At 44.1% G+C, this 44987-nt stretch carries 36 protein-coding genes, 1 tRNA gene and 1 pseudogene (1 of these 38 cut by a window edge); 30 read left to right on the forward strand and 8 right to left on the reverse strand.

What is annotated here, in order from left to right; genetic code table 11:
* From RF007C_RS07690 to RF007C_RS07705, 4 genes are all read left to right on the forward strand, one after another.
* Positions 1-85: the end of a putative bifunctional diguanylate cyclase/phosphodiesterase gene (locus tag RF007C_RS07690; RefSeq protein ID WP_037298847.1), read on the forward strand. 1658 nt of this gene lie to the left of the window's left edge; the window shows 85 of its 1743 coding nt (coding positions 1659-1743); its start codon lies off the left edge, out of view; the stop codon is at positions 83-85.
* A gap of 228 nt (positions 86-313) precedes the next feature.
* On the forward strand, positions 314-970 hold the full coding sequence (locus tag RF007C_RS07695) for a GNAT family N-acetyltransferase (protein WP_037298850.1): 657 nt from the start codon (positions 314-316) through the stop codon (positions 968-970).
* Between the two features lie 376 nt (positions 971-1346).
* Positions 1347-2882 (forward strand): ribosomal protection-like ABC-F family protein, encoded by a 1536-nt coding sequence (gene abc-f / locus RF007C_RS07700; RefSeq protein ID WP_037298853.1) that lies wholly within the window; start codon positions 1347-1349, stop codon positions 2880-2882.
* An 88-nt stretch (positions 2883-2970) separates the two neighbouring features.
* Positions 2971-3045, forward strand: a tRNA-Gly gene (locus RF007C_RS07705).
* Positions 3046-3214: 169 nt separating this feature from the next.
* Here RF007C_RS07705 and RF007C_RS07710 read toward each other — a convergent pair.
* Together RF007C_RS07710 and RF007C_RS07715 are read right to left on the reverse strand one after the other, a co-directional pair.
* Positions 3215-4921 (reverse strand): vWA domain-containing protein, encoded by a 1707-nt coding sequence (locus tag RF007C_RS07710; protein ID WP_037298856.1) that lies wholly within the window; start codon positions 4919-4921, stop codon positions 3215-3217.
* Positions 4921-5595, reverse strand: a complete 675-nt coding sequence (locus RF007C_RS07715) for a hypothetical protein (protein ID WP_037298859.1) — start codon at positions 5593-5595, stop codon at positions 4921-4923. Before RF007C_RS07715 ends, RF007C_RS07710 begins: the two co-directional genes overlap by 1 nt.
* 409 nt (positions 5596-6004) lie before the next feature.
* On the opposite strand from RF007C_RS07715, the gene RF007C_RS07720 reads away from it, so the two are divergent.
* The 20 genes from RF007C_RS07720 to RF007C_RS07815 all read left to right on the forward strand — a co-directional run bounded on the left by RF007C_RS07720 (position 6005) and on the right by RF007C_RS07815 (position 25853).
* Positions 6005-7132, forward strand: a complete 1128-nt coding sequence (locus RF007C_RS07720; RefSeq protein ID WP_037298862.1) for an FAD-dependent oxidoreductase — start codon at positions 6005-6007, stop codon at positions 7130-7132.
* The gene (locus RF007C_RS07725; RefSeq protein ID WP_037298865.1) at positions 7125-8057 is read left to right on the forward strand and encodes a glycosyltransferase; all 933 of its coding nucleotides are present in this window, start codon (positions 7125-7127) and stop codon (positions 8055-8057) included. The genes RF007C_RS07720 and RF007C_RS07725 overlap by 8 nt, the downstream gene beginning before the upstream one ends.
* 13 nt (positions 8058-8070) lie before the next feature.
* The gene (locus RF007C_RS07730) at positions 8071-9003 is read left to right on the forward strand and encodes a sugar nucleotide-binding protein (RefSeq protein WP_037298867.1); all 933 of its coding nucleotides are present in this window, start codon (positions 8071-8073) and stop codon (positions 9001-9003) included.
* A gap of 106 nt (positions 9004-9109) precedes the next feature.
* Positions 9110-10282 carry a hypothetical protein gene (locus tag RF007C_RS07735; protein WP_037298870.1) on the forward strand — a complete coding sequence of 391 codons (1173 nt, stop codon included), beginning with the start codon at positions 9110-9112 and terminating at the stop codon, positions 10280-10282.
* 14 nt (positions 10283-10296) lie between these two features.
* A complete protein-coding gene (locus RF007C_RS07740; protein ID WP_037298873.1) occupies positions 10297-11085 on the forward strand; it encodes a sugar phosphate isomerase/epimerase family protein in 789 nt (262 codons plus the stop codon).
* Positions 11082-11873 (forward strand): glycosyltransferase family 2 protein, encoded by a 792-nt coding sequence (locus tag RF007C_RS07745; protein WP_019678525.1) that lies wholly within the window; start codon positions 11082-11084, stop codon positions 11871-11873. Before RF007C_RS07740 ends, RF007C_RS07745 begins: the two co-directional genes overlap by 4 nt.
* A 441-nt stretch (positions 11874-12314) precedes the next feature.
* Positions 12315-13211: a class I SAM-dependent methyltransferase gene (locus RF007C_RS07750; protein WP_037298877.1), complete on the forward strand. Its 897-nt coding sequence runs from the start codon at positions 12315-12317 to the stop codon at positions 13209-13211.
* 60 nt (positions 13212-13271) lie between these two features.
* Positions 13272-14432 carry a trans-sulfuration enzyme family protein gene (locus tag RF007C_RS07755; RefSeq protein ID WP_037298880.1) on the forward strand — a complete coding sequence of 387 codons (1161 nt, stop codon included), beginning with the start codon at positions 13272-13274 and terminating at the stop codon, positions 14430-14432.
* A 10-nt stretch (positions 14433-14442) separates the two neighbouring features.
* Positions 14443-15354, forward strand: a complete 912-nt coding sequence (locus RF007C_RS07760; protein WP_037298883.1) for a PLP-dependent cysteine synthase family protein — start codon at positions 14443-14445, stop codon at positions 15352-15354.
* 160 nt (positions 15355-15514) lie between these two features.
* Positions 15515-16423, forward strand: coding sequence for a LysR family transcriptional regulator (locus RF007C_RS07765; RefSeq protein ID WP_037298885.1), 909 nt, complete (start codon positions 15515-15517; stop codon positions 16421-16423).
* A gap of 94 nt (positions 16424-16517) precedes the next feature.
* The gene (locus tag RF007C_RS07770) at positions 16518-17033 is read left to right on the forward strand and encodes a 2-oxoacid:acceptor oxidoreductase family protein (RefSeq protein WP_037298887.1); all 516 of its coding nucleotides are present in this window, start codon (positions 16518-16520) and stop codon (positions 17031-17033) included.
* Positions 17030-17323: a 4Fe-4S binding protein gene (locus RF007C_RS07775; RefSeq protein ID WP_037298889.1), complete on the forward strand. Its 294-nt coding sequence runs from the start codon at positions 17030-17032 to the stop codon at positions 17321-17323. Before RF007C_RS07770 ends, RF007C_RS07775 begins: the two co-directional genes overlap by 4 nt.
* Positions 17320-18492, forward strand: a complete 1173-nt coding sequence (locus tag RF007C_RS07780; RefSeq protein ID WP_037298890.1) for a transketolase C-terminal domain-containing protein — start codon at positions 17320-17322, stop codon at positions 18490-18492. The genes RF007C_RS07775 and RF007C_RS07780 overlap by 4 nt, the downstream gene beginning before the upstream one ends.
* The gene (locus RF007C_RS07785; protein ID WP_037298893.1) at positions 18482-19375 is read left to right on the forward strand and encodes a thiamine pyrophosphate-dependent enzyme; all 894 of its coding nucleotides are present in this window, start codon (positions 18482-18484) and stop codon (positions 19373-19375) included. Before RF007C_RS07780 ends, RF007C_RS07785 begins: the two co-directional genes overlap by 11 nt.
* 113 nt (positions 19376-19488) lie before the next feature.
* Positions 19489-20829, forward strand: coding sequence for a phenylacetate--CoA ligase family protein (locus tag RF007C_RS07790; RefSeq protein ID WP_019678534.1), 1341 nt, complete (start codon positions 19489-19491; stop codon positions 20827-20829).
* Between the two features lie 149 nt (positions 20830-20978).
* On the forward strand, positions 20979-22145 hold the full coding sequence (locus tag RF007C_RS07795; RefSeq protein WP_037298896.1) for a pyridoxal phosphate-dependent aminotransferase: 1167 nt from the start codon (positions 20979-20981) through the stop codon (positions 22143-22145).
* Between the two features lie 4 nt (positions 22146-22149).
* The gene (locus RF007C_RS07800) at positions 22150-22605 is read left to right on the forward strand and encodes an S-ribosylhomocysteine lyase (protein WP_019678536.1); all 456 of its coding nucleotides are present in this window, start codon (positions 22150-22152) and stop codon (positions 22603-22605) included.
* Between the two features lie 329 nt (positions 22606-22934).
* Positions 22935-24131 (forward strand): ABC transporter substrate-binding protein, encoded by a 1197-nt coding sequence (locus RF007C_RS07805; protein ID WP_037298899.1) that lies wholly within the window; start codon positions 22935-22937, stop codon positions 24129-24131.
* Positions 24118-24936 (forward strand): ABC transporter ATP-binding protein, encoded by an 819-nt coding sequence (locus tag RF007C_RS07810; protein WP_019678537.1) that lies wholly within the window; start codon positions 24118-24120, stop codon positions 24934-24936. Before RF007C_RS07805 ends, RF007C_RS07810 begins: the two co-directional genes overlap by 14 nt.
* Positions 24933-25853 carry an ABC transporter permease gene (locus tag RF007C_RS07815; RefSeq protein WP_019678538.1) on the forward strand — a complete coding sequence of 307 codons (921 nt, stop codon included), beginning with the start codon at positions 24933-24935 and terminating at the stop codon, positions 25851-25853. The genes RF007C_RS07810 and RF007C_RS07815 overlap by 4 nt, the downstream gene beginning before the upstream one ends.
* Positions 25854-25894: 41 nt before the next feature.
* Here RF007C_RS07815 and RF007C_RS07820 read toward each other — a convergent pair whose 3' ends face one another.
* Genes RF007C_RS07820 through RF007C_RS07835 form a run of 4 tightly spaced genes read right to left on the reverse strand, consistent with a single transcriptional unit; the run spans position 25895 to position 31640 of the window.
* A complete protein-coding gene (locus RF007C_RS07820) occupies positions 25895-27106 on the reverse strand; it encodes an LL-diaminopimelate aminotransferase (protein ID WP_037298902.1) in 1212 nt (403 codons plus the stop codon).
* Complete coding sequence (gene dapF / locus RF007C_RS07825) at positions 27099-27944, reverse strand: diaminopimelate epimerase (RefSeq protein WP_037298905.1); 846 nt, start codon at positions 27942-27944, stop codon at positions 27099-27101. The genes RF007C_RS07820 and dapF overlap by 8 nt, the downstream gene beginning before the upstream one ends.
* Positions 27945-27948: 4 nt before the next feature.
* The gene (locus RF007C_RS07830; RefSeq protein ID WP_037298909.1) at positions 27949-30036 is read right to left on the reverse strand and encodes a glutamine synthetase III; all 2088 of its coding nucleotides are present in this window, start codon (positions 30034-30036) and stop codon (positions 27949-27951) included.
* Between the two features lie 2 nt (positions 30037-30038).
* A complete protein-coding gene (locus RF007C_RS07835; RefSeq protein WP_037298912.1) occupies positions 30039-31640 on the reverse strand; it encodes a CTP synthase in 1602 nt (533 codons plus the stop codon).
* A 523-nt stretch (positions 31641-32163) separates the two neighbouring features.
* Between RF007C_RS07835 and gltB the strand changes: the two genes are divergently transcribed.
* From gltB to purF, 5 genes are read left to right on the forward strand one after another with little or no spacing between them, the layout of a single operon-like run.
* Complete coding sequence (gltB, locus tag RF007C_RS07845) at positions 32164-36690, forward strand: glutamate synthase large subunit (protein WP_037298918.1); 4527 nt, start codon at positions 32164-32166, stop codon at positions 36688-36690.
* 3 nt (positions 36691-36693) lie between these two features.
* A complete protein-coding gene (locus RF007C_RS07850) occupies positions 36694-38181 on the forward strand; it encodes a glutamate synthase subunit beta (protein ID WP_037298921.1) in 1488 nt (495 codons plus the stop codon).
* Between the two features lie 11 nt (positions 38182-38192).
* On the forward strand, positions 38193-39470 hold the full coding sequence (locus RF007C_RS07855) for a glutamine synthetase family protein (RefSeq protein ID WP_037298925.1): 1278 nt from the start codon (positions 38193-38195) through the stop codon (positions 39468-39470).
* A 12-nt stretch (positions 39471-39482) separates the two neighbouring features.
* Positions 39483-40064 carry an ANTAR domain-containing response regulator gene (locus RF007C_RS07860; protein ID WP_037298927.1) on the forward strand — a complete coding sequence of 194 codons (582 nt, stop codon included), beginning with the start codon at positions 39483-39485 and terminating at the stop codon, positions 40062-40064.
* 11 nt (positions 40065-40075) lie between these two features.
* Positions 40076-41497, forward strand: a complete 1422-nt coding sequence (gene purF, locus RF007C_RS07865; RefSeq protein ID WP_037298930.1) for an amidophosphoribosyltransferase — start codon at positions 40076-40078, stop codon at positions 41495-41497.
* A 195-nt stretch (positions 41498-41692) separates the two neighbouring features.
* Here the strand turns inward: purF and RF007C_RS07870 are convergent, their stop codons facing one another.
* Positions 41693-42343: a nucleoside recognition domain-containing protein gene (locus tag RF007C_RS07870; protein ID WP_242836283.1), complete on the reverse strand. Its 651-nt coding sequence runs from the start codon at positions 42341-42343 to the stop codon at positions 41693-41695.
* Positions 42344-42807: 464 nt separating this feature from the next.
* Between RF007C_RS07870 and RF007C_RS07875 the strand changes: the two are divergent.
* A pseudogene (locus tag RF007C_RS07875) lies at positions 42808-43536 on the forward strand (IS3 family transposase); the annotation flags it as partial.
* 90 nt (positions 43537-43626) lie between these two features.
* Here the strand turns inward: RF007C_RS07875 and RF007C_RS07880 are convergent.
* Positions 43627-44987: CotH kinase family protein (locus RF007C_RS07880; protein ID WP_037298933.1), on the reverse strand; the 1361-nt coding region annotated here is incomplete at its 5' end.

Raw genomic sequence — 44987 nt, forward strand, 5'->3', positions numbered from 1 at the left:
ATGTGACTTTATACAGGGTTATATCTGGGGAAGACCGCTTCCGCAGGAAGAGGCCGAGCTGCTTGTTCTCGGCGGTTCATCTTAAACTGTTTTTTACTGACAAAATGCAGTTTTTAGGGGCTGTGATGTGTTCCTAATGGGATAAATCTGTTAATGAGGACTTATGTACAAGTCTTCAATATAAATATTTAAAAGGAGATTTTTGTTTGAATAATACTTTTAAAAAGGAGATAGTAGCGTAAACGGGAGGTTTGCGAATACATACTCACACAAGCCTCCCGTGTCCGGTCAACATTTTCAGGAGGAAATAAAAATGAATAAATACGACTATATCATTCGCAGGGAAACAGAAAAGGACTATCGTGAAGTTGAAAATCTTGCCCGCGAGGCATTCTGGAATCTGAATAAGCCTGGTTGTCATGAGCACTATTTTATACATATTTTGAGAGAACATGAGGATTTTATCCGTGAGCTGGATCACGTTGTCGAGGCAGACGGTAAGATCGTCGGTTCTGTTATGTATTGCAGAAGCAAGCTTACGGACGAGCAGGGGAACGAGAAACAGGTTCTTACTATGGGACCTCTTTGTGTTCTGCCTGAGTATCAGCGCAAGGGCTTCGGAAAAGCCCTGCTTGAATACACCTTCGGTATTGCAGCTGAAATGGGCTATGACACTGTAATTAATTTCGGAAATCCCGATAATTATGTTGCAAGAGGCTATAAAAGCTGCAAAAAGTATAATGTATGCTTTGAAGGAGATGTGTTTCCTGCTGCATTGCTGGTAAAGGTTCTCAGAGATGATGCTCTTGACGGAAGAAAATGGTTCTATCATCCCAGCGATGCTGATAAGCCCTGCGATGACACCGAGGCTGTTGAAGCCTTCGATGCTCTTTTTCAGCCTAAAGTAAAGGGCTGGCAGCCAAGTCAGGAGGAATTTTATATTCACAGTCATTCTTCCATAACATGGTAATTAAAAGATCATAGGTGCGGCATCTCCGTCTTAATGGCGGAGATGCTTTTTTACGCTGTTTCAGGGAATATACTTGACAAACTGCTCGCAATGTGCTATAATGAACCCATGAAAATACGGAAGAGGTGTGAGGATGAAAAGATAATTCGCTTTTGAATACATGAATAGCAAAGCTGACAGTGTGTAAAATACAGGCATACTGTCTTATCATGTTGCCAAAAGTGGATTATGTTCTCATAACCTCTTTTTTGTGCTTTATATATTTTTGCGGATAGCTGTATCTGTCTGCGCCTTCTTGAGGTAATGAAACATAACGGGAACTGTTTGGCAACAAATGGTTCCCGTTTTTTTCGGGAATGTGAGAGGAGGAACAAATATGTCACAGATCAGAGTAAACGATTTGACATTTTATTATGATGGAAGCTTTGACAATATTTTTGAAAATGTGTCATTTTCCATTGACACCGACTGGAAGCTTGGATTTATCGGGCGAAACGGCAAGGGAAAAACTACCTTTCTGAATCTGCTTCTCGGTAAATACAGATACAGTGGATCTATTGAGACTTCGGCAAAATTTGAGTATTTCCCATATTATATTCCGAAAGAATTTCTGGAACTGCCGGCATCGGTTTTTTTAGACAGATTGAGAGCGGACTGTGAGGAATGGCGCGTAATATGTGAGCTTATTCAGCTCGGGGAGGATGCGGATATTCTTTATCGTCCTTTTGGGCAGCTAAGCCACGGTGAGCGTACAAAGCTGCTGCTTGCCGTGCTTTTCAGCGGTGAAAACGAATTTCTGCTTATTGATGAACCGACAAATCACCTTGATATGAATGCAAGAGAGACTGTCAAAAGATACCTTGCGTCCAAAAACGGTTTTATACTTGTTTCTCATGACAGAGATCTGCTGGACGCCTGTATTGATCATGTTCTTGTTCTGAACCGACAGAGTATCGAGGTGTTGAGCGGTAATTTTTCGGTCTGGATGGAGAATAAGGAGCGCAGGGATAAATTTGAGCTTTCAGAGAACGAAAAGCATAAAAAGGAGATAAGAAAACTTCGTCGGGCAGCAAAAAGAACGTCTGAATGGGCTGATAAAAGCGAACGTACAAAAATAGGATTTGATCCTGTAAAAGAAAATGACAGATGTATCAGCACCAGATCTTATATAGGCGCAAAGACAAAGAAAATGCAGAGCAGAGTAAAGCATATAGAAAAACGTATACAGCGTGAGATAGACGAAAGGGAAGGCCTTCTTAAGGATATTGAGAGAAATCCCGATCTTAGGCTTACACCTCTTGTTCATCATAAGGAGTCTGTACTGGTATTCAGAGATTATTCGGTTACTTATACAGGCAGCCAGGATCCTGTTTTTGAGCCTTTGACATTTGTTCTGAGGCAAGGGGACAGAATAGCATTGCATGGTGAAAACGGCTGCGGCAAATCAACGCTGATAAAGGCTGTGCTTCAGAAAACAGGATATAAGAGCTATGAGGAGCAGTTTGCGGAAAACGGAATAATGGATGCTGCTTCGGGATTGAAGGTATCATATGTATCTCAGGATACCTCCGGTGTAAGTGGGAGTATAGATGATTTTTGTGAGAAGAACGGACTTGATCTCAGCTTGTTCTGTACTGTTCTGAGGCATCTTGATCTTGACAGGACACAGTTCCTGAAAAATATTGAAGACTTTTCGGAGGGGCAGAAGAAAAAACTTCTGATAGCTGCAAGTCTGCTGACTCCTGCACATCTTTACATATGGGATGAGCCACTGAACTATATTGATGTTTTCTCGCGTATGCAGATAGAAAAGCTAATAGACGAATACAAGCCTACAATGCTTTTTGTGGAACATGATGTGCGTTTTCGGGAAAAGATCGCAACGGATGTTGTTGAGTTAAGAAAAATATGATATTTTGATGAGAAAAGGCAGCTTATACAGCTGCTTTTTCTTATTTATGCTTGCATTTTTTACCTGCCTGTGATATAATTATATTAATGCAGATATAGTATAGCGGTTATTATTTCAGTTTCCCAAACTGAGGAGGCGGGTTCGACCCCCGTTATCTGCTCCAGCGGGGAGCCCCGCAGGCAAGTTCGCGCTTCACTTTTTAGTGGGGCGTTTGTTCTTTTATATCTCATAGCAGCTTAGATCGCTGTACATCGCTGATAAAGTCTGATGTATTTTACTGAATAATATAAAAAAACAGCCTGTACTGTATGTACAGGCTGTTTCCGGGTTTATTACATCTGAGCATTGAAGAGAGCTGAAAGCTCGTAAATAACGTCGTCATTGTCAGCGTCTATATAGACAGCTTCGTTGATAGATGAAAGATCCTTGAGCGAATCGATCTGCTCGTTATATCCGATGGTGTAGATCGGTATGCCGTAATGTGAAACAACGTTTGCTGCGGAACTGTAGCTGATACCGGTATTGCACTGACCGTCGCTGAGAAGGAAGATCATTGCTTTGGCATTAGGCACTGTCGTTCTGTACTCGTTTATCATATTAACGGCTACCATAAGAGCGTCATATGAAGCGGTATTTCCGCCTGCACGCATTTTTTCTACAGCTCCTGCAAAATATGAACGCTGTTCAAGTCCGAACTGATCTATAGGAAGATCAATCGTTACATCATCGCTGTAGGAGATAAGACCTACATAGTTATCGGATTTTATATTCTTAGAAGCCTCAAGGAGCGAATCCTTAAGTCTGTTGAGTGGATCACCTGTCATGCTTCCCGATACATCTGCGATAAAGAGTGCGATTGTGGGAGTGCCAGAATCCTTCTCTTCCTTCCAGAGGCGCTGAGCACTCATAATGTCTGCACCGCTTATGGAAGCTGTGGTGTATTTGAACGAATTGTCAGGATCAAAGCCGTATTCCTTTGCGTGTGCCTGAGGACCGGCGCTGAGAGCGTAATTTAAGAAAGCTGAAAGAGCTTCCTTCTGGTCTGATGAAAGGTCTCCAACACTGTAAAGGGGATTGCTGTGCTTGTAACCAAAGGGAACGAAGTCATATCCGCCTTTGAGTACAGGGCTGTTTGTATATGCCTGATATTCGACAACTCCTGCCTGAAGTGTACCGCTCTGCATAGCGTTTACCATCTGGTCTGTTGTATAACATACAAAGGGGATACCTTTCTGAAGCTGCTGGAATTTTTCTATTGCTCCGCTGCTGAGTATATCATTTCCGTCAAAGTGCTGAAGTGCATTTACAAGGAAATTTAGTCCTGTGGCTGATGTATAAGGGTATGTATAACCCATCTGAAGCTCGCCGTTTACAACTGCATCAACTATGTTTTCAAAATTTACTTCTCCGTATTTGGAGGCAACTGCGGAAGATGCGGTGCGCGAGATCGCTATACCTGCTGTATTGGCGACAAGAGATTCTGCTTCAAGATTGAGCTTTGCCCCCTGTTCTGCTGCGAGTTTTCCGAAAAGCTCGTTTGAAGGTGTGTAAGCCTGTGGGATGTACACGTTATTTGAAATGTAATCAGAAGAAGCTCCTGAGGGAATACTTCTGACGCTTACTGATATGGTCTTTCCGTTTGAGAGACGGTTTCTCTGGTCATTGAATTCCTGAGCGATCTCATTGAGCCAGCCGTTGTTGTTCTTTCCTGCCTTTTCAGAGGTAGAGAAGATTTCAATGTCAACATCGCCTGTACCTTCAATGGTAAGGGGATATTTGGTATTGATGTTGGGAAGATTAGCAGCTGACTTGTCTGAATAGTCAACAGTTCCCTGAACCTTTGTAGAAGTTTTTACTTTTATGTTTTTCAGGCTTCTTTCAAGGACCTTTTCGGGATCATTGGCTGAATTGCCTGTGGAAGGCATAGGATCCTTGTTATTCTTTCCTGATGATGTACTGTGAATTACCGCAATTATCATTATCATAGTTACCAATGCGCCAATAACTGCGATTATAACAGGAGATTTGCTTTTATTCATTATATATCCTCACTTTCCATTTCTTTCTTGTATTCACGTATAGAATCAATGATAAGACTGAGAGATTTGATCTCTGTATTCATTCTTTCACTGTCTGTCATCTGTGAAACTTCAATAAGAAGGTTTGTGTAATCAGCAAGTATCTTTTCGTTTCTTCCTGTGAGCATCCTTAGGTAATTCCTGTGCATACCTATCTCATCGTTTCTGGAAGTTGACTGTATTATGGCGGTTCGTTTTATAAAAAGCAGCATATTGTTGATCATAACGGACTGTATGTCCTGATTGACAAGATCATAAACGCCGCCGCTTGAGCTTATGGTATCGAGAGCCACGGATTTCTTCTGGAAAAGTTCCCACTGTTCAAGAATCTTTGATGCTTCCTGACGGCAAAGAGGATAATCCTTCAGGTCTTTGATGACTTCGATATAGTCCTTCGGCTCATTAAGAGATTCAAAGGTATGTTCATCTATTATGTATGCCTTCTGAAATGCTTTCCTTCCAAGATCATAGGCCTTGATGAAATAATAATTACCCCAAGTCATCACGGCAACTATGCAGATTATGGCGAGAACAGACAAGAAAGCTGAATCCAGTATGCCGGTACAGCTGAAAAGCAGTACACCTGAGATCGCCACAATCAGATTGAAAATAATCTGTCCCAAGTATTTTTTCAAAAAATTCACCCCAATCATTGCAGCTGATGATCGCAAAAGCTGCGTCTCATACTATTATATATCATTATTACAAAAAAGTCAATCAGCAAAGGAAGAAATAAACGGATATTCTGCCGATAGCTGTGTGTGCAATGGTTCGGCAGCCGCGGATCCACTGTGTATGGAAGGATAGGTGACAGTGTTCCAGAACTGATCTCCTTTATTGTAGTTAAGTTATTATATCAGTATTTCAGGGCATAATCAAGTAATTATTTTTTAAATTATAAAATATTTAAACAACAGCATTTTGTATTGAAATTCAGTTTTATTTATGGTATAATATATTTAAATGTGTCAGTGATGCGGATATGATTTAGTAAAAGCAACTCTGATGTATGTTATTTTCAACTATCTGATTGGAGTTTAATCAATGAAATATGACAGGATTATAATAGGTGCAGGTCTGTATGGTTTGTATGCTGCGCTTTTCTGTTCACGGCGGGGAATGAATGTTATCGTTCTTGAATGTGATAAAGAGCCTTTTATGAGGGCTACAACAATTAATCAGGCAAGAGTCCATCAGGGCTATCATTATCCGCGTTCTTTATCGACAGCAATGAGGTCAGCAAATTATTTTGACCGCTTCAACAACGATTTCGGATTCTGTGTAAACAGTGAGTTTGATCAGGTCTATGCGACTTCGGACAAGTACTCATGGACAAATGCAGAACAGTTCATTGCTTTCTGCAAAGCCGCCAATATTCCCTGTGAGCCGCTGCATCCCGATCAGTTCTTCAATAGCGGAATGTGCGATGGTGCGTTTCTTACCAGAGAATACACCTATGATGCGGGACTTTTGAAGGAATATATGCTCGATGAGATAAAAAAAGTCAAAAACGGCTCGGTAACATTTAAATTCGGAGTAAAGATCGATACGATCGAGGCATCGGGTGAGTATTATACGGTTTCACTTTCAGATGGCGAGGAGTTTTCTGCTCCCTTTGTTCTTAATGCTACATATGCTTCTGTAAATCAGATCATTGATAAGATAGGCGGAGAAAAGTTCAAGATAAAGTACGAATTATGCGAGCTTATACTATGCCATTCAAGTGAAAAGCTAAAAAATACAGGCATTACGGTTATGGACGGACCTTTCTTCTCTATAATGCCCTACGGAAAGACAGGCTTCCATTCACTGACATCTGTAACTTTTACTCCCCATGCTACAAGCTATGATGATGTTCCTACATTCTCATGTCAGGACAACAACGATTCATGCAGCCCGTGTATGCTCGGCAACTGCAATGACTGCACCACGCGTCCTCCTTCGGCCTTCCCTTATATGGAAAGACTTGCGAAGAAATATATGCGAAGTGAATATGATTTCACTTTTGACCACTCTATCTACTCCATGAAGCCCATACTTATGAAGTCTGAGATAGACGATTCGCGTCCAACTGTGATCCGCGTTCACACATCTTCTCCAACGTTTGTAAGCGTGCTTTCGGGTAAGATAAATACAGTTTATGATCTTGATGAGGTACTGATCAATGGATAATAAAGAAAAAAGCTTTGTATCGGCAGTTGTATATGCTCATAATTCGGGCAAGGATATATGCAGCTTTATGGAAATGCTCATAAATGAGCTTGAAAAGAACTTTGAAAGTTCGGAAATAATACTTGTAAACGACCATTCAACGGACGGCAGCATAGAAATGGTAAAGGATATTTGCCATAATGCCTCTACGTGCAGTGTTTCTATTGTGCATCTCAGTTATTTCCACGGACTGGAAACAGCTATGAATGCAGGAAATGACCTTGCTATCGGCGATATTATATTTGAGTTTGACAGTACTTTACTGGATTTTCCTGCGGATACAATTATGAATGCATACAAAGAGCTGCTTGCAGGAAATGATATTGTTGGCGTTGCCCCCGATAAAGATGAGAGCTTCTCTTCGAAAATGTTCTATAGGGTATTTGAACATTTTACAGGCACAAAGATGTGCTCCGAGCGCTTCAGAGTGGTGAGCAGAAGACTTATCAACCGTGTAAATTCGGTAAACAAAACAGTCCCATACAGAAAGCAGGCTTATCTTACAGCAGGCTTCCATTCAAAGATACTGCGATATAAGCAGACAGCAGACAAATCCTATGTCAAGGATAAAGCAGAGCAGAAAAATCGCTCAAAGCTTGCTGTGGATTCGCTTATACTATTCACGGAATTCGGCTATCGCCTTTCAAAGTTCCTGACTATTAGCATGATGATAATCTCGCTGTTCATGATAATATATTCAATTGTTGTCTATGTATCTGCACAGCCTGTTGAGGGATGGAGTACTACGGTACTGTTCCTTTCAATATCCTTCTTTGGATTATTTGCGATACTCACTATTATTGTAAGGTATTTGCAGCTGCTTGTAAATCTCGTATTCAAGCATAAACGCTATTGTTTTGATAACATAGAGAAGATCACGAAATAAGGAGGCTTGCTTTATGCCAACAAAAGCTCTTGTAGGATATACCGGTTTCGTAGGAAGCAATATATATGCAGCAGGCGATTTTGAAGCGGTCTACAATTCAAAGAATATCAGCGAAGCATACGGAACAAGTCCTGATCTGCTTGTTTATTCGGGATTGAGGGCCGAGAAATTCCTTGCTAATAATGCTCCGGAAAAGGATATGGAACTCATTATTGAAGCTGAAAACAACATAAGCAGGATAGCTCCCAAAAAACTGGTATTGATCTCTACAGTTGATGTTTTTAAGAATCCTGTTGATGTTGATGAGAATTCGGAGATAGACACTGAAGGACTTCATGCCTATGGTCTTGACCGTTACAGGCTGGAGCAGTGGGTGAGAGAGAATTACAAAGATGCCCTTATCATACGTCTGCCCGGTTTGTTCGGCAAAAATCTGAAGAAAAACTTTATATTCGATATGATAAATATCATACCTTCAATGCTGAAGGCTGAAAAGTACAGGGAATTATCGGAAGCCGACAGTCTTATTGCTGAAAGCTATGTTTCATGCGATAACGGCTTTTATAAGCTTCAGGTAAACGATAAAGACCGCAGCGAGCTGAAAAAGCATTTTCTTGATGCCGGCTTCTCGGCGCTTAATTTCACGGATAGCAGGAGCTCTTTCCAGTTTTATCCTCTTACAAGTCTTTGGAAGGATATTCAGACAGCAATAAAGAACGATATAAGACTCTGGCATCCCGCAACTGAGCCTGTTTCGGCAGAAGAGCTTTATTATGCGGTTATGGGCGGAAAATTCAGTAATATCGTATCTCAGTCTCCTGCAAAATATGATTACAAAACTGTTTATTCTGAGCTTTTTGGCGGGAAAGACGGTTATATAGAAAGTAAGGAAAGTATTATCAGACAAATAAAGGATTTTTACGATAATGCAGTACAGTGTGATTGATTTCATATACGAGAGGTTCTTAAAAAAACATTGTATTATATTTTCTGCATTAGTAATTATTTCGACATGTGTACTTATGATGCTTAAAGCGGAGCCGTTGTTCCAGATGGATTCCGAAAGTCTTGTTTCCGTTCCTATGCTTGCAGAGGTAAACGATAAAGAGTTTGACAACAGTCAATACGGACTTGGTTCTTTTTCTGCCGAAGTTGGAGAAACGTTTTATTATAATTATTTCAAAGAGAATGATATTGAAATGAACAGGCATGAATATACCTATGGGTCCTATATATCCCAGTTTGGGCTTCAGGGATACTTCTGCTGTTTCATTGCGCGTGTTATAAAATCTTCCGGTACAGTCGGTGTAATGAGAGCTGTCTTCTGTCTTTTAACTGTTTTTTTGACATTTCTTATCGCAGCCGGGATAAAAAAACACTATGGACTTCTTCCTGCTGTATGCTCATGGATCGTGCTGATCTATTCACACTGGGTATATGACTTTGCTCCTAATCTGTACTGGGCAATGTTCACCTGGTTAGTTCCGATAATGCTGGGATTGATGTGTGTTAATCACGAAGATAAAAGGAAGCTTATCTACCCTCTTTTTTTTATTGCAATGGTTGTAAAATGTCTGTGCGGATATGAATATATCTCAACCATAATGCTTTCCGGAGAAGCCTTTCTGATCGCTGAGTGGCTTATAAAAAAGGAAAAAAGACGTCAGCTGACTTACTGCATTATAATTTCGGGATTATGTATGCTTATGGGCTTTATTGCAGTTATGCTTTTCCAGTCGTACAGATACGGCGAAGGTGATCTCATAAAAGGTTTTAAGTTCTTCAAGTATTACCTTGTGGAAAGAAGAACATTCGGAAATTATGCTGAGTATGAACCTGTTTATGCGGATTCACTGAATGCTTCTGTGTGGGCGGTATTGAAGAAGTATTTCTGGAGCCTGCCTGATGGTAAAAAGATCACAATGCTTCTGGCGGCAGGTGTTTTATCGGTTCTGATTCAGAAAGTCTTTTTCAGGAAAGATGTCAGGATCAAAGCTACATTTGTGGTTATACAATTAATTTCAGCTTTATCATGGATCGTACTTGCCAAGTCACATTCGTTTATTCATGTGCATATAAACTTCATCGTATTTTATATCGGTTTTGCACAAGTCTGTGTTTACTGTGCAGCAGATGCAGTTCTGAGTCATATACGTGTTTGCGTGGAAAATGACGGAAATGATATGTCAAATAAAAGTAAAATAAGATTTAGTCTTGTAAAATAAGGGAGAGATTTGCAATGAAGCTTTCAATTTCAAATATTGCGTGGAGCAGTAAAGACGATGAGAACGTATACAATATTATGAAAAGGTATGGTTTTACAGGTCTTGAGATCGCTCCTACAAGGATAATACCAGCTGCTCCCTATGACAATATCGGTGAAGCGGCGGAATGGTTCGGCGGTATAAGGAAGGAGTATGGATTTAGAATCTCCTCTATGCAGTCTATATGGTACGGAAGAACAGAAAAGCTTTTCGGTACTCCTGATGAAAGGCAGGTTCTTCTGGATTATACAAAAAAAGCTGTTGACTTTGCGGCTGCTCTGGATTGCGGAAACCTTGTGTTTGGCTGTCCTAAAAACAGATGTGTTGACGATAACAGCGATCTGACAGTCGGAATAGATTTCTTCAGAGCTCTTGGAGAATATGCGGTCAGCAAAAAAACTGTTATAGGTATTGAGGCAAATCCTGCAATTTACCAGACCAACTACATAAACACAACCGCTTCGGCACTGGAGCTTATCCGTGAAGTAGGTTCCGCCGGGATAAAGCTCAATCTTGATCTCGGCACCGTGATTGAAAATAAAGAGGATATTTCTGTTTTAAAGGGAAATGTAGGTCTTATAAACCATGTACATATAAGCGAACCTTTTCTTGTTCCCGTATGTGAGCGAGGTCTTCACAGGGAATTGATGAGTTTGCTCCTTGAGGAAGGTTATGACAGATATATTTCAATAGAAATGAAGTGTACTGATGATATCGATTCAGTGACATCGGTTATAAAATACGTTAGTGAGGTCTTTTCATGATAGTTGAAGCTAAAAACGGAGTTCCGAAATACGAATGCTTTGAGTACGAGCCCAGAACCAAGGATTATGTGGTTCTTATACCCATAATCAATGAAGGAGAGCGCATAATCAAGGAGCTTAAAAGAGGCTGTGCACATAAAATCTACGAAAAAGCGGATATAGTTATTTGTGACGGCGGTTCGACTGACGGCTGTACAGAAGAAAGCCGCCTGAAAAAGCTCCATGTCAATACTCTTCTTGTGAAGCAGGATACAGGCCGGCAGGGAGCACAGTTCAGAATGGGTATAAGCTGGGCACTTGAACGTCAGTATAAAGGAATTATTACTATTGACGGCAATAATAAGGACAGCATAGAGAATGTTCCTGAGTTCGTCAGGAAGCTGGAAGAAGGATATGATTTTGTACAGGGATCCAGATTCGTAAAAGGCGGCAAGGCGATTAATACACCCATTTCAAGACTTATTGCGCTTCGTTTGCTGCACGCACCTGTTATATCATTGACTGCGCACCATCGTTTTACAGATACTACCAACGCTTACCGTGCATATTCTGCAAAGTATCTTAGTGACAGCAGAGTATTGCCCTTGCGCGACATCTTCAAAACGTATGAACTTCTTGCATATCTTTCGGTAAGAGCATCTCAGCTGGGTATGAAGGTTTGCGAGATACCTGTAACACGTTCATATCCTGCAAAGGGCAAGGTGCCGACTAAAATAAGCTTTTTTAAAGGAAACTGGGAATTATTGAAAATTCTCGGCAATAATATGCGCGGAAAGTATAATCCGTAATAATATGTATTCAAGAACGCAAGCAGAGGAAATGACCTTTACTTGCGTTTTGTTTTTTACCCGTTTTATATCTTCAGTAGGCAGAAAACGCAGCAGAGAGCCTTGATTTTTCAGACGAAAGATGACAAATACTATAAAACATATCAAAATAATAGGTTAATTCTATAGCTATTGCCGAATATAGTCTTGACCTATTGACATTATATGATAATCATGATATAATACATACAGTTCCGATAGGAATACAAGTAATTAAGAAAAAGGAGTGCTGGACATGAGAAAAAATATGATTTGTTGTTGTATGTGTTACATGATATATGAACGTATTCTGCGTGCTTGTGCTCAGCGATGTTGCATCTTATCCTGAACATCATCGAGTTTATTCATCATGCGTGGAATGCGAATGTCATTCTGCGCTTTTTTTATTTTTCGGAGGAAATTATGGTCAATGAAAGAGAAAGCGTTACTGCTAAGATATGCGCATTTGTGAGAGCATGGCACTCAAACAGGGCGCGGCATAAGATATATGACGACTACCTTGCATATGATATGCTCGGTAAGGAGGAGTACGACAACATTTACGATCTTATAAGCGGCGGTCTTGATGGAACGATGCAGTTTTCAAAAGAGGATACGGAGCAGATAATAAGTGAGTACTTTGCTCCTATACCACTGTCGAGAATACACTTCAACGAGAGCAGACTTGCGGATTTCGCAAAGGAAAACGGCAAGATACAATATGTTATCTGCGGAGCTGGTTCGGATACCTTTTCCTTCCGAAATGACAATGAGGACATTGAGGTATTCGAGATAGATCATCCCGATACACAGCGTTACAAGCTTGAAAAGATCAGGGAGCTTGAATGGAATATCCGCAGGAATGTTCATTATGTACCTGTTGATTTTGAAAAAGAGCGAATGTGCGACAAGCTCCTTGCAGCAGGGTTTGATACTGAGAAAAAGACATTTTTCAGCATACTTGGAGTTACATATTACCTGACACTGGACGTTTTTACGGATACATTGAAGCAGATGGCCGAGCTTTCAGCTCTTGGTAGCGCCGTAGTTTTTGATTATCCGATAAAAACAGGAAGGTTCCCGAGAAGAGTTGAACGGCTTGAACTTATGACAGAAGCCCTCGGAGAGGTAATGCGCGGCGGCTATGATTACAATGATGTCTCACGTGCACTCTACGGACTGGGCTTCCAGATAGACACATATATGCCACCCGAAAAGGTGCAGAAGGAATACTTTGACGGCAGAGCGGACGGCTTGAAGGCATTTGAAAATGTGAGCCTGATATCGGCGACATACACCGCAGGCTATGACTACGAATAAACATTTAATAGATGTAGGGGAGCTCACCCTCCCCTACAGAACCCAAAAGGAGAAATAATTATGATCAACTATAAAAATACAGAAACTACACTTATCCACGGAGGAATATCCATTGACGAACGCACAGGCGCTGTGAATATTCCGATTTATCAGACTTCCACATACAAGCAGGACGGTCTCGGAAAAATGCGCGGCTATGAGTATTCGCGTACCGGTAATCCCACCCGCGAGGCTCTTGAAGCCCTGATAAACGATCTTGAAGGCGGAGTTGCAGGCTTTGCTTTTGGTTCGGGAATGGCAGCACTTACGGCAGTTCTCAGTCTGCTGCACAGCGGAGACAGAGTGCTGATCTCCAGTAACGTATACGGTGGTACATTCCGTCTTCTGAGCAAGGTATTCGACCACTTTGACATCACCTACACTATCGCTGATACTACAGATCTTTCAGTGTATGAAAGCCAGATAAACGATGACGTAAAGGCAGTCATCATCGAGAGCCCCGCAAATCCGCTTATGACAGTCACAGATATAAGAGCTGTAGCAGAGGTGTCTCATCGTCACGGTCTTCTGGTCATTGTTGATAACACATTCATGACACCTTATTTGCAGAAGCCCCTTGAACTTGGCGCGGATATAGTAGTTCACAGCGCTACAAAGTACCTCGGCGGACACAGCGACGTTGTCTCAGGACTTGTTGTTGTAAGCACACAGGAGCTTGCTGAGAAGATAGCTTTTATACAGAACTCCACAGGCGGAGTCCTCGGACCGTTCGACTCCTTCCTGCTTATCCGCGGCATAAAAACTCTTGCAGTCCGCATGGACAGACACGTTGAGAACGCAGAAAAAGTTGCGAAACTGCTCTTGGAACACAAGGCAGTAAAAAAGGTTTATTATCCCGGACTTGAGACAGCTCAGGGTTATGAGATAAACCGCAGACAGGCTAAAAACGGCGGCGCAATGATCTCCTTTGAGCTCCATGAGAACTACGATATAAACACCTTCTTCGAGAGCCTTGAGCTTGTCTCACTGGCAGAGAGCCTTGGCGGCGTTGAATCACTTGTATGCCATCCCTCAACAATGACTCATGCATCCATACCTGCGGATATACGTAAGAAAGTTGGTATAACCGACGGACTTATCCGTTTATCGGTGGGTATTGAAAATATTGATGATATTCTTGCAGATATTGAAAATGCTATTGCAAAATCCGAGAGAAAGTGAGATAATAGATATGAGATACTATGATTCAATGCAGGCTCTAATCGGAAATACTCCGCTGGTGAGACTGGGAAATATAGTTAAGGCTGAGGGCGTAAATGTCTTCGCAAAGCTTGAGCTCTACAATCCCTCGGGCAGCGTAAAAGACCGCACAGGACTTTACATGATAAACGATGCAGAGAAAAAAGGTCTTCTGAAACCGGGCGGCACTATCGTTGAAGCTACAGCAGGCAACACAGGACTTGGTATAGCCTTTGCGGCACTGAACCGCGGCTATAATATCATATTTGTAGTTCCTACTAAGTTCTCAACTGAGAAGCAATCCTTGCTCCGCGCCCTTGGTGCTGAGGTAGTGAATACTCCCCGCGAGCTTGGTATGCTGGGTGCTGTTGCAAAGGCTGAGGAGATAAAGGCTCATATACCCGGTTCTATATCGCTGGAGCAGTTCAAGAACCAGAGTAATCCACTCGCTCACTATGAGACTACAGGACGGGAGATATATGAGGCTCTTGACGGTCACATTGACTATGTTGTAGCAGGCGCAGGAAGCGGCGGAACTTATACCGGAATACTCCGCTATATCAAGGAGCGTGTTCCTTCTGCAAAGGGTGTGCTCGCGGATCCCGTTGGTTCAACAATGGGCGGCGGAGAGCATTCTGACTATAACATCGAAGGCATAGGCAATGATTTTATAGCCGAGACCATGGATATGTCCCTTGTGGACAGTGTTATTAAGATGAACGACGACGAAGCATTCAATACGGCAAGACGGCTTGCCACAAAGGAAGGCATCATTGCAGGTTCCTCATCGGGAGCGGCAATGGCGGCAGTAATCAAACTTATAGAAAGCGGCGCAAAGGGAAATATCGTAACTGTATTTCCCGACCGCGGTGACCGCTACTTCAGCACAGGACTCTTTAATTAAAGATTAGTGAGTAGAAAGCAGAAAAACTAAGTGCTAAGAACTATGTGTAGGGGCTGCCTTTGGCAGTCTGCGCCTGACAATCAAAATAACACGAACCGAATGTAGGGGCACTTTCCGAGCGCCCGCATATACTCAAATGAGAATAAAACGGAGGTAAACAATGACTTTACAGCAGCTTAAATACATAATTGCAATATCTTCGACAGGCTCGATGAACAAGGCTGCGGAACAGCTTTATGTTTCACAGCCGTCTCTTACTTCTTCGGTACAGGAGCTTGAAAAGGAGATAGGCATAAAGATATTCAACCGCAGCGGCAGGGGAGTTACTCTGACCAACGACGGAACTGAGTTCGTTCAGTACGCCCGTCAGGTGGTGGGACAGTTCGATGTACTTGCAGAGAAATACATCAGTAAGGGAAATGTTAAGAAGAAGTTCGGAGTTTCCACTCAGCACTATTCCTTTGCGGTAAAAGCCTTTGTGGAAATGGTCAAGGAGTTCGACACTGCGGAGTACGAGTTTGCAGTCCGCGAGACCAAGACTGCCGAGGTCATAAACGATGTTGCGACTATGAGAAGCGAGATAGGTATCATCTACCTCAATGACTTCAACCGTAAGTCTATAACAAAGCTGCTTCACTCCAACGGGCTGGAGTTCCACACGCTGACCAAGTGCAGGCCCTTTGTTTACCTCTGGAAAGGTCACCCGCTTGCAAAGGACAAAAAGATAACCTTTGAGCAGCTTGCGGACTACCCGTGTCTGCAATTTGAGCAAGGCGATAACAGCACCTTCTATCTGGCAGAAGAGTTGCTCAGTACAGCAGACTACCAGCGTACTATCAAGGCCAATGACCGTGCTACAATGCTCAATCTGATGATAGGTCTGAATGGATATACTCTGTGTTCGGGCATTATCTGCGAGGAGCTCAACGGTTCAGATTATATAGCTGTTCCCTTTGATGATGATTCCGATGAGATCATGGAGATAGGCTATATAACGCTTAAAAACGTTATACTTAGCGAGATGGCAGATATATATATTGAGGAAATAAAGTCTTATCTCAACATATAGCTTTTACCTATAGCTCCGCATAAGAGTCCTGTATTGGACAGATTATGCGGACAGGTGTATAATTAAAACATACTAAAACGATAGGAGAAGTGTTATGGCAGAAATAGTATGGCTCGGACGAGGCGGACAGGGCGCATTTACCGCAGCAAAGTTACTCGGAGCAGCCTTTACAATAAGAGATAATGAGAAATATGCACTGGCATTTCCGTCTTTTGGTCCCGAGCGACGAGGAGCTCCCGTCAGAGCCTTCACAAAGCTGGACACAAAGCCCGTTGTTGACAGAAGCCAGACTGAAAAGGCCGATTATATTGTTATCCTTGATGATACCCTGTTCGGTCCTCAGCTACTTGGACTATTGAAAGATGACGGAAAGATCATTGTAAATTCAAAAAATAACATAGAAGATGTACTCACATTTGAAGCTGAAAAAATTGCTGCTGAGTTCGGACTTCCTACTGTAAATACAGTAATGTTCGGACTTCTTGTGGGACTTTCGGGCATTGTTGCGGCAGATGAAGCAGTTGAGGCAATCAAGGGTTATATGCCTGCCAAAATACAGGAGCGCAACATAAGCGCACTTCTTAAAGCTGTGCAGGAGGTGGCAGAATGAGACCTTATATCAGAGAAAAAAAAGACTTCACATTCGATGAAGTTCCTGAGAATACATCCTTTGAAGCAGGCTATCTTACCACCGTCAACAGCGGCTGGAGAAGTATCAGACCTGTTATTGATACCGCAAAATGTGTGGGATGCGAGCAGTGCTATCTTTACTGTCCCGACGGAGTTATTTCAATAAGGGACAGAAAAGCGGAAATTGATTACGACTTCTGTAAGGGCTGCGGAATATGTGCTAAGATCTGTAAAATAAAGGCAATAGAAATGGAGGCGGAACGCAAATGAGCAAGAAATTTTTATCAGGCAATGAAGCATTTGCCGAGGGCATACGCCTTGCACGTCCCCAGGTCATATCCGCATACCCCATAACTCCCCAGACTATAGTTGTTGAGCGCCTTTCGGAAATGGTAGAGGACGGTAGTCTCAGTGCCGAATATATACACGTTGAGTCCGAGCATTCCGCACTCTCATGTGCTATCGGAGCAAGTGCCGCAGGTGCAAGAGCATTTACAGCGACCTCATCACAAGGACTTCTTTATATGGCTGAATGTCTTTATTATGCTGCCGGTGGACGCTTTCCCATTGTTATGATGAACGCCGACCGCTCCACAGCACTTCCGTGGAACATCTATGGCGATCAGCGTGACAGCCTTTCACAGCTTGACAGCGGCTGGATACAGTCCTACGCCGAAAATGCACAGGAGGCTCTTGACCTCGCACTGATGAGCTACAAGATCGCAGAGGATAAGCGTGTGCAGACCCCCTATATGGCAAATCTGGATGGCTTCGTCCTCACACATACATACGAGACTGTTGACATTCCCACACATGAACAGGCAGACAGCTTCCTGCCGCCATACGAGACAGACAACCGAATAGACTTCGATAACCCGAAAAATATGGCGTTCTCCGCAGGTCCCGATACCAACTACATCTTCAAGTACAAGGAGCACAAGGGACTTCTTGCGGCAGCTGAGGTCATCAATGAGACCGAAAAGGAATTCGCTGAGATATTCGGCAGGCAATACACAGGTCTCACCGAGAATTACCGAACAGATGACGCCGACTATATCATCGTTACACTCGGAAGTATTGCAGGTCTTTGCCGTGAAACTGCGGATAAGCTCCGCGATAGAGGTGTAAAAGCAGGCGTAGTTCGCATACGCTACATGAGACCTTTCCCGAATAAGGAGATCTCTGATGTTCTGAAAAACGTCAAGGCATATGCAGTTCTTGAAAAGGATATCAGCTTCGGTAACGAGGGTACGGTCTTCACCAATGTGAATTCCGCACTGAAAAAGGCTGGCATTGAAGTCAAGGAATACAACTTCATCGGCGGTCTGGGCGGAAGAAATATCTCAGCAGGGGACATTGAGAATATCTATACAAGTATTGCAAGGGGCACGGGAAGTGTCAATTTTATCGGAATAGGAGGCGAGGACAATGGCAAATAAGGTCGCAGAGAGCATCTCACGTGAGGAATTTTTCTACGGACACAAAGCCTGTGCAGGCTGCGGCGGAAGCCTTGCAGTAAGAGCAGCACTGAAAGTCCTCGGACCTAATGCAGTATCGGTGCTTCCCGCAGGCTGTATGTCGGCGGTGGGCTTTAACTTCCCGCAGCTTTGCTTCTCAAACAATTCCATAATCTCCACCTTCGCAGGAACAGCTTCCATGCTTACGGGAGTTGAGGCAGGTCTCCGCGCAAGAGGATACAAGGACTTTACAGCAGTAGGCTTTGCAGGTGACGGCGGTACTGCGGATATCGGCATACAGGCTCTTTCGGGAGCTATCGACCGCAATGACAACATCATTTATATATGCTACGACAATGAAGCCTACATGAACACAGGCATACAGAAAAGCGGTCTTACGCCTTTCGGTGCTAAGACTACAACCACTCCCGCAGGAAAGAACATACATGGAAATATCAGACCTAAGAAGAATATGTTTGAGATAGCTGCGGCACATGATATCCCATACGCTGCAACTGCAAGTGTTGGTTATATCTACGACTTCATACAGAAGATGCAGAAGGCTTCACAGATACAGGGAACAAAGTATATTCACGTTATCGCGCCATGTCCCACAGGATGGGGAGTTGCTCCTGATGAAACAGTTGACATCGCAAAGGAAGTAGTTGACTGTGGACTGTGGTATCTTGCCGAGTACGAAAACGGTACATTCAAGCTGAACCACAAGCCAAAGGAGTTCACAGATGTTTCGGCTTATCTTAAAAAGCAGGGGCGCTTTAAGCATCTCACAGATGAGGATATACAGATAATCACAGCCTCCCGCGATAAGAAGTGGGAGTTTATAAACAAGAATTTCGAGTTATAAAAATATCCTATAACTCATCATAATCCATTGGTATTGGACAAATACAGAAATGTGCTGTATAATATAATCATACCAAACAGATATGAAATATATGATATTGGAGGATAAATACAATGAGCAGAGATATTAACAACAAATACTGGAATGAGGAACTTGAAACCCTTCCCCGTGAGGAACTGGAGAAACGTCAGCTTGAAGATCTTAAGGAGATTGTTAAGTTTGCATACGATAATGCTCCCTACTACAAGCGCTCCTTTGATGAGGCAGGCGTTAAGCCCGAGGACATAAAGACTCTCAAGGACATTGAGAAGTTCCCGTTCATAAACAAGAAAACTCAGCGTGACACTCAGGGCGTTGGTTCATTCCTTGGAGAGCTTGCAGCTGTACCCGAAGAAGATGTAGTGTTCATTTCCACATCATCTGGTTCAACAGGTGTTCCTACAATGAGCCCCTTCACAAAGAAGGACTTTGACGAGTTTCAGGACACTGAGAGCCGTTGGTTCTGGCAGATAGGAATGAGGCCAAACGACCGTTACGTACACGCTCTTAACTTCTCACTGTACGTTGGCGGCCCCGACGTAATCGGCGCACAGAACCTCGGAGCATTATGTATCTGGGGCGGTACTCTCCCCAGCGAGAGACTTCTCTTCATCTTAAAGACATATCAGCCTACAGTTATCTGGACTTCACCTTCCTACGCATGGCAGCTGGGTGAAAAGGCACTCAAAGCAGGCTATGATCCCAAGAAGGACTTTAACATCAAGAAGATTATCGTTGCAGGTGAGCTTGGCGGCTCTATCGACGCTACAAGAAAGGCTATCGAGGACATCTGGGGAGCTGAGGTATTCGACTTCTATGGCCTCTCCGATATTTTCGGTGCCTGCGCTGCACAGTGCGACTACCATGACGGACTTCACATTGCAGAAAATCACATTCTCGTTGAGACAGTTGATATCCACACAGGCGAGGTCCTTGAACCCGGTCAGACAGGTGAGCTGGTATTTACAACTCTCCGCAAGCACGCTCGTCCTCTTATCCGCTTCAAGACAGGCGATATCGGACGCATCGACATCACACCCTGCAAATGCGGACGTACACACGGCAGGATTCATATCCTGGGCAGAAAGGACGATATGTTCATTGTTTCCGCTGTTAATGTATTCCCAAGCGATATCGAAGCAGTTATCCGTGAGCAGAGTGATCTGACAGGTGAGTACCTCATCCGTATCTTCGAGAAGGACTTCACAAGCAAATATGCTGTTGAGGTCGAGAAGGCAACAGGTGTTGACAAGGACGATGATACAGTTGCAGCAGAGGTAAGCGCAGCACTTAAAGCTCGTATCGGCGTTAAGCCTGCAAGAGTAGTTATTCATCCTGACGGCGGACTTAATACACGTTCTGAACATAAGTCAAGACGTGTTATTGACGAGAGAAATATTGACTACTCTATCTGATTATTGTATAATTGTAGGGGTCGATGCCCACATCGACCCCGTTTGTATATCATTTGCAATGTAGGGGCGCCATTTGGGCGTCCGTTCACTCCTTTAGCAAAATCGTACCGCCAAAGGCGGCCCCTACAAGCATTCTATGGAGGACGATTATGCCAAAACTTTCAAACCGTACAGCTACATTTACCGATTCCGTCATAAGACGCATGACGAGAATTTCAAATAAATACGGCGCAGTCAATCTCTCTCAGGGCTTTCCCGATTTTGAGCCGCCGAGAGAGATACTCGACCGCCTTGCAGAAGTCACACGTGAGGATTTCCACCAGTATTCCATAACATGGGGAGCTCAGAATTTCCGTGAAGCTCTTGCGGAAAAACAGTCACGCCTTATGGGAAGAAATATCGATCCCAACGGCGAAATAGTAGTCACCTGCGGAAGCACTGAAGCCATGATGGCTGCAATGATGTCCGTTACAACCCCCGGTGACAAGGTCATCGTATTTTCACCGTTTTATGAGAATTACGGTGCTGATACCATTCTCTCCGGAGCTGAGCCCATATATGTACCTCTTATACCGCCTGAGTTCAGTTTTGATGCAGATGTCCTTGAAGCTGCTTTCAAGCAGCATCCAAAGGCGCTTATACTCTGTAATCCTTCCAATCCATGCGGAAAGGTATTCACTCTCGAAGAATTGCAGATAATAGCAGACCTCGCAAAGAAATACGATACCTTCGTTATCACCGACGAGGTATACGAACATATAGTTTACGCTCCTCACAAGCACGTATATTTTGCTTCACTTCCCGATATGTGGGAGAGAACTATTTCCTGCTCGTCTTTATCCAAGACCTATTCGATCACCGGCTGGAGACTTGGTTACGTAATCGCTCCGCCTCATATAATCGACACCGTAAAAAAAGTCCACGACTTCCTTACAGTAGGAGCTGCTGCACCATTACAGGAAGCAGCTGTTACAGGCCTTCGTTTCGGTGACGATTACTACAGGTGGTTACAGGACAAGTATACAGAAAAGCGCGATCTTTTTCTTAGAGGTCTTGATCGTATAGGCATACAGCACACAGTTCCGCAGGGCGCTTATTACATACTTCTCGATATTTCGGAGTTCGGGTACAAGAGCGATCTTGTCTTCTGCGAAAAGCTGGCTGAATATGTTGGAGTGGGAGCAGTTCCGGGTTCAAGCTTCTTCAAGGAGCCAGAGAACCGCTATATTCGTTTCCACTACGCTAAGAAGAACGAGACGCTGGAAAATGCTCTTGAACGTCTTAACGACATAAGGAAGAAAATGCCGAAGGAGTGAAAGAATGAAAAAGATAGCAAGCTTTACAGTAGATCACGACAAGCTGGAAAAGGGAATGTATATCTCCCGTATCGACGGTGATGCCGTGACCTATGATATACGTATGAAGAAGCCAAACGGCGGAGATTACCTCAGCAATGGAGCCCTGCATACTTTTGAGCATTTATTTGCAACCTACGCACGTAACAGCGAGTTCTCTGAAAGTGTGATCTACGTTGGTCCGATGGGCTGCCTGACAGGTTTTTACCTTATCCTCAGAGACACGGTAACGCATGAACAGGCGATACGTCTTGTGCAGGACAGCTTCCGTTTCGTGGCAGATTTCAGCGGTAAGATACCGGGTTCTGAGCGCAGGGAGTGCGGCAACTATCTTTTGCATGACCTTGAAGGTGCAAAATCAGTTGCAAGTGATATGATTGATGTCCTGAAAGGATATACCACTGATAAATTAAATTACTGATATATCATAAAGCCGCAGGGAATAATCCATGCGGCCTTATTTTATGCTTCGGAGCATGGGGCGCTAAGCTGTAATATATTACGCTATATTGCCAGATAGTCAAGCAGAAATGCTGCAAGAAAACATATAACCATAACCTATTAGAATATATAGTCCATTCGTATTGGACAAAAACCTATCTGTATGGTATGATTAAAACATAGAAAAACATAGGAGTGATAAAAATGAGAAAGATCAGATGTATTATGAATTCTGAACGAATGCGATGTTGCTGAAAAGAATTGAAAATAAGAGGATATGAGAAAAAATATATTATGAGGTAGATAAATATGAAAAAGAAGATAAGCTTTATTTCCGTTATTGCAGCTGTTTCACTGCTTACAGGATGCAGTGCATTCAATAACAACACACAGGGAACACAGACTGATAACGAGACAAAGACAGAGGCAACAGCTGCTGATGAAACAGATGATTGCTGTAAGGATAAAGATAATGACTGCTGCAAGGACGACGTTGCTGACTGCTGCGGTGACAGTGCAGAAGCTGTCCTCGGAAAGCCCGAAAAAACAAACATAAACATAGGTTATCTCAACTCTACAGCACATCTGCTTGCATTTGTGGCACAGGAGGAGGGCTACTTCAAGGAAGAGGGCCTTAAAGTTACGCTTACACAGTTTTCAAGCGCTTCTGAACTTGTAAACGGCCTTGAATCCGATAAACTTGATGTAGCATTTATCGGCTCGGTACCGACTCTGACATTCCAGAGTCAAGGACATGAAGTTTCGATCTTCGGCGGTGCAATGACAAACGGTCACGGCTATGTTATCAAACCTGAGTTTGCTGATAAGGACGAACTTGGAGTTGAGATACTCAAGGGAAGAAATGTTGCTTCCGTAAAGAACAGTGTTCAGGACGCAGAGCTCCAGATACTTCTGAAGAACGCGCATATCGAAATAGGCGAGGGCAAGGACAAGGTGAATATAGTATACTTTGATAGCCAGAAGGACGCCTATGCAGCGCTTCTTAACAGCTCCATCGATGCAGCTTCGGCATACTCGCCATACACTTCTCTTGCCAAGTCTCAGGGCTACAAGGTGGTTTACTATTGCGCACATGAAGAGGCGTTACAGAACCAGCCCTGTTGCCGTCAGGTTGCAAAGACATCGGCATTGGACAATAATCCGAATACATTCACAGCGCTTGAACGCGCATTTATAAAGGCTTACCACTTTACACAGACCGATCATGAGAAGACGGTCAAGGACGTTAAGAAATATATCGACATAGATGAAGATTTCATTGATACAGAGGTATACGGCGGCTACAGTGTTTCAAGCCCCGATCCCGACAAGAAGGGAACTCTGACACTTAAGGATACTATTGTAGAGCTGGGATATACAGAGGATTACGATATTGAGCCTCATTATAATACAGATATCTACAAGAAGGCTCTTGAAAGCATCTTATCTGAAAATACCGATGACATCTACTCATCATTAAAGGAGCATTTTGATGACTACGAATAAAATAGAGATAAAAGATCTCACAGTAAATTATATTGAAAATAAGAGAAGCTTCAACGCTCTCCATGATGTTTCATTCGGCGTAGGAAAAGGAGAGTTCGTAAGCGTTATAGGAGCCAGCGGTTGCGGCAAATCAACTCTGCTCAGTGTCCTGGAGGGGCTTTATGCCCCTGCCGGCGGCACGGTTCAGATAGACGGTAAGGAGCTTCACGGCACAGGTACAGAGCGCGGGGTTGTTTTCCAGCACTATTCACTGTTCCCGTGGATGACCACAAGAAAGAACATCGAGTTCGGCATAAAACAGTCCCGTCACGATGTCAAGCGCAGTGAACGCGCTAAGATAGCAGACGAATTTCTCACAAAAGTCGGACTTACAGGATTCGGTAACAAATTTCCGTCACAGCTTTCGGGCGGAATGCAGCAGCGTGCGGCAATAGCCCGTGCTCTAGCCATGAATACGGAGATACTCCTTATGGATGAGCCTTTCAGCGCTATCGACGCCAAGAACCGTGTTATATTGCAGGAGCTTCTGCTTAAACTCTGGGAAGGTGACGGAACCGAGGAGCGCAAAACAGTAGTTTTTGTAACTCACGATATCGATGAAGCTATACTGCTTTCGGATAAGATCGTTGTGCTCACTGCTCATCCCGGTACAGTAAACGAGGTTGTGAATGTGCCCTTTGAGCGTCCGCGCAGACGTGAGGAATTAGTTAAGACAGACGAGTACGGCAAGTTCCGTAACAGACTGCTTTCACTTCTTTACAGTGACATTGCAGAGCGTATCGGCGGAGATGAGGTGGTATTATGACATTTAAGAAACGCTGGCTTCGTTTAACGCATCTGTTGTTTATAGCATTGCTTCTTATACAGCTTCTTCCGGACCGTTCAACAAAGGATGTATTTACAGGTTCACTTATTGCTTTTGCAGTAGGACTAGAAATAATCGTACTTGCTGTTTCAGCATTTATCAAAAAGGAAGAGGGGTTATCACTTCTCCTTGATATTACTGGATTTATATACGTAATACTTGCAATATGGTCGCTGGCTACGGCAAAGTATAACATACTGAATGATCTGCTTTTCCCGGCTCCGGGCAAGGTGATACATCAGTTCACCGAGGACAGATCGGCTATACTTACAAATATTATCAGTTCACTGGGAACTACTATAAAGGGCTTTCTGCTTGCAGCTGTTGTAGCAATACCGCTGGGACTTTTCATAGGCTGGAGCGCAAGGATTGGCGGAGCTGCCACATATATCACAAAGTTTTTCAGCTCAATTCCGCCAATAGTATATATACCATACGGAATCGCTCTTCTGCCGACATTCAAATCAGTTTCGGTATTTGTTATTTTCCTTGCAACATTCTGGCCTGTATTCGCAGGTACGATGAGCGGAGTTCTCGGAGTTGATAAGAAGATAATAGATTCGGCAAAGGTACTGAATGTAAGCAAGCCCGAAATGCTGTTCAGAGTAATACTCCCTGCATCCTTGCAGCAGATATTCCTTGGCTGCAATCAGGGGCTGAGCGTATCATTCATACTTCTTACATCTGCTGAGATGATAGGAGCACGTGACGGAATGGGATATTACGTAAAATACTACTCCGATTTCGGAGACTATACACGCACTATCACAGGACTTCTTGTAATTGGATTTGTAGTAATTGCTGTGACATTCCTGTTCAACAAGCTTCAGAACAGACTTTTAAGATGGAAAAGATGAAAAAACTCCAAAGAACTTAATGTTCTTTGGAGCTTTTTATTTTATGAGGGATCAGTATTTAACAGTTCAGTAAAACGTCTCATTGCTTCGACAGTGTTCTCTTTGCTGTTAAATGCGGTCAATCTGAACCAATGTGTGCCGTTCTCACCGAAGCCGGCCCCGGGAGTTCCTACGACTCCGGCACGTTCGAGCATAAAATCGAAGAATTCCCAGCTGTTCATGCCAAAGGGACACTCAAACCAGATATAGGGGGAGTTTATGCCGCCTGTGAAACTGATACCGGTTTGTTTCATAGTATCAGCGATGATCCTTGCATTTTCCATATAATGAGCGATCATTTTACGAGCTTCTTTCATGCCTTCCTCACTGAAAACAGCAGCGGCAGCTCGCTGAACGATATATGGAACTCCGTTGAATTTAGTGCACTGACGTCTATTCCACATTCTGTTAAGGCTCATTTCTCTGCCATCTGATGTAACAGATCTTATTGCCTTGGGAACTACAGTGTATCCGCATCTTGTGCCTGTGAAGCCTGCTGTTTTAGAAAGGGAACAGAACTCCACTGCACACTTTTCCGCACCATCTATTTCATAGATGCTGTGGGGAAGATCACTGTCTGATATGAAGCACTCATATGCGGAATCAAAAAGTATTACAGCGTCGTTTTCAAGAGCATAATCGACCCATTCACGGAGCTGTGTTCTGTTGTAGCAAGCACCTGTGGGATTGTTTGGTGAGCAGATATAGATTATATCTGCATGAACGCTTCTGTCAGGCATAGGAAGAAAGTCATTTTCGGCAGTTCCGTTGATAAAGACGATATTCCTGCCGTTCATTGTATTTGTGTCAACATAGACAGGATAAACAGGATCAGGTATCATTACGGTATTCTCTTTTGAAAAAAGGTCAGTGATATTGCCGGTGTCTGACTTGGCACCGTCGGAAACAAATATTTCATCTGTGTCGAGTGAGACACCGAATGTACTGTAATGTGCCTGTATAGCTTCACGAAGGAAGTCATAGCCCTGTTCGGGACCGTATCCGCGGAAGCTTTCAGCCCTGCCCATTTCATCAGCAGCCGTGTGAATAGCTTCAACCACCGTTTTACCGAGAGGAAGGGTAACATCACCGATACCGAGTCGTATCACTGTTCTGTCCGGGCATTTCTGATGAAATGCTGCAACTCTTTTTGCTACCTCACTGAAGAGGTAGCTCTCTTTTAAATCCAGAAAGTTTTCATTAAACTTAGCCATAGTAATATTCTCCGTCAAAAGTAAATTCTGCAGGACCTGTCATGTAGATGTGACCGTCCTCCATATTCCATTCTATTATGAGCTGACCGCCCAGAAGGTCAACTTTCACAGCCTCGTGGGGACTGATACCGTTCAGGCATGCTGCAGCAACTGTTGCACAGGTTCCCGTTCCGCAGGCGAGAGTTTCACCTGTACCGCGTTCCCATACGCGCATTTTCAGATGAGTCGGCGACAGAACGTTCACGAACTCTATATTAGCCTTATGCGGGAAGTGATTGTCCTTCTCGAACACACTTCCGAAGCGTTCAACGTCAAAAAGACTTACGTCATCGTTTATGAAAGTAACTGCATGAGGATTGCCCATTGAAACACAAGTGAACGTGAAGTCTCTGCCGTGTGCTGACAGACTAAGATCTTTAACAGGGGAAGCATTAGCGATAACAGGTATTTCAGTTGCTTCGGTTATAGGAGCTCCCATATCTACCGTCAGAGTTCGCGCTGTGTCATTTTCGTCTGTATTTACGGTTATAAACTTTATACCCGCAAGAGTCTCAATGGCTATCTGCTTTTTATGGATAATATTTCTGTCATATACGTACTTTGCGACACAGCGTATAGCATTACCGCACATCTCCGACTCGCTGCCGTCAGGATTGAACATTCGCATACAACAGTCAGCGTTCTGACTTGGAGTGATCAGTACAAGACCGTCTGAGCCTATACCGAAATGCCTGTCACTGATTTTGCGTGCCAGTTCTGCGGGAGCTGATACTGTCTCATCAAAGCAGTTGATGTAAACATAATCGTTGCCGCACCCCTGCATTTTTGTGAACTTCATGTTATCACACTCCGAAAAGCAGCTTATCGTAGGCAGGGAAGGGATAATAGTCCTCTGCTGTCATTGTTTCAGCCTTATCAGCTGCGCTGCGGAGCTTATCCATTGCAGGGAGCATTGTGTCGCGTACATACACTGAAGCAGGCATGATCTCACTGATGGACTTCAGCTTTGCAACTGCTGCTTCAAGCTCTGAAGTTGCGATGTCCATTTCATCGATGAGTTCAGAAAGCTGGGTTACAAGCTTTGTCTCGTATTTGCAGGCGACCTTTGATATGCTTTTCTTTGCAGATACTGCTGCGGCAGTATCTGCGGCAAACTTAGCAACAGCGGGGATTATCTCCTTACGGGCCATATCTGTCATGGTAACAGCCTCAATGTTAACGGTTTTGATGTAATTTTCAAGCATTATATCACGGCGTGAGAAGATCTCGGCTTCAGTGAAAATGCCATGGGATGTGAGCATATCAACATTTTTCTTGTCGCAGATATGCGGCATAGCGTCGGCAGTTGTTTTAAGGTTGAGAAGACCGCGGCGTTCAGCCTCTTCTATCCAAGCATCATCGTAGCCGTTGCCGTTGAAGATAATGCGTTTGTGTTCTTTAATTGTCTTTCTGATAAGGTCGTGGAGAGATTTATTGAAGTTCTTTGCCTTTTCAAGTTTATCTGCGAACTGCTTCAGTTCCTCTGCAACAGCAGCGTTGAGATGGATATTTGCGCAGGAGATACTGTTTGAAGAACCAAGCATACGAAACTCGAATTTATTGCCTGTGAATGCAAATGGTGAGGTGCGGTTACGGTCGGTAGTATCCTTGCTGAACTGAGGAAGTACGTCTACGCCCAGCTTCATTTTTTCCTTTGCGGTTCCGCCGTAGGGCTTATCAGCTTCGATAGCATCAAGGACAGCTGTGAGTTCGTCACCGAGGAATATGGATATAACAGCAGGCGGAGCTTCATTCGCACCGAGTCGGTGGTCGTTTCCTGCGGTAGCAACTGAAAGTCGGAGCAGATCCTGATAGTCATCAACTGCTTTGATAACAGCTGCAAGGAAGAGTAGGAACTGAGCATTTTCAGCAGGTGTTTCGCCGGGTGAGAGAAGGTTTTCTCCTGTATCGGTGGATATTGACCAGTTGTTGTGTTTACCTGAGCCGTTTACGCCGGCGAAAGGCTTCTCATGGAGCAGACAAACAAGATTGTGTCTGAGTGCGACTTTCTGCATTACCTCCATTGTAAGCTGGTTGTGGTCGGCAGCTATATTGGTCGTATCGTAGATGGGAGCAAGCTCATGCTGTGCGGGAGCGACTTCGTTATGCTTTGTCTTGGCGAGTATTCCGAGCTTCCAAAGCTCACGGTCCAGGTCAGCCATATATTCGGCAACACGTGGTTTGATAGAACCAAAATAATGATCGTCCATTTCCTGACCTTTGGGAGGCATAGCTCCGAAGAGGGTGCGTCCGCACATGATAAGATCCTTGCGCTTTTTCCACATATCACGGTCAACAAGGAAATATTCCTGTTCGGGACCGACTGAGGTCTTTACGCTTTTTACCTTGTCGTTGCCGAAAAGTCTGAGTATGCGAAGAGCCTGCTTGTTTATCGCCTCCATGGAGCGGAGGAGCGGGACTTTCTTGTCAAGTGCTTCACCTGTATATGAGCAGAATGCTGTCGGAATGTAAAGTGTACCATCTTTGATAAAAGCATATGAGGTAGGATCCCATGCTGTGTAGCCGCGAGCTTCAAATGTAGCTCGGAGTCCGCCCGAAGGGAAGGAAGAAGCATCTGGCTCGCCTTTTACAAGCTCCTTGCCCGAGAATTCCATGATAACCCTTCCGTCAGGTGCAGGTGAGATGAAGCTGTCGTGTTTTTCTGCTGTAACTCCGGTCATCGGCTGGAACCAGTGGGTATAATGAGTTGCTCCTTTTTCGATAGCCCAGTCCTTCATTGCAGCTGCAACTGCGTTAGCAACGGATATATCAAGGGGAGTACCTCTGTCTATAGTGCGTTTCAGAGAGCGGTAGACCTTTTCGGAAAGCGTTGCTTTCATTATCCTGTCATCAAATACCATTGAACCGAAATATTCTGTTACCTTTTCCATAATTATTCTCCTTTTTTATTGAGCGAAGCTCTTATAAAATCCGCAAAAAGCTTGTGTGGCTTGTTGGGACGCGATTTGAATTCGGGGTGGAACTGTACTCCGACAAACCACGGATGATCGGGGAGTTCAACTATCTCAACCAGTTTTTCGTCAGGGGAAAGTCCTGCGATATGAAGTCCGTTTGATGTGAGTATCTTGCGGTATGCGTTGTTGAATTCATAGCGGTGACGATGACGTTCATAGATCAGCTCATCGCCGTAGATACTATGGCATCTGGAATCTTCACTGAGCTTGCAGGGATAAAGACCGAGACGCATAGTTCCGCCTTTTTCCGAGATGTTTTTCTGCTCGTCCATAATGTCGATAACCGGATTGGGTGTATCTCCGAACTCTGCTGAATCCGCATCGCTGAGACCGCAGACATTTCTTGCAAACTCTATTACAGACATCTGCATACCGAGACAAATGCCAAAGAACGGTACACTGTTCTCACGGGCATAGCGGATAGTTTCTATCATACCTTCCACACCTCTGTGACCGAAGCCGCCGGGGACGATGAGTCCGCTGCATTCCGAGAATACTTCTGCAGCATTTTCAGCGGTCACATTTTCGGAATCTATCCACTTTATTTCAACGGCCGCGTCGTTGACGATACCGCCGTGACGGAGAGCTTCAGCAACTGAGAGATAAGCGTCGTGAAGCTCAATATACTTGCCGACAAGTCCGATAGTGACCTGTTTGTGTGCGTTTTCTGCACGCTGGACCATATTTGTCCATTCAGTAAGATCGGGAGCGTTGTCTGCAATCCCAATGTGACGGCAGACTGAATGTGCAAGTCCCTCGTTTTCGAGCCATAACGGAACCTCATACAGAGAGGGAGCTGTCAGGTTCTGGATAACGTCCTCCTTGCGGATATTACAGAAAAGAGCGATCTTTTCAGCCATATCATCGGGGATGCGTTTTTCTGTGCGGCATACGATTATATCCGGCTGTATACCAATCGAAAGGAGCTCCTTGGTGGAGTGCTGTGTCGGTTTGGATTTAAGCTCTTCCGAGCCTGTGATGTAAGGAACAAGGGTAACGTGTATGTAGCATACATTTTCGCGTCCCTGTTCTGTACCTACCTGACGTATTGCCTCAAGGAAAGGTGTAGATTCGATGTCTCCGACAGTACCACCGATCTCAGTGATAACGATGTCAGCATTTGCTTCATTGGCTGCACTGTAAACTCTGTCCTTGATCTCATTGGTGATATGAGGGATAACCTGTACAGTACCGCCGAGATAATCTCCGCGGCGTTCCTTTGTAATAACGTTCCAGTATATTTTGCCTGTGGTAACATTTGAGTGTACTGAAAGATTTTCGTCAACGAAGCGCTCGTAATGTCCGAGGTCGAGATCGGTCTCGGCGCCGTCGTCAGTAACAAAAACTTCACCATGCTGGAAAGGGGACATAGTTCCCGGATCAACGTTGATATAAGGATCAAATTTCTGTATTGTTACCTTATAGCCGCGCTGTTTGAGAAGCCGTCCCAGAGAAGCTGCCGTGATACCCTTGCCGAGTCCTGAAACGACTCCGCCTGTAACAAAAATGAACTTTGACATTTGCATATGCTCCTTGAAATACATTTATGATAAAGGCAGTCTGCGGAAATCGGGAGATTTTTAGTTTATTATTATTGTTCCGCAGACGCCCTTGTCAGCATCTTCAGCTGAAAAGAATACAGTAAAAAATCAAAGGGGTGTACAATGCACCGAAATATCAGTACATCATACACCCCTTTGTGTATGGAATTAGCGCCACAAACCAAAAAAAGAGCTACGGATCCCATATCCGCAGCTTCTTTGCTGTTTATAATGTCATTATATTCCTTTAATAAGTTTTTGTCAAGGGGATTTTTGAAATTTGACGTATCATACATTTTGAACAAGCAGTTAGCAGAAAATAACTGTAAAATATTCACGAAAGAGATAAAACTCCTGCATTACCTATTGACATTTCCGCTTTGAAGTGCTAATATTAAAACAAGAACAATGACGTTTCAGCAGGCTATCTGTCTGTTGAGACGTCTTTTTATTTTACGGTACGGATCAATGGCACTTCGTATCGGAAAGGCGAGTGAAAGATATGGACAATTTCAGAAACGAAGCTCCATACGAGCAGCAGGGGCTTTACGATCCAAGATTTGAACATGATAACTGCGGTATAGGTGCAGTTGTGAACATCAAGGGCGAGCAGTCAAGATACGTTGTTGACAGCGCACTCACAATAGTTGAAAAGCTTGAACATCGTGCAGGTAAGGACGCTGAGGGCAAGACAGGCGACGGTGTAGGTATACTTGTACAGATGCCATACAGCTTCTTTATAAGCGAAGCTCAAAAGCTTGGTCATAACGTCGGCGGTGAGGGAGACTTCGGTGTTGGAATGTTCTTTTTCCCTCAGAATGAGATGAAGCGCGGACAGGCTATGAAGCTTTTTGAACTTATCATAAAAAAGAACGGAATGGAGTTCGTTTGCTGGCGTGAGGTTCCGGTATCTGCCGGTATTCTCGGTCAGAAAGCACATGATAGTATGCCTTTTATCATGCAGGCTTTTGTAAAGCGTCCTGATAAGTGTTCAAAGGGTCTGGATTTTGACCGCAGACTCTTTATTGCAAGACGCGAATTTGAGCATTCCAATGAGAACACTTATGTCTGCTCGCTTTCAAGCCGTACCATCGTTTACAAGGGAATGTTCCTTGTTGACGAGCTGAGAAAGTTCTACACAGACCTGCAAAGCGAGGACTTTAAATCAGCGATCGCTACGGTTCATTCCCGCTTTTCTACCAATACGAATCCCAGCTGGCAGAAGGCTCATCCAAACCGTTTTATTGTCCACAACGGAGAGATCAATACAATAACAGGCAACGCAGATAAAATGCTTGCGCGTGAGGAGAGCATGACCTGCGAGGCACTTAAAAACGATATGTATAAGATACTGCCTGCAATAAACGTAAATGGTTCGGATTCCGCAAGACTTGACAATGCTCTTGAATTCATGGTTATGTCAGGTATGCCGCTGCCTCTGGCAGTTATGATTACTATTCCCGAGCCATGGAAGAATGACAAAACCATTTCCAAGTCAAAGTATGACCTCTATCAGTATTATGCTACAATGATGGAGCCATGGGACGGTCCTGCGTCTATTATCTTTTCCGACGGCGATATTATGGGAGCCGTACTTGACAGGAACGGTCTTCGTCCTTCGCGTTACTGTGTGACAAGTGACGGTTTTCTTATACTCTCTTCTGAGACAGGCTGTATCGATATTCCTGCTGAAAAGATAGTAAAAAAAGATCGTCTCCGTCCCGGAAAAATGCTTCTTGCTGATACAAAACAGGGACGTATTATCGAGGACGACGAAATCAAATCCACATATGCTTCACGTCAGCCTTACGGAGAGTGGCTCGATGCAAATCTTGTACGTCTTCATGATTTGCATATTCCAAATAAAGGCATTGAGACTTACTCATCAGACGAGCTTGCCAGACTGCAAAAGGCATTTGGCTACTCTTATGAGGATATACGCACAAGTATACTTCCCATGGCCGAAAAAGGAGCAGAGCCGATTGCTTCTATGGGAAGTGATATTCCACTGCCGCCACTGGATAAGCAGTCACCACCTCTTTTCAACTATTTCCGTCAGCTTTTCGCTCAGGTAACAAATCCTCCTTTTGATGCTATACGTGAGGAGATCGTTACCGATACAAGCGTTTATATAGGCAAGGACGGAAATATCCTTGAGGAATGTCCTGAGAACTGCCATGTTCTGAAGATAGAAAAACCGATACTCACCGAGACAGATATGCTCAAGATAAAGGCTCTGAACAGAGATGGACTGAAAAGTGCCGTTATTCCTATCACATACTACATCGGTACATCTCTTGAAAAAGCAGTGGAGCGGCTGTTTATAGAAGCAGATAAGGCTTATCGCGACGGTGCTTCTATTCTTATACTTTCCGACAGAGGCGTGGATGAATTCCATTGTCCTATACCATCGCTTCTGGCTGTTTCAGCACTTCAGCAGCATCTTGTTTCTACGAAAAAACGTACAGCGGTTGCAATGATCCTTGAGTCCGCAGAACCCCGTGAGGTACATCATTTTGCAGCGCTTCTCGGTTATGGAGCCTGTGCTGTAAATCCCTACCTTGCTCATGAGACGATACGTTCCCTCATTGAGGACGGAACACTTGATAAGGACTTCTATGCCGCTGAGGATGATTACAATTCCGCAATCCTCCATGGCATTGTAAAGATAGCTTCCAAAATGGGAATCTCCACTATCCAGTCCTATCAGGGCAGCAAGCTCTTTGAAGCTGTGGGCATTTCACGAGAGCTTATTGACAGTTATTTTTCGGGAACTGTCAGCCGTATCGGAGGAATAGGTCTTTCAGATATAAGCAGACGTACCGAAAAGCTTCATACAGCGGCATTTGATCCGCTCGGACTTAATGTGAACGAAAATATAACAAGTTCAGGCAGCCATAAGCTTCGCAGCGGTAAGTCCGATCATCTGTATACTCCCGAGACTATACATCTGCTCCAGCAGGCGGCATGGACATGCAGCTATGATACATTCAAGGCTTACACCGCAGCTATCACGCGTGAGGATAATGAGCTCACACTCCGCAGTCTGCTTGACTTCAATTATCCCAAAGACGGTGGTATTCCCCTTGATGAGGTCGAACCTGTCGAGAGCATCTGCAAGCGCTTCAAGACAGGAGCAATGTCATACGGCTCTATTTCACAGGAGGCACATGAGTGTATGGCTGTGGCTATGAACAGTATTGGCGGTAAGTCCAACAGCGGTGAGGGCGGTGAAAGTCCCGAACGATTGAAATCGGACAGATGTTCAGCTATCAAACAGGTGGCTTCGGGACGATTCGGCGTTACAAGCGAATATCTTGTTTCAGCACAGGAGATACAGATCAAAATGGCTCAGGGTGCAAAGCCCGGCGAAGGCGGTCATCTGCCCTCAGGAAAGGTTTATCCGTGGATCGCAAAGACACGCCATTCCACAGCAGGCGTCGGACTCATCTCACCTCCGCCGCATCATGATATATATTCAATAGAAGACCTTGCACAGCTTATTTATGATCTCAAGAACGCCAATGACAAGGCACGTATCTCAGTAAAGCTTGTATCGGAAGCAGGCGTTGGAACAGTTGCGGCCGGTGTTGCCAAAGCAGGCGCACAGGTTATACTGATTTCAGGCTATGACGGCGGTACGGGTGCTGCTCCGAAAAGCTCAATATACAATGCAGGCCTTCCCTGGGAACTGGGACTTGCCGAGGCTCATCAGACACTTATGATAAATGGTCTTCGTTCAAGAGTACGCATAGAGACGGACGGAAAGCTCATGACAGGCCGAGATGTTCTTGTAGCTGCCTTACTTGGTGCTGAGGAATTCGGTTTTGCAACTGCTCCTCTGGTAACTATGGGCTGTGTGATGATGAGAGTATGCAATCTTGATACCTGTCCCATGGGTATAGCTACACAGAATCCCGAGCTCCGCAAGCGCTTCAGCGGCAAGCCTGAGTATATCGTTAACTTTATGCATTTTATTGCACAGGAGCTTCGTGAGTATATGGCAAAGCTCGGAATACGCACGGTTGATGAACTTGTAGGACGCAGTGATCTGCTGAAAACAAAGAGGGATTCATCTATAGATTTTATAAATATTCTTTCAAAATGTGACAATAATGAAAAAACACACTTTGATCCCGCAGATATTTTTGATTTTGAGCTTGACAACACCATAGACCGACGTGTTATAATTAAGAAGCTGGGAACTGCTCTGAAGAGCGGCTCACCTAAGAGCATATCCATTGATGTCGTTAATACGGACCGTGCTGTGGGAACTCTTACAGGTGCGGAGATAACACGTATCCACGGCGAAAACGTTCTTGCTGACGATACTTATACTGTAAAGTGTACAGGCAGCGGCGGACAGTCCTTCGGTGCATTCATTCCAAAAGGACTTACTCTCGAACTCTGCGGCGACAGTAATGATTATTTCGGCAAGGGACTTTCGGGCGGCAGACTTGTACTCTACCCGCCTAAGGATTCAGCCTTCAGGGCTGACGAGAATATCATCGTCGGAAATGTTGCTCTCTACGGTGCAACTTCGGGCAAGGCATTTATCAGCGGCATTGCAGGTGAGCGTTTCTGCGTAAGAAATTCAGGAGCTATTGCGGTTTGCGAGGGCGTGGGCGATCACGGCTGTGAGTATATGACAGGCGGCCGTGCAGTTATCCTCGGCAGTACAGGCAAGAATTTCGCCGCAGGTATGTCTGGTGGAATCGCATATGTTCTGGATGAAAATCACGATCTCTACACACGTCTTAACAAGGCTCTCGTATCACTTGAATCCGTCGGTAACGATGAAGATATAGCAGAACTGAAAGAGATCATAACCGAGCACGCAGAGGCTACAGGTTCGCAGAAGGCAAAGCTTATACTTGCTGAGTTTGAGCGTTATCTGCCCTGCTTCAAGAAGATAATCCCTCATGATTATGCAAAGATACGAAATACAGTAAATGCTCTTGAAAAGTCGGGAGTTTCACATGAACAGGCTGAAATTGAAGCTTTTGAGCTTATCAGAAAGGAGGCGTGAGCTATGGGAAAAGCAACAGGATTTCTTGAATATACAAGAACAGAATCAATGGCAAAGGAGCCGCTTGAGCGCATAAAGGACTTCAATGAGTTTCACGTTCCGCTCAGCGATGAACAGCGTAAGGAACAGGCGTCACGCTGTATGGACTGCGGAGTGCCGTTTTGTCAGAATGGAAAAATGCTCTGCGGAATGGTATCGGGCTGTCCGCTTAATAATCTTGTCCCAGAATGGAACGATCTTATTTATCACGGACAGAAGGAACAGGCACTTGAGCGTCTGCTTATGACCAACAATTTTCCCGAGTTTACGTCGAGAGTGTGTCCGGCCCTGTGTGAAAAGGCGTGTATATGCGGAGTTTACGACAGTCCCGTGACAGTTAAGGAGAATGAAAATTCCATAATAGAATACGGCTTTGAAAGCGGGATCATCAAACCTCAGCCTCCAGCTGTAAGAAGCGGAAAGCGAGTAGCCGTTATCGGTTCCGGACCTTCCGGACTTGCGGCAGCTGATACACTCAACAGACGCGGACACAGCGTTACGGTATTTGAGCGCTCAGATCGTGTTGGCGGACTTCTGATGTATGGAATCCCGAATATGAAGCTTGAAAAGCATATTATCGAGCGCCGTGCAGCGCTCATGAGAGCTGAGGGCGTAGAGTTTGCTGTAAATTCAAATGTTGGTGAGAACATCAGCGCTGAAAATATACTGGACAGCTTCGATGCTGTCGTGCTTGCCTGCGGTTCGTCAAACCCTCGTGATATCAAGGCAGAAGGTCGTGATGCGGAGGGAATATACTTTGCTGTTGACTTCCTCAGAGCTACAACGAAAAGTCTGCTTGATTCCGGACTTTCCGATGGCAGTTATATTTCTGCCGAGGGGAAAAATGTTGTGATAATAGGCGGCGGCGATACAGGTAACGACTGTGTCGGAACTTCGGTCCGCCATGGCTGCAAATCAGTCACACAGCTTGAAATGATGCCTAAGCTTCCTGATGAGAGGGCGGAGAACAATCCTTTTCCGCAGTATCCGAGAGTATGCAAGACTGACTACGGTCAGGAAGAGGCCATAGCGGTATTCGGCAATGATCCGCGTATCTATTGCACTACTGTGAAGGAGTTTATCAAGGATGAAAACGGTAAATTATCGGCTGTGAGAACTGTCAAGCTTGAGTTTGTACAGGACGAGGCCAGCGGCAGAAGAGTTCCGCGCGAGATTGCTGGAAGCGAGGAGACTCTTCCTTGTGAGCTCTGTCTTATCGCAGCAGGCTTTCTTGGCTGTCAGAGCTATGTTTCTGAGGCTTTCGGAGTTGAACTGGATCAGCGTACAAATGTTAAAACTGCTCCGAATTGTCACAGGACAAATGCGGAAAAGGTATTTACCGCAGGAGATATGCATATCGGACAGTCGCTGGTAGTTCGTGCTATTCGTGAAGGAAGGGACGCAGCAGCAGAGGTGGACGAGTACCTTATGGGTTATACTAATTTGAGATAAAGGAGAATGATATGGTTTATTCTGAAAATGAAATTTTGCAGTATATCGAGGAAAATGATATCAAGTTTGTCAAGCTGACCTTCTGTGATCTGCATGGCAGGCTGAAAAACATATCCATACTTTCATCGGAGCTTGCCGTTACATTTGAGCACGGAGTTCGTATTGCCGCAAAGAAGGTCTCAGGATTTGAGGCAGCTAATGGAAGAGATCTGTATCTGTTCCCGGATGCAAAGACCATGACGGTTCTGCCTTGGAGGCCTCAGCAGGGAAGAGTAATCCGTATGTTCTGCTTTATACGTTACAAGGACGGAACTCCCTTTGAGGGCGACAGCCGCTATTTCCTTAAAAAGGCAATGAAAGCAGCAGTGAATGCCGGTTTCTGCTTCCGTTTTGGCACCTCATGCGAGTTTATGCTGTTCCTCAATGATGAGAAGGGTATGCCTACAAAAGTACCTCATGATTTTGCAGGCTACTGTGATACAGCACCTGATGATAAGGGCGAGAATATACGCAGGGATGTGTGTCTTACTCTTGAACAGATGGGTATACAGCCTGTTTCTTCGCGTCATGAGAGCGGCTGCGGACAGCATGAGATAGATTTTAATTCTTCGTCAGCACTCAAGGCAGCAGATACATTTCTCAGCTTCAAATCTGCGGTAAAGTCTGTTGCTGAGGTGCATGGTGTTCACGCGAGCTTTATGCCGAAGCCTCTGCGCAGTGATTGCGGCAATGGTATGCACATTAGTTTCACGGTCTTTCCCGACAGCGATTTTTGGGAGGAGCGTGCTTCTGAGTGCGGTGATATAGTCAAGAGCGCTGCCGCTGGTATAATGGAGCGTATCCGCGAGTTCACACTGCTGACAAATTCAACTGTGAATTCGTATGCAAGGCTGGGAGAATTCACTGCACCGAGAGAAATTATCTGGTCGGATGAGGAAGGCTCACAGCTTATAAGGATGTCGCCGGACAGTGATGATACTTCCGTTGAGCTGAGAGCGGCGGACTGTGTATGCAATCCGTACTTGACTCTCGGAATGATGATATATTCAGCACTGGAAGGTATAGACTCGGGAGCTTTACTTCCCGAAAAAAACTGTGGCATGGAGAGACTCCCGGAGACTCTGGAAAAGGCAGCGGATATTGCTGAAAAGTCAGATTTCCTCAGGAAGTATATCCCTGAAAATATTCTCGAAGTTCTCCTGCGCCATAGCCGCGAGGAGTGGCGCGAGTACAGTTCTGCATATGATAAGGAAGCATTCGAGGACAAGAAGTATTTTATTTCCCTTTAATGGAGGTTCATTTTGGAAAAGATCCTTGTAGTTTCAAGTAATAAAACTGCCTCTGAAACTCTGCTCGATTTTCTCCGCGGATCGTTCAAATGCACTCCTAAAATAGTCGAATCAGCTTATCAGGCAAAAGTACATCTGAATTCCGATGTTCTGACAGAACTTGTAATGATAAACTCCCCCCTCATGGATGAATCAGGAGTTGAGTTTGCTGAGTACGTCACTGAGAATACGACTGCTAACTGTATACTGCTCATTAAAGCCGAAACTGCCGAAAAGATCAGTGAACGTGCCGAAAAAGCAGGTGTTATCATAGTTGGCAAGCCGTTCAGTAAAGCGATACTGTATCAGATTGTAAGGACAGTGGATATTGCGGTCAGCCGTTCAGTTGAGCTGTATCTGCGCAATGCGCGCCTTGAAGAAAAGATAAACGAGATACAGACCATAGATAAGGCAAAGTTCATGCTGATGGAGTACAAGAGCATGACAGAGAGCGAGGCACACGCCTATATCGAACAGTACGCCATGAACAAGCGGAAAAAGAAGAGTATTGCTGCTCTTGCCATAATCGACAAGCTTAGCGAGCAGTATCTGTAGAGGTGCATGAAATGTTTGACACGATACACGAAGAATGCGGAGTTTTCGGCATTTTCGAGAACAGGACAGCAAATGTGGCTGCCTCTGTATATTTCGGCCTGTATGCTCTCCAGCACAGAGGCCAGGAGAGTTGCGGCATAACTGTCTGTGATGACGGTATTTTCCGTCATAAACGTGCAGATGGGCTCGTTTCCGAGGTCTTTACACGTGAGGAACTTGATAAGATTGGCTGTGGCAATATGGCTGTGGGACATGTCCGTTATTCTACCACAGGGGGACATAACCACAATAATATCCAGCCGCTCGTTATACGTCATATCAAGGGTAATATGGCTCTTGTTCACAATGGCAACCTTGTCAATGCTGCTGAGCTTCGTCGTTCCTTTGAGATGTCAGGAGCAATATTCCACGGGACTTCTGATACCGAAGCGATCGCATATTCAATAGTCAGAGAGCGTTTGACCTGCAGTTCCACCGAGCAGGCTGTGGAACGCGCCATGCCATTTATAAAAGGAGCTTACTCCTGTATACTGATGACCGCTACCAAGCTCATTGCATTCCGGGATCCGAAAGGATTTCGTCCTCTTTGCATAGGAAGAACTCATGACGGAGCTTATGTAGTGGCTTCGGAGTCCTGTGCACTGGAAACTGTTGGAGCTGAGTTTGTTCGTGATGTGGATGCAGGGGAGATAGTTGTAATTGATAAGGAAGGGCTGCGTTCCATTCGGACAAATTGCGAAGATAAGAAGCATATATGTATTTTTGAGTATATTTACTTTGCCCGTCCCGATTCTGTTGTTGACGGAGTATCAGTTCATCATGCAAGACTGAAAGCAGGTGAGCTTCTTGCAAAGTACAGTCCTGTTGATGCTGATATTGTTATCGGAGTGCCCGATTCGGGACTTGATGCAGCTCTTGGTTATGCAAACGCCAGCGGGATCCCTTATGGTATCGGCTTTATCAAGAATAAATATATAGGACGCAGCTTTATTCAGCCTGATCAGAATCAGCGTGAAAATGCAGTAAAGATAAAATTGAATGCCGTTCGTGAGAGTGTGGCGGGCAAACGTGTTATAATGATCGATGATTCGATTGTCCGCGGTACAACAAGTGCAAGGATTGTGCGGCTTCTGCGTGATGCAGGTGCAAAAGAAGTTCATGTGCGGATTTCTTCACCGCCGTTTCTTCACTCATGCCATTTTGGTACGGATATTGATTCGGAGGAAAATCTTATTGCCGGAAAGTGTCACTCTACGGAAGAGATAGCACAGTACATACATGCTGACAGCCTCGGTTACCTTCCTGTGGATTGTCTCAGTGAGCTTGTGGATGATCGTTTTGGCTGCTGCAAAGGCTGCTTTACCGGAGATTATCCCATTGACATATCAGGTGCAGGAAAAAAGAATAAATTCGATGAAAAAATACATAAATAAGCAATTAAAAGAAAAGCATCTTTATAGATAGGGGCAAGCTACAGAAGTATTCAACAAAGACAGTTTTACAGCGAATTCGCAGATAAGCAGGTAGGCTTTTATAGTCTACCTGCTTTTGTTGTTGGTGCTTTAGCGTGAAACACCAATACAAAACAGGCTTTCCGAAGAAATTCCAAAAAGCCTGTTTTATGCTTTTTACATAAAGATGCTTGCAATATGATAAACAATAAATGAAAGTATCAGCGCATTGCAGATATAGAACAGTGCGACCTTGACCGTCCATTTCAGCGAGTGCGATTCCTTATAGGTCGTGGAAAGAGCCATAATACAGGGAATATGGAAGGTAGTTGCGAACATGAACGCAAGAGCTTCCGCGGGTGAAATGGCTGATGATATGGCAGTACCGAGCAGTGCTGTATCTGTTGATGCAGTTTTGGAGAAGAAAGTTGCTTCCATAAGTGAATTGTCGTCCATAAATACAGCGTTAAGCGTACCGAGAACTGCTTCTTTGGCGAATGCTCCGCTGATAAACGCCATGAAAGTCTGCCAGCCCATACCGAAGAACTTTGTAACAGGTTCTATGAATGTTCCGATGCGGTACAGGAGGCTGTTGTCAACATTGCCGTCCTTGCTGAATGAGAGCACATAAAAGAGGATGGCCACAAGAGTTACCGTTCCGAGGGCTCGTTTGAAAATGTCCCACGACTTGAAAAAGGCTTCTTTGATGATATGCTTCCAGTGCGCCTTGTGATATGGCGGAAGCTCCATTATCATACCGCTTCTTGTATTTTTTTGCGCAAGCTTGCGGCTGAATACCTTTGATACTATAATTATTTTCAAAGGCATAAACGGTTTGGTTTGATCAACTGAGGGTAAGTGCCTCACTGCCTTTGTGACTGTAGTTTTTCTATGCATTTGTTATAAAAGCCTCTTTCACTTTGGCCGCATCAGCGGCCTTCGTTTTTTTTGTGGGGCTAAACACTCCGGTTTTACTTGGAAGTTGGAAGCTAATAAGAAAAGCCGCAGGGACTACCTGGGGCTAACATTTTGTCGGCATACACACGAAATACACCTTCCGCGTCTCATTACCTGGTACCAAGGTAGGAATAGGGCTACGTAAAAGAAAAAAAGCCCGAATAATCAGACTTTTTCAAAAGTGCGGGTGACAGGACTTGAATTTTGTAACCTCCATGAAACAGCCCTATTTTGGCGTTTATAGGTGGCACCGTGTGATTTGTGTGATTTTTCACACATCTTTAGATGTAGCATCATCAGAATCGAGAATAATACCGTTGAAGTAGCAGTCAATTAAGAGCAACAAAGACTATGGCTATCGCAGAGTTCTAGGGGGAATGCGTAATCAGGGATGGAAAATCAACAAAAAGAAAGTGCAGCGCATTATGCAAAAGCTTTCTCTCCAGGTTACATCATTCAGCCGTAAGAGTCGGAAATACAGTTCCTATAAAGGAAAAATCGGAACAATTGCGCCTAACAGAATCCGCAGACGCTTTAAGACACATATCCCACATCAAAAGATTACAACTGATACGAGTGAATTCAAGTATTATGAGGTTGATGTAAAGGGGAATGTGACTATGCATAAACTTTACTTGGATCCATTTTTGGACATGTGTAATGGAGAAATAATTAGCTTTGGTATAGCGAAAAACCCATCTGTCAAAAATGTAATGGAGGCTCTTGAGAAGGCGATAGATATCACATCTGACTGTCCTTATCGAAGAATTTTTCATTCAGATCAAGGGTTGGCTTATCAAATGAAAGCATATTCGAGCAGATTAAAAAAAGAACTTATTTTACAAAGTATGTCAAGGAAAGGAAACTGTCTGGATAATTCAGTAATGGAAAACTTCTTTGGTTTGCTTAAGCAAGAAATATACTATGGCATAGTATATTATAGCTATGAAGATCTGAAATCTGCAATAGAACGATACATAAAGTATTACAACGAGCAAAGAATCAAAGAGAGACTAGGATGGATTAGTCCTGTTCAATATAGACTCAGTCTCTTGCCTGCATAAAAATAGCGTAGCAATCAATTGACTGCTACGCTTACAAAGTCTAACTTTTGGGGGTCACATCAAAAGCGGCTCCATCTTTTTTACATCATTTTAGTACCATGTTCTGAAAATACTATTATTCTGGCGCGGCGGACAGAAATAGTTCCTTAAAACGAGCAATGAACGGATAACAGCGATTATTCTCTCATTATACCTGTTATATGTATTCCTTATTATCGTATTTATATAATCGGGAACCGAGAACGTATTTGTTATGGTCTTATTGTCCCCGTAATGATATACCGCAGTTATCCTGTTGGATATTGCAAATGAATCGGGAGAACAGGTAAAGCCATAATATTTTCCGTCACAGCTCATAAAATCAGCGTCAAAGGCATCTGTGTATGTTTTGCCATTGATATTGAATTCCATATAGCTGTTATTCTTTTCTTCTTCTGTAAGAGAAGTAAGGTCAAGATAGAAATTAAAACTGATCTGTCTGCTCAGAACAATGCTCTGCGACTTGAATTCAGGAACAGGTTCAGCAGCGTATTCGCTTTGTTTTACAGTAGTGAAATTTCTCACTGTAGTATTATTATCCTTGTCTCTTCCGATAAAGGATATCACGTTTTTCTTTTCTGCTGCCTGACTTAACTTATCGGAAGGAAGCTCAAATCTTACAGAACCGTCTGAAAGTGCAAAAGTATCATAGTACAAACCGTTTACGTATACTTTCAGACTTGTTGTCTGCGGATCATTTACGGTTATCTGCATGATAAGATCTTTTTCAGGCTTGATAACAGCATCGGCAGGAGCGCTGACTGATATCGTATCATCAACAGCGTTTGGTGTCGAGATGTTCACTGCATCTGATCTGATATACGGTGAAGCGCTGTTTTCGTTATATGTGCTTGCGAGCAATGCGTCATCCGAGCTGAACTGCTCGTCAAGCCACGCTATCCTTTCGCGCATATACGATATGAATAAGTCTCTGTCGGCTATATAGCCCCTGCCGTAACCAGGCCACTGATTATTTCTGTCCCAGAGCGCACTGTCAGCCATACCCGATTCGTAAAGATATTCGCTGTCTCTTTCAAGTGCGCCATTTTCCTTTATAACGTCTTCAAGGTAAGGTCTTATCTGCCAGTATCTGTCTGTTGCTGCCGAAATAAACAGCGGATCATCAAGGAACTCTCTGTAGAAATTCTGCGGATTTTCAAACTGTGATACCTTCCAGCCTGTTGCCTCACTGCTTATTTCCTGACTTACGATTATTGAACCTGCGCCTGTGTCAAAGTCCCATGGAGGACCGAATTTAAGGAGAGAATCATGCGGTTTATAGATATATCTGCTCTTGTAGCGCGAATCGTCATTTCCCATTATCTCCATAAGCAGCCAGTAGGATACCATTGAATCAAAATCAGCAAGCTCGGTGTAATGAGTCATCTTGCCGTCTATCTCGGCATATCCTT

This window comes from Ruminococcus flavefaciens 007c, assembly GCF_000571935.1.
Classification (GTDB): domain Bacteria; phylum Bacillota; class Clostridia; order Oscillospirales; family Ruminococcaceae; genus Ruminococcus; species Ruminococcus flavefaciens_F.

Excerpts from the sequence above, each read along its gene's own strand:
- RF007C_RS07720 (WP_037298862.1), top strand. The coding sequence starts at position 6,005 with ATGAAATATGACAGGATTATAATAGGTGCAGGTCTGTATGGTTTGTAT.
- RF007C_RS07740 (WP_037298873.1), top strand. The coding sequence starts at position 10,297 with ATGAAGCTTTCAATTTCAAATATTGCGTGGAGCAGTAAAGACGATGAG.
- RF007C_RS07790 (WP_019678534.1), top strand. The coding sequence starts at position 19,489 with ATGAGCAGAGATATTAACAACAAATACTGGAATGAGGAACTTGAAACC.
- RF007C_RS07835 (WP_037298912.1), bottom strand. The coding sequence starts at position 31,640 with ATGTCAAAGTTCATTTTTGTTACAGGCGGAGTCGTTTCAGGACTCGGC.
- RF007C_RS07780 (WP_037298890.1), top strand. The coding sequence starts at position 17,320 with ATGAGCAAGAAATTTTTATCAGGCAATGAAGCATTTGCCGAGGGCATA.
- RF007C_RS07775 (WP_037298889.1), top strand. The coding sequence starts at position 17,030 with ATGAGACCTTATATCAGAGAAAAAAAAGACTTCACATTCGATGAAGTT.
- RF007C_RS07760 (WP_037298883.1), top strand. The coding sequence starts at position 14,443 with ATGAGATACTATGATTCAATGCAGGCTCTAATCGGAAATACTCCGCTG.
- RF007C_RS07795 (WP_037298896.1), top strand. The coding sequence starts at position 20,979 with ATGCCAAAACTTTCAAACCGTACAGCTACATTTACCGATTCCGTCATA.
- RF007C_RS07785 (WP_037298893.1), top strand. The coding sequence starts at position 18,482 with ATGGCAAATAAGGTCGCAGAGAGCATCTCACGTGAGGAATTTTTCTAC.
- RF007C_RS07725 (WP_037298865.1), top strand. The coding sequence starts at position 7,125 with ATGGATAATAAAGAAAAAAGCTTTGTATCGGCAGTTGTATATGCTCAT.
- RF007C_RS07800 (WP_019678536.1), top strand. The coding sequence starts at position 22,150 with ATGAAAAAGATAGCAAGCTTTACAGTAGATCACGACAAGCTGGAAAAG.
- RF007C_RS07770 (WP_037298887.1), top strand. The coding sequence starts at position 16,518 with ATGGCAGAAATAGTATGGCTCGGACGAGGCGGACAGGGCGCATTTACC.
- dapF (WP_037298905.1), bottom strand. The coding sequence starts at position 27,944 with ATGAAGTTCACAAAAATGCAGGGGTGCGGCAACGATTATGTTTACATC.
- RF007C_RS07805 (WP_037298899.1), top strand. The coding sequence starts at position 22,935 with ATGAAAAAGAAGATAAGCTTTATTTCCGTTATTGCAGCTGTTTCACTG.
- RF007C_RS07750 (WP_037298877.1), top strand. The coding sequence starts at position 12,315 with ATGGTCAATGAAAGAGAAAGCGTTACTGCTAAGATATGCGCATTTGTG.
- RF007C_RS07810 (WP_019678537.1), top strand. The coding sequence starts at position 24,118 with ATGACTACGAATAAAATAGAGATAAAAGATCTCACAGTAAATTATATT.
- RF007C_RS07855 (WP_037298925.1), top strand. The coding sequence starts at position 38,193 with ATGGTTTATTCTGAAAATGAAATTTTGCAGTATATCGAGGAAAATGAT.
- purF (WP_037298930.1), top strand. The coding sequence starts at position 40,076 with ATGTTTGACACGATACACGAAGAATGCGGAGTTTTCGGCATTTTCGAG.
- RF007C_RS07745 (WP_019678525.1), top strand. The coding sequence starts at position 11,082 with ATGATAGTTGAAGCTAAAAACGGAGTTCCGAAATACGAATGCTTTGAG.
- RF007C_RS07820 (WP_037298902.1), bottom strand. The coding sequence starts at position 27,106 with ATGGCTAAGTTTAATGAAAACTTTCTGGATTTAAAAGAGAGCTACCTC.
- RF007C_RS07765 (WP_037298885.1), top strand. The coding sequence starts at position 15,515 with ATGACTTTACAGCAGCTTAAATACATAATTGCAATATCTTCGACAGGC.
- RF007C_RS07830 (WP_037298909.1), bottom strand. The coding sequence starts at position 30,036 with ATGGAAAAGGTAACAGAATATTTCGGTTCAATGGTATTTGATGACAGG.
- gltB (WP_037298918.1), top strand. The coding sequence starts at position 32,164 with ATGGACAATTTCAGAAACGAAGCTCCATACGAGCAGCAGGGGCTTTAC.
- RF007C_RS07755 (WP_037298880.1), top strand. The coding sequence starts at position 13,272 with ATGATCAACTATAAAAATACAGAAACTACACTTATCCACGGAGGAATA.
- RF007C_RS07730 (WP_037298867.1), top strand. The coding sequence starts at position 8,071 with ATGCCAACAAAAGCTCTTGTAGGATATACCGGTTTCGTAGGAAGCAAT.
- RF007C_RS07695 (WP_037298850.1), top strand. The coding sequence starts at position 314 with ATGAATAAATACGACTATATCATTCGCAGGGAAACAGAAAAGGACTAT.
- RF007C_RS07870 (WP_242836283.1), bottom strand. The coding sequence starts at position 42,343 with ATGCCTTTGAAAATAATTATAGTATCAAAGGTATTCAGCCGCAAGCTT.
- abc-f (WP_037298853.1), top strand. The coding sequence starts at position 1,347 with ATGTCACAGATCAGAGTAAACGATTTGACATTTTATTATGATGGAAGC.
- RF007C_RS07735 (WP_037298870.1), top strand. The coding sequence starts at position 9,110 with ATGGATTCCGAAAGTCTTGTTTCCGTTCCTATGCTTGCAGAGGTAAAC.
- RF007C_RS07710 (WP_037298856.1), bottom strand. The coding sequence starts at position 4,921 with ATGAATAAAAGCAAATCTCCTGTTATAATCGCAGTTATTGGCGCATTG.
- RF007C_RS07815 (WP_019678538.1), top strand. The coding sequence starts at position 24,933 with ATGACATTTAAGAAACGCTGGCTTCGTTTAACGCATCTGTTGTTTATA.
- RF007C_RS07850 (WP_037298921.1), top strand. The coding sequence starts at position 36,694 with ATGGGAAAAGCAACAGGATTTCTTGAATATACAAGAACAGAATCAATG.